Origin of the sequence: Segatella copri (genome assembly GCF_026015465.1) — a bacterium.
GTDB lineage: Bacteria > Bacteroidota > Bacteroidia > Bacteroidales > Bacteroidaceae > Prevotella > Prevotella copri_E.
This window is the reverse complement of record NZ_JAPDUQ010000002.1, coordinates 325001-382671: the sequence shown is the minus strand read 5'-3', so window position 1 is coordinate 382671 and position 57671 is coordinate 325001. Positions and strand designations below refer to the sequence as shown.

Here is a 57671-nt window from a genome sequence, read left to right as displayed (position 1 = left end):
GCTCCCAAGTCGCCCGCTGTATTGGTTCCCTCCGGCTGGAAGGCGATGGTAGAAGGCTTGTTGGTACTGATTTGGATATTGCAATCCATCTGCCGGCTGATGCTGTCCCTCTCCATTCCGTTCTCCGTAACCTGGTTGCTGTCAGGAACTTCAGAGAAACTGATGTTGGTATACTTCACCGCCTGCAAACGGGCGAAGTTGTTATAGGTGCGCTGCAAGGCGGCGGCACTGTAGGGACGGCCTTCTCTGAGGGCAGTGGCATTGAGCAAAACCTGATGGCGCAGATGGATTCGGTCGCTGTCATTACTCAGATAGTTGATGTTTCTGATTTCATATCGGGGATGATCAACCTCAGGAGCATTACTGTTTGCCTTATACTTCATCAGGTGGAGTGTCAGGGCGATATCCTTCTGTCCCGCAATCGTATCGGCAGAAAACTGGATAAAATCTTTATGAAAGCGGAAATAGCCATCATTGGTCAGAAGGCTGGAGATACGCCTGCGCTCATTATCCAATGTTTCTACCGTAAATCTCATACCCGGCTTAATCTGCTGATTATCGGGGTTATCGAGATGCAGAAGTTGCTGGATATGTTCATCTTCCACCTCATATTTCACCTTACCTATCATAAAAGGTTCTCCGGGATGCAACAGATAGGTAGCATCCAGTTTCTTTCCTTTCTTGGTGGTATAGAGCGACACCCCGGCATGCATGAAGCCCTGGTTCTGCATGGCGGTAAGCAGATCCTGACAGGAGAGCCTCGCCTGCAAAGTATCGTAGATGACAGGCTTCTTGCTGAAAGGATTCTTGAAGAGCGAGAAGAGTTTCGGTTTCTCTTTCTGGCGCACATACTGCTTGAGCGCCCCGGCATTATACCCTGCCGAGTCGCTCTTCACTTCCACCTTATTTAATATATACTCCCCTTCCGGCACCATTTTGCTTGAAGAACAAGATGCAATGAGCAGCGGCAAGGCAAGTAATGAAATCGTTTCTTTTTTCAAAATATCTATCGTTTTTGATATGCAAAGATAATGCAAAACAAATTAAATACAAAATATTTAGCACTTTTTATTTTGAAATGTCTATATTTTATGTTACCTTTGCACACATATAGACAAAAAATAAATGATTAGCAAGAATAAAATAAAGTACATACGTTCGCTCGAACTGAAGAAGAACAGAAATAAAGAAGGAAAGTTCGTGGCAGAAGGTTTCAAGGTGGTAGACGATTTGCTCGCTCTGCAACCTGCCGACCTGATTGTGGCTACCGGTGAATGGCTCCGGGGCAAACACTTCGGGGCTGAAACCGAAGTGATAGAGGTTACTGATGAAGAACTGAAGAAGGTAAGTTTCCTGCAGCATCCGCAACAGGTGCTTGCCGTATTCAAACAGGCAACATCAGGAGATTACTCTATTAATACCAGCGAACTGAGTCTGGCGCTCGACGGCGTTCAGGACCCGGGCAACCTGGGCACCATCATCCGCATCGCCGACTGGTTTGGCATCACCCATATCTACTGCAGTCAGGATACTGCCGACGTATACAATCCAAAGGTGGTGCAGGCTACGATGGGCAGCATAGCAAGAGTGAAGGTAGAATATGGCGACCTGCTGGGACTGGTAGAATCACTTCCAGCCGATGTTCCCGTTTACGGAACCCTGCTCGATGGCGACAACATCTATCAGCAAAAGCTCGAAAACCATGGACTTATCGTGATGGGAAACGAAGGAAAAGGCATCTCGCCTGCTCTGGCAAAGAAGGTGAATCACAAGCTGCTCATCCCTAACTTTCCGGAAGGTAGAGCTACCGCCGACAGTCTGAATGTGGCTATCGCTACCGCCATTACCTGCTCTGAATTCAGAAGAAACTTTTAAAGGTAAAAGGGTAAAAAGGTCAAAAAATACAAAAGCGATAATTAGAAATTAAAACAAGATAGTTATGGAAGTAAATGAATTATTTAAGCATCGCAGCATAACTGCCTGCATGAGAGCATCATACGATACCATAACAAGTGACTTCAGATCACTCGTAAAGCAGACATGGACTACCCATGTTCCATTTGCAGTATTGCTGGCTATCGTACTCTATTTCCTCCTCCCCAATAAACCGCTTCACGATTGGGGAGCCGTGAATCCGATGGCTTCGTTCATTCTGCAAACCATCATTTACGGAGCCACTATCGTGATGGCTATCGTATCATTCTGGCATCTCCTGCCAAGAAAGCAACTGTGTCCTAAGGGCGAAAAGCGCAAGATAGGAAAATCCCTCCTCCGCATTCTCCGCCACTTCGGAGGTTTCTTTCTGACCAGTTTTCTCGGCATGATTATCGTAGGCATCGCTACCTTTATCGCAGCCCTGCCTTCCATCATCCTCATCATCGCACAGTTCTATTCACAGCTCGGTGCACTTGATGGCGACCCGCTCGGTGTGCCGGGTTATTTCACCCCACTCCTCTTCCTGGTGTTCACCATCACCTTCCTGCTCATCATCTACGCCTTGAGCTGGCTTGGCATTTCACTTGCCTATCAATTCGGCTCTTACAAGGTGCAAGACGAAGAGAAACAGAGAATGAAGGAAAGCCAGAAAATGGCAACTACAGAGATAGAAAAATATTAATCGTATTAACATAATATATAAGAGAAATGAAACAGACAAGATTACTCTTCATCGACCGCGATGGAACTCTGATTCAGGAACCAGAGGACGAACAGATTGACAGCTTCGAGAAACTGGTATTCACCAAGGGCGTGTTCCGCAACCTCGCCTTCATTGCCCAGCACACCGACTACGAACTGGTGATGGTGAGCAACCAGGACGGACTGGGCACCGACTCTTTCCCGGAGAACACCTTCTGGCCAGTACACAACTTCATCATCCAGACCCTGGAGAGCGAGGGCATCCACTTTGCCAAGCAGTACATCGACCGCCACTTCCCTGAGGACAACTCGCCGATGCGCAAGCCAGGAACAGGCATGCTGACCGAATACATCGATAACCCTGCCTACGATATGGCAAACAGTTATGTAATCGGTGACCGTGAAACCGATGCCCAGCTTGCAGAAAACCTGGGTTGCAAGAGTCTGATTCTCGGAAAAGACGGCATGGACTGGGACAAGATAGCCGAGATTCTCTTTGCCGGCGACCGCATCGCAGAGGTGAAGCGCACCACCAAGGAAACGGATATCTACATCAAGGTAAATCTCGATGGTTCAGGAAAATGCGACATCTCTACCGGTCTCGGTTTCTTCGACCACATGCTGGAACAGATAGGCAAGCACGGCATGATGGATCTCACCATCCATACCAAGGGCGACCTCTATGTGGATGAGCATCATACCATTGAGGATACGGGTATTGCACTGGGCGAATGCCTGCTGCAGGCTTTAGGTGATAAGCGCGGAATAGAAAGATACGGCTACAGTCTGCCAATGGATGATTGTCTCTGTCAGGTAGCATTGGATTTCGGTGGTCGTCCATGGCTGATTTGGGATGCCGAGTTCCACAGAGAGAAGGTGGGCGAAATGCCAACCGAGATGTTCAAGCATTTCTTCAAGAGTCTGAGTGATGCGGCAAAGATGAACCTCAACATCAAGGCTGAGGGCGAGAACGAGCATCATAAGATAGAAGGCATCTTCAAGGCACTTGCCCGCTCGCTGAAAATGGCGGTAAAGAGAGACATCTACCACTTCGAGCTTCCTAGCTCTAAGGGAATGCTGTAAGGAGTTTACAGTTAAGAGTTTATAGTTTATAGATGACTGTTGCTATAAACTATAAACTCTTAACTATTAACTCTTAACTATAAACTATTATTAGAACTTTGTCATGAACTCCACAACAATCTTATCTTTTTCTGAAACTTTAGCTATACCACCTTTACGATAGAAATATTTCTCGTAGTTGATACGGATATCTGAGATGAATGGCTTGGCAAGGCTCAAGGTTACACCGCCCGTAACACGATGGCGCTTATAATCATTGATCTTCAATGCACCCAGTTCTGTATCAGAACCGCCATATCTTGTACCATCACTGTGGTCGCTCATGAAATCATATCTTGCCAAAGGCGAAACCTTCCTGATGATGCTCTTAGGATTAGCCACCGGAATGTCATAGCATACGAAGCCATCGAACGCATGCACATCGTGGAAGGCATCCTTGCTGTAATGCTTGTAAAGATACTCAGCCTCAGCAATGAAACCGCCCTTGTGGAAGGTGATACCACCATCATACATCGTTACCGTGATATCAGATGGCTTGATCTTCTGGGTACTCAACACCAGGTTCACATTCGGAAAGAGGAACTGAGCCTTGGCTGAATAGTTAACGCCCTTGGTCCAGTAATCCTTCTGGTTGGTCAAGCCAGAACCGTTGAAGATACCGGCATTCACCACAATAGGGAAGCCTACATTCCAGGTGTATCCGATTTCAGCACCCACGTCGCGCACGTTACCCACCTGCTTGGCGATGAACGAACGGTTGGCGAAGTACTGCTGATGAGGAGAACGGTGAGCATCGATGGTGAATGGCACACGCTCCTGACCGATGGTGAACTGCAGGGTCTTCCAAGGCTTGATGCGTGTATAGGCATCGAGCATCTTGATCTTACCCTCGTCGCAGAGGTCGATTTCCGCCTTGTAGCTTACCTGAGGTGTTACATTGCCAGCCACGTTGATGCGGGCTGTGCGCACCTCGAATCGTCCCTCCCCCTCTTCGGTCTGGTACTCATACTTAGAGCGGATGGTTCCACCAATTTTCATGGTCTTGGTGAATTCCTCGATGCCCTTCTCCAAAGAGCTGCTTTCTGAATTCTGGGCATTCATTCCCATCGACACCATCGTGAGTGCCATCACCAAATACGTTTTCTTCTTCATTTCTTACCTTATTATATATATACACGTAAATCTGATTTTGTTTATTCCGAATGAAATCCTCCTCATTGACATAGGAAGACATCTTCTTCATTTCGACTGCAAAGGTAAGGAGAAGATATTTCTACCGTAAAACATAAGTATTACAAAGATGTTACATCACACATTTGTAACACCCGTAATGTTTCTGTAATATCAGTAATATGGTCGTAACATCATCGTCACAAACACGTAATCGCTTTTTCTTTCCCATCTGAAAATATCGCCGTACCTTTGCAGCCGAAAAGAAACATTAATTTATTAATACAGGATGAAGGAAAATAAGAAAGCAATCTTGGATATTCTTAAGAAGAAATCTAAGAAAGATGGTAAATTTGAGAACTTAGTGCTCAATCTCGCTTTGCAGAAGATTGACAGCGACAGTTTTGAATTCGATGGCGATGCAGTTTACACCAACGACAAGAAGCGCTTGGTTTATTGCATGAGCCAGGAGGCTAGCTTTGCCATTCCAGAGGGAGTGGAGATTATCGGCGAGATGGCGTTCCGCGGCAAGAAGGCCTTGAAGAATATCATCATTGCCAACAGCGTGAAGGAAATTGAGCACGATGCTTTCTACGATTGTGATGAATTGGATAACGTTTATGTGCCTGCGGGCGTAAAGGTGGTTAAGAGCTACGCCTTTGCAGAGTGCGACAAGTTGAAGAAGATTACCTTTGCAGGTACTCCTAACAAGCTGAGCCGTCATGCCTTTGACGACTGCGAACAGTTACACGACATCATCGTGCCTGTAGGCAGCAGCAAGTTCTTCCGCAAGGAACTCCACTTTATCGATGGAGACACCGACTATTTGGTTTTGGAGAAGACTGAGAAGAAGGCTGATTCTGAAAAGAAGGTTGAGAAGAAGGCTGATTCTGAAAAGAAGGTTGAGAAGAAGGCTGATTCTGAAAAGAAGGCTAAGAAAGAGCCTGCAAAAGTAAAGTAACTCTAAAGATTAAACCAGGGAAATCATGACTAAAGAAGATATGATGAAGAAAGCTTATGTAGAACGCGACATCAGTTGGATGTACTTCAACCATCGCATTCTGCAGGAGGCAGAGAAAGAGTATGTGCCATTGTTGGAGCGCCTCTCTTTCCTCGGTATTTACTCCAACAACCTCGACGAGTTCTTCCGCGTCCGCGTAGCATCGCTCAACCGTATGCTCGACCAGAAACTCGACAAGGATACCGAGCAGCAGATTAAGAAATCTCTTAAAACGATCAATAAGCTCAATGAATCTTATTCGAAAGAATACACTGAAGCGGTGGATACAGTTTTCCGCGAACTTGAAGTTCACAAGGTTCGCCTGCTCACCGAAGACCAGCTCAACGACGAGCAGAAGGAATTCCTCACGCAGTTCTTCTACGACAAGCTCAATGGTTCTGTCAACCCTATCTGGCTCAACGAGATAGACGACCTCTCTACCCTGGAGGACAACCGAATCTATCTCGCCGTAGAAAAGGCTGAGGATGACAAGAAGAAGAAATATGCCGTAGTTAAGGTTCCGGATAGAGTCTATGGACGCTGGGTGAAGGTACCGGCAAGCGATGGTTTCGACAACATCATGTATCTGGACGATGTAATCAGATACTGTCTGCCACTGGTATTCCTCGGTTTCAAGAAGAGCACCTACCGTGCCTTCAGTTTCAAGTTTACCAAGGATGCCGAGATGGAGATGGACAATGATGCCGACTTCGGAACCATGGAGAAGATAGCCCTGGGTGTAAGCAGCCGCAAGAAGGGTGAAGCCGTGCGCGTTATCTACGACCAGGAGATGCCGAAGGAACTTCAGAAGAAGCTGCGTGAGCGATTGAACACCAAGGAGTTGGATGCTTCTCTGGCTGGCGGAAGATACCAGAACCACAAGGATCTGATGTCGTTCCCTGATTGCGGCCACAAGGAACTGAAGTACGAAAAATGGGCTCCTATCATGAAACCGGAGTTCCTCTCAAACGAGAGCATCCTCGACCAGATTCGTGAGAAAGACCGTTTTATCCATGTACCCTACCATAGCTTCAACGGCTACATCCGTGTGCTCCGTGAGGCTGCCACCAAGCCCGAGGTGAAGGCCATCAAGACCACCCTCTATCGCCTGGCCAAGGATTCAAAGGTAGTGAAGGCACTCATCACCGCTGCCCGCAACGGCAAGAAGGTGACTGCCGTGGTAGAGCTTCTGGCACGTTTCGACGAGGAGAGCAACATCAAGTGGAGCAAGCGCATGCAGGAAGAGGGCGTGAACGTGATCTTCGGTGTAGAAGGACTGAAGATTCACTCCAAACTGCTCTATATCGAGTCAAAGAAAGGCAACATCGCCTGCGTGGGAACCGGAAACTTCCACGAGGGTAATGCCAAGATCTATACCGACTATCTGATGATGACAGCCCGACCAAAGCTGGTGAACGAGGTGGCTAAGGTATTCGATTTCATCGACCGCCCATTCTCGCCATTCCGCTTCAACGAGCTCCTCGTGTCTCCTAACTCCATGAAGAGCCGCATCCTGCGCATGCTCGACACCGAGATTAAGAATGCCAACGAGGGCAAGGAGGCTTGGGTGAAGATGAAGATCAACCACATCACCGATACCGATATGGTAAGCAAACTCTATCAGGCTTCAAAGGCTGGCGTGAAGATTGACATCGTGATCCGTGGCAACTGTTCGCTGGTGCCAGGCATCGCCAAGCTCAGCGACAACATCCGCTGCGTGGGCATCATCGACCGCTATCTGGAGCACAGCCGCATCCTCATCTTTGCCAACGGAGGCAAGCCAAGATACTTCATCGGTTCTGCCGACTGGATGCCTAGAAACCTCATCAACCGCATCGAGGTGCTCACCCCGGTATATGACGAGGATATGCAGGCAGACCTGCTCCGCACCATCTCCTATGGTATGAGAGATACGATGAACGGCCGAGTGGTAGATGGCAAGGGCGGCAAGGAATTTGTGGAAGGCGAGCCATTCCGCAGTCAGGAAGAACTTTATAAAGCATATAAATAATGATGAATTTAGCATCCATTGATATCGGCTCCAACGGAGCCCGACTCCTCATCAAGCGCTTCGATCCCGAGGCAATCCGAGAGGAAGACCGCATCAAGAAACTCATGTTCATCCGCATCCCATTGCGATTGGGTAAGGATGTTTTCACCCTGGGAAAGGTTTCCAAGGAGCGTGAGAAGATGATGCTCCACATGATGAAGGGCTTCAAGCAATTCATGAAACTCAATGACGTAGAGGCATTTCGCGCCTGTGCCACATCTGCCATGCGCGATGCCGAGAATGGCAAGAAGGTGCTCAAGAAGATAGAGAAGCAAACCGGCATCAAACTAGAAATCATCAAGGGTCAGGAGGAGGCACAGCTCCTCTACAACAATCTGGTAGAGAAAACAGACTCCAACGAGGGCAGCTTTGCCTACATCGATGTGGGCGGTGGTTCCACGGAGGTGAGCATCATCCACGATGGTGTGCTCGCCGAGAGCTATTCCTACAACATGGGTACGCTGAGAATGCTGAGCGGCAAGGTGACTGCCGACACCGAAAAGCTCTTCAAGGAGAACCTGACGAGATATGCCGAGCAATACGGCGACATAAGAATCATCGGTTCGGGTGGTAACATCAACAAGTTGAACAAGCTGGCACGCCACAGCAAGCAGGACGCCAAGAACCTGACGCTTGCCGAGCTGAAGCGCCTCTACTCGATGATGCAGCCCCTGAGCATCGAGGAGCGCGAGATTTCCTTCTCTCTGAAGGAAGACCGTGCCGACGTCATCATTCCTGCCGCCGAGATTTTCCTCAAGGCATGCGAATACCTGAAGTGTGAAAGCATCATGGTGCCCAACATCTCGCTCGCCGACTCCATCGTGGATGGACTCTACGAGAAGATGATGGCAAAAACAGAGGAATAAATCACTTCATCCACAAATAAAATAAAAGATATGTCAATATCTCAAATTTTTATGCTATCTTTGCACAGAAATGTGCGAAGGTAGCATTTTTTTTGTTTACCTTTCGCCTCTTCTTGCGTCATACACATAAAAAGGAACAAATGGAAGAAACAGAATTTGAACATATCGCCCAGGAAATGCGCCCCAGGTTGACGGCACATTGTCAACGCTATCTCTCGGCAGGAACCCTTGCCGAAGAAGCCGACGACATCGTGCAGGAAACCCTGGTGAAGCTCTGGAAGATGCGCGAAAGGCTCTCGGAATACCAGAGCATCGAGGCCTTAGGTATGACGATAGCCAGGAATCTCTGCATCGACCATCTGAGACGCAACAAAGCCCAGACGGCATCGCTGGAACAGATGAAGCATCCCGCAGAAATCTGTACGGCAACCGAGCGTACCGACCAGACCATCATCGGCAAAGATACGCAAAGGCGACTCAACAGGGCGATGGACAGGCTTCCCAGTACGCAGAGAAGAATGCTGCTATTGAGAAGCGAGGGAAAGAGCCTCGATGAGATTGCAGAAATCTGCGGAGCCAACAAGACGAGCACCAAGACGATGATTTCTGCAGCAAGAAGATCATTGTTGAAAATGATGAAGTCATAAACTCTAAAAAGGAAAGAAATGAAGAAACTAGAAGATATAACCTATCGCCACGAGCTGATAGAGCACTACCTCGATGCTGATACCAGCGTGGAGGAAGAACAGGCATTGGCTGATTTCTATCGCCATTGCGAGAATAAGGATTTAACGGATGAGGATCTCGACATCAGAAACCTGATGCTGGGAATGGAGAACTATACTCCGAATTTCCATCAAACAGAAATGGAAATGATGGAAGAATTGGACGGAAAAGAAGAGATGAAAGAACTGGATAGAAAAGAAGAAGCTGATGGACAGCTGCAAATGAAAGAGATGTCACTTGCAACTTCTAAGAAGCACGAGACAAGATGGGTACGCCTCTCTGCGATACTTCTCGCTACGGCAATGCTGGCAGGACTCATCTTCCTGCTCTTCCCTATCAAGGATTATTTCTCATCCTCTTCTGAACAACAACCTGGCCTTGCCAACCTGGTTCCTACAGAGCAGGTGGTTCGCTCGCAGCCATCTTCAGAAGATGAAGACGGGAACCTGAACGCATACGAAAAGATGGAACGTGCCGACTCCCTCTTCCTGGCAGCAACCCGGGATATCGTGACTCCGCAGGAAATGAAGTCAAGCAAGATGGTACTTGCCAAAAGAAAGAATATCGCAGAAAGAAGCGAGAAACATGCAGGGAAGATTGCAGAAAATACAGCAGAGACCTCTTCTGAAACAGAAAGAAGCATTCATGAAGATTTCAATCAGATTTATGAAGTAGCCTCTGCCGCCCTGCCTTCTGCCGAGCAGCTGACCATCAACCGCCAAGGCGATAACATCGTTATCTCAACCCTGGACAACGAAGGCAACATGCAGCATTACACCATCAATATCAAAGAAACACAAGATGGTAGTTATCAGCTACTTCCACTAGCACAGTTAAACGATTTATAAAACTCTCTATGCTTATGAAAAAGTATATTTTCACCATTGCATTTGCTCTGCTGGGCATAACCAGCAGTATGGCATCGAAGGCAGATACCCTGCGTATCTACACCATCGACGGCAAGCGCATTCCAAACTTCACCGGCAAGGAACTCATCGGTAAAACCATCAAAAATTACCAGGTAAACACCAACGTCCTGCCGGCACCCAAAAGAGATGTGATAGAGATTCATATCATCACTACTACCACACCTCCTGTCGCCAAGCCAGCCCCTCACTATCTGATCAAGGGCAGAGAGCAGGAACTGACTGAAGAAGATTTCAACAAGATTTCTCCCAGCGAGATCAAAGCCATCGTGGTTTTGAAAGAGGGCTCCAAAGCCATTCAGGAAAGCGGTCTGAAAGATGATGGCAGAAGCTACATCATCGTTACTCTGAAGAAATAACGATTATCCCACACCCAGGAGTTCTACTTCGAATATCAGGGTAGAACCGCCTGGGATGCCCGGCTGCGAGAACTTGCCGTAGCCCATTTCGGCTGGGATGTAAAGTTCCCACTGGTCGCCCACGTGCATCTGCTGCATGGCAACAATCCAGCCATCTATCAGGTCGCTCAATCGCATGGCGAACGGCGTACCGCCACGGCTGGAATCAAACTTCTTGCCGTTGATGGTCCAACCGGTATAATGAGCAGTCACGATGCTGCGTCGGCTAGGCTGTGCGCCCTTCGGGGCGCCCTGCTTCAACACCTTATAATATATACCACGAGGCAGCGCCATAACGCCCTCCTCTTTTGCCTTTTCCTCCAGCCAACGCTTGTTGGCCTCAACATATTCTCTTTTTGCCATAAAACTATTTGATACTTGATATACTATGATTTTTGCGCAAAGTTACAAAAATCTATCGTATCTACAAAAGAAAAAGGGGAACTTTTCTTCTTTTATCAAAGAAAAGCAGTACCTTTGCATCCTAATCATCAAAAAATACGATATGCCACAATCACTACATATTGCAATCATTGGTGGGGGTGCCGCAGGATTCTTTGCGGCGATAGAGGCCAAGCGCAACTTCCCTCACGCCGACATCACTATATTCGAGAAGAATTCGAAGGTTCTCGCCAAAGTGGAAATCACGGGAGGAGGAAGATGTAATCTTACCAATTCCTTTGAGGAGATTTCCGACTTGAAACAGGCGTACCCCCGAGGACATAAACTGATGAAGCGACTCTTCAAGAGATTCGACTACCAGCATGCCTTCAACTGGTTTGAGGAGAACGGCGTGCCACTGGTTACGCAGGAAGACCAATGCGTGTTTCCGCAATCACAGGATTCGCACAGCATCATCGACTGTCTGGTGAATACCGCCAAGCGACTGGGCGTGAAGATACAATGCAACCACCAGCTCACCGCCATCACCGAACTGGAGGATGAGCGCCTGCTCCTGGATTTCAAGGTTTCAAAAGAAAAGGGAAATCTATCGGGTGCATCTTCTGCCTCTTTTCAGAAAGCATCTTCTGCCTCTCATCCCTTTTCCGAAATCAGGCAGATTGCCTTCCATCGGGTAGCCATCACCACGGGCGGTCATCCGAAAATAGAGAACTTCAAGCATCTCTCAGACCTGGGACATGCAATAGAGCCCCCTATCCCATCGCTCTTCACCTTCAACATCGCCGACAAGGCATTCAAGAACCTGATGGGCACGGTGGTAGAACCTGTATATACCAGCATTCCGGGCACCAAGCTGAAGGCAGAGGGGCCGCTCCTCATCACCCATTGGGGCATGAGCGGTCCTGCCGTGCTGAAGCTCTCATCCCATGCAGCCCGCTATCTGCACGAGAACAATTATCAGATCAGGATTTCCGTAAACTGGGTACACGAGAGCAACCGCTCGCTGGTGGAAGAGAACATCCAGGGCATCATCATCGCCAACCCACAGAAGCAGCTGGCAAACATACGCCCCTATAATCTGCCATCCCGCCTCTGGCTCTTCCTGATTCAGAAGATGGGATATGCACCCGAGAAGAAATGGAGCGAAATGGGAAAGAAGGGCTGCAACCTGCTGATAGAAACCCTCACCAACGACCTCTATCAGGTGAACGGCAAGGGAGCCTTCAAGGAGGAGTTTGTTACCTGCGGCGGCATCAGCCTCAGCAACATCGACCTGCATACCCTGGAGAGCAAGGTGTGCCCTCACCTCTTCTTTGCCGGCGAAGTGCTCGACATCGATGCCATCACCGGCGGCTTCAACCTTCAGGCAGCCTGGACCACGGGATATGTGGTGGGACAACATATAGGAGAATAGCCTATTCTTCTTTAGAAACAAAATCTTTCACGATGCGGGTGTATTCCTCGTGATGGTCGCGATATGCCATAGCATGAACGGAACCTTTGGCGATGAAGATGGCTTTTCTGCCTTTCGTCTTTGCCTCATAAAGCGGATGAAGCATGGCGTATGGCACGAAGGCATCCTTATCGCCATGGATAAAGAGCATCGGTTTGGTGCTCTTGCGAACCTGCTCTATCTGCTGCGCCTCGGCAAACGACCAGCCGTAGCGATGCTGGCAAAGAGCTGAAGTGGTATTCATCAGCGGGAAGGCAGGCAGGCCAAACTGGTCTTTGAGCTGAGCGGAAAACTCATCCCATACGCTGGTATAGCCGCAGTCCTCCACAAAGCACTTCACGTAATCGGGAGTCTTCTCTCCCGATACTGCCATCGTGGTTGCCGCACCCATCGAAATACCGTGAATCACCTGCTGAGTATTCTTCACTCTTCGTTCTTCACTCTTCACTCCTCGTCCTTCACTCTTCACTTTAAAAATCTCATTGGCGATTTCCGACCATCTGATCACATCCCATCTGTCCTTCCATCCCATCTGGATATGATCGCCCTCGCTCTCACCGTGTCCATACAGATCTGGCAGGAGCACATTATACCCCATATCGTGATGATAGAGATAGGCGATGTGCAGCATTCCCTCGGAGCGCACTTTATAGCCATGCACCACCACGGCAGTCTTTTCCGTAGTATTCGGTGCATAGAGATAGATGGCATGGGCCTTGTAGCCCGACGGCATCACGACAAAGGTATCCTTCACGCAATGGTGCTGATACACAGAGTCCATCCAGCCAATCATCCATGGGCACTCGTTCTTCATTCTAGTCTTCCAATGCTCAGCCGTCATTCTCTCCTCCTTCGGATAGTTGAGCGAATAATTGAGCATATAGTTGCTGGCGCCATACAAGCCCAGTACCACGAGCATCACCAAGCCCAGAGCCGAAGCGATGCCTATCTTTCTCATCTTTTTCTGTTTCATCTTCATTCTTATTGCCATTACAAATATCTATTATAGAATTTCCGCTGCAAATTTAAGGAAAAAGATGGAAATGGCAAAGAAACGGAGGAAAAAATCCTGTTAAATTGAAGCTATAATCTGCTCTTTTCTGCATTACCAGCACCCGTACCCTTATACTTGCTCTTGGTGGCATTGAAGTTATAAGTTACATTGACCAAGAACATGCGGGTATTATCTATACCGGTTCTGGTGAAGTGCGCATACGAATTATTATATTTCCAACTCTCGTTCTGACCATGAAGCAAATCCTCTGCTTCCAATCTTACAACCAGTCGGTTGTTCAGGAACGACTTGGAAATAGACGCATCCAGGGAATTCCATGCATAGTTGACACCCAATTCGCTATAATTACGCGACTGGTAAGAGTATTCCAATCGAGCCTTCCAATGATGTGGCAATACCCAGGTATTCTCCAAATCCAGATAGAGAGAAGGACGGTTGGCATTATAGTCGCTGACGTATTTGCTGGCATCAAAGAACTGATTGACCAGACCTACCGTATAGTCAAGATGCCATAAGCCTATCACCGGAGTAGCCTCAAGATAGAACTTCAGGTTCTGAATCTTATCAACATTCTCGTAATATGATAGGGCTATATCCTTATTGCCCTGAAACGGTTTCATCATATATACCGAGGCATTCTTGTTGTAGATATATTCAGCAGAGAAACTCAGCCAGGAATATTGCGCATCCCATTCCAGATGATAGGCATCCGTTGGTCGCAAGTTAGGATTACCGCTTTCATAGGAATGACGACTCGTATATCGGGTATAACCGGAAAGACGGAAGTAACTTGGTCGATAGGTCTTTGCCGTGAAACTCAATGAAGAATGCCACTTGCCCTTGTCATATCCCAAGGATACATTAGGAAATACATTATCATACTTTCTGCTCATATCTGGGTTGAGCACTCCTTCGGCATAATAGTCTGATTTCACATGCTCATATCTCACACCGGCATTCAGAGAATAATCTCCCAACGACCATGCAGCCTCAGCAAAAGCGGCTATGTTCTGTTCCTTGATTCTGGAATCATTAGATGCAGCCACACCACCCTCGTTCTTGTTGTTGGTATGACTATCAGAATTTGTGTATTCCGAACCAAAATCTATGTTCAACTGGTCGGTCAAAGGATAAGAAACAACCAATTTACCAGCAAGCAACTTTCCTTTGGTATGGCTATCAGAACATACAATCTGGTCGCCCAACTCAGAACTGGTTTCTGTGGCTTTCTGTATCTGGTCTTTCGTCCGCCACATAGCAGATGCATTCAGGTCTATACTCCACTTGCCTATCTTACCATCATAATAAAAGTCAGCCTGATGAAAAGGAGTCTGCTTGGAATCTGACTCATCGTTGAGATAATTTACATCTCCCTGGTGAACTCCATCCTGAAAGATGGAATAGTTCTGCCTAACAGTAAAATACTTGGTATAGCCAGAACCAAACTTATATTTCAGACCGATGGTATGATTTTCGTTGAATTCATAATTGAAACCCAGATTGGCATCAGGTCCATAATTTCTAGCATCTATGCGCCCTGCAGATTTTTGATATATCTGATGCTGATTTCCATTGATATATTCATCCAATCCCAACTTATCATAAGAATAGTAATCTGACCACTTCAATCCACCGAATACATCCAGTCCACCCACACGGTAATTGAGATTAGCCTGCTCTTGCCAGGCATTCTTCATGGCAAAACCATATTTTGCCTGAAAATTACCACTCCATCCATTACCTTGCTTCTTGACCGTAGTAATACGAATCACCGAATTGACCTGGGCATCATACTGCGCACCAGGAGTCGTGATAACCGTCACGTTCTTCACATCCTTGGAAGATATGGTTTGCAATTCATTTTTATCGGTCAGCTTTCTGCCATTGACATAAATCTCCGGTGTACCTTTTCCAAATACCGAACAGTTTCCATCCTTATCCACACGCACTCTTGGAACCTGCTTCAACAAGTCGGCAACCATACCTGCATCACTCAGTATTGTACCCTGCACCTGGGTCTGGAATCCCTCGCGAGTCAGTTTTGTCTTTGGGCGAACCGCCTTTACTATCACCTTCTGCAGGTTCATCGTTGCCTCCTTCAAAGTAATAGAACCTATCTTACCAGTATTATAAGTATCGACAGCGGTATGATAGCCCACACAACTTACTCTTACTATCGCCTTTCTCGCTCCACAGGGAATCACGAACTGGCCGTTCTCATTCGTCACACCGCCATTAATCAATGAAGAGTCACGAACATTCAGCAGGGCTACATTGGCGAAATCTACAGGGCGTTTCTTATTGTCTATGATACGGCCTATCATCTTGGTGGGAGTCTTCTGCGTACACTCCACAAAGATGTTTTCGCCATCTATCGTCATCTTCATCGGATAGAAGCCCATAATCTGGCGGATGGCATCCGGAGCAGTTCGCTTCACGATACTCGTTGTAACCGTGAAATCTTCCAGTTCATCATACATAAAGTTGATACGATAATCCTTGGTGCTCTTGGCAAGGATGGTGAGCGCTTCTGACATAGAAGTGTTGCGGAAGCTGCGGGTGATGCGTTGGGCATAGATGGTCTGAAGAGAAAGGCTCATCAGACCTGCCAGCAGCATGATATATCTTAATCTTTTCATCTTATTCCACAATTAAAGTTTGACCTTCATGACGAATATTCACTTTCTCGAAATGATTCATCAGTTCGATGATATCATCCAGACTCATGTTCTTCTCCAGTTGCAGGAAGAGACGGATGTGGCGAGCCGACTCGTTCTGATAAGTTACCTGGAGATGGAAATGCCCGGCAATAGGAGTCAGGATATTCTGAAGCTCAGCGTTTTCATAAACCAATGGGAGCTGGGCAAGACTTGCAGAATCTGCCTTTTCTTCTATGTTGGATTTCTGAGGAGCAGAAACCTGCTGGATAGAATCCTTTCGGGATGACACGAGTTCGGTATTGTTCTTATCTGATGGCTGATGGGAACGGGTTACCAGATGAATGGCAGCAAAGGTGATGCCGGAGACGACAAGGACGGCTGCAACGGCAGCCACCTTTCTCATCGGGCTCCAGAGAGGAAACAACTTGGCGGTTTGCTGGGTTTCTGCATTCTGACTCATCTCTTCTTTCTGCTGCTTTTCTTCTTTCAGCTTCATCTCATCTTTCAGTTTCTCCCATTCTGCATCAATCGAAGGCATCTTCATCTTTTCCTTCGACTTGGCGAAATCCAGAGACTGTCGGGTCTCTACCAACTGCTGATAGAGTTCGTTCACTTCCTCATCGCCCAGAAGTTCATCCTTCTGGGTTTCGGAATACTTTTCGGGATGCTCCAGGAAATCGAGGAGCATATCCCATTTCTGAGAATCCATCTTCTGAGGATTTATGTCAGATAATTCATGTTTCATTTTCTTTCCTTTCTTCATTTTAGGGTTATTGTTTTCCTTTCAACTTTTCTCTGAGCGTTCGCAAACCTTTTACGATATGCTTGTTCACTGCCGAGACGCTGATGCCCAGCTCCTCCGCCGTATCCTTATACGACATTCCTTCCCGATAACACAATCGGATGACGGAAGCCGTCTGGTCGGTCAGGTCATGGTCGATGCAATCCACAGCAGCCTGCCATCGCTCTTCCAGACGAGAAGGTTCCTCCTCCGTCAATTTCTCTTCCGAGAGAGGGAGAAGCCGTTTCAGTCGTTCATCTCTCTTCTTTCTGGCTATAAGATTGATGCAGGCATTCTTCACGCTCCGCATCAGGTAAGCCCGGTCTGGAACCAGCTGTTTATCCCACAATCTGGAGAACACATCACTCACCACATCCCTCGCCTCCTCATTATCATGAAGCAAGGCAAAGGCGAAGCGATACATCTGCTCGTAATGGTCGTGGAACAGCCGTTCCATCCGCTGTTCATTTTCTTCTGTCATCACGTCATTTTCTTCTTGTTTTTACTCTTATATACAAGCTTTCCTGAAATCAATTACCCCTAAAATGAAGAAATCTTCTACTTTTTTCGAAAAACCTATGCAAAGATAATAAAAAACACCATAAAACCAAGTAATTTGAACTATTATTGCAAGAAAACCCTGCAAAAACTTGGAACATAAAAAATAAAATCGTATATTTGTGGCAAAAACAGAAAGATAATGAAAACGACAAACGATTATATTACCATACTTCGCAAATACCTGAGCACCAAAGCTGATGCTTATGGTATTACAAAGATTGGAATCTTTGGATCTGTGGCTAGAAACGAACAGACCGAAGACAGCGATGTTGATGTTTGTGTGGAAATGAAAAAGCCAGACTTATTTACAATGGTTCACATCAAGGAAGAACTGCAAGAGCTCTTTGGTAAGCCTGTAGATATTGTCCGACTTCGCAATAACATGAATCCGATGCTTTTGAAGCAAATTAAAAGAGATGGGATCTATGCATGACGAAGAACTCTTATACTATTCACTCAAACGAATAGCTTCGACTATTGAAAGAATCATCAATAATTCTCAAGCGATTGATGATTCACAATATTATGTACTTTCTCCTGCTGGCATGGAACGCCTCGAAAGTACCTGTATGTTGCTTCTTGCAATAGGAGAAAGCATCAAGGGGATTGATAAAATGACGCGGAAGCAACTTCTTCCTAACTACCCAGAAGTAGATTGGAAAGGAGCTATGGGAATCCGTGACATTATAGCTCATCACTACTTTGACATAGATGAATCTATTGTCTTTGATGTAGTCAAAAACAAACTCCCTGGAATGTTAGAAACAATTAATAAGATGATAGAAGAATTATAAGAAACATCGGCCAAGCAAAGAGCAAACCAACATGGTTTTGCCTTCGCTTGACCGATTGTCATATATTCATTGTTTTAAGAGAGTTTCTTTCTGGAAAAAGCTACATGAAGCGATTATAATCTCATAAAGAATCCGTGTAATCTCTCCCGATGTCCTTGAAATTACATGGCGACGCAGGAATATCTGTGTCGTGATGTAGGAAAGATTACGTCGCAATGTGGTAAAGTCTACATCGGGACGTAATTTTTGGGGGTATCTATAAGGTTTCATATCAGATTCTTTTTTGATTTAACATCGAGCTTATACGCACACGAAAAAGTTTTTTTCATATACATCAGTTTTTCTTTTTTCTGTTTCTAATTATCTATACAGTTGAGCCAAGCGAAAAACTAAGCAAAACATAGATTATTTTCGAAAAACCTATGCAAAGGTAATAATAAACTAGAAAAAAGCTTGCTCTTTCGAATAAAAAGTGTATCTTTGCACCAAGAAACAACATCATTATATTATGGGTAAACAAGCCATCATAGAAGCTTTACGCCATTATTTCAGCACCCAACCCGTACTGAAAGCCTGGCTGTTCGGTTCTTTCTCCAGAGGGGAAGAAACGAAGGATAGCGATGTCGATATTATGGTTTCTTTGGACAAGAGCAAACCTATTGGTTTAAAATTCTTCGGCATGTGGAGTGATTTGGAAGAACTCTTAGGTAGAAAAGTTGATTTGGTATCAGAAGGAACCTTACTCCCTTTTGCACAGGAATCAGTAGAACGTGATAAAATCTTAGTTTATGAGAGAACGAAGTAGAGATAAAAACCGCTTAGAGCACATGCTCAGAAGAAGTAAGATTTTAGAAGAACGCCGCAAACATGTTAATCCAGAGATTCGCAGGTCTATAGATTTGTCTTTCCAAATCGTAGATAGGATACATGACATTCTGGTTTCTAAAGGGATGAAGCAGAAAGACCTAGCCCTTCTACTCGGAAAACGGGAAGCGGAAATAAGCAAATGGATGCGGGGAACACATAATTTTACAATAGACACTCTTGTATCTATTGAGGATGCTCTCCAAGCTCCGATATTAAATGTAGTTCATCAGGATTTAGAAATATGTGTGTGATTTTTTAATCGGTCAAGCAAAGAGCAAACCAACATGGTTTTGCCTTCGCTTGACCGATTGTCATATATTCATTGTTGTATTGAGAGGGAAATCTATTTAATCGGCTCTGCATGGATACAATAGTAACTCTTCAAGGGATTTTCCTTATTCTTTTTCAAGATTAAAGCAACTAAACATCCCTCATAATCAGAGTTCCATTGTGCAGGCGTATAGCCCTTCCAATACATCACAAGGTCTGCATCGGATGGCAAAGCCTTGAAACGGTTGCGGTACTTCTCTCTGTTCGAATCATCTACCACAACACCCTTGCCATACTGACCATAATACATATCCATCAGATCAACCAACATTCTTTTCTCCTCAGACAGTACAGCCTCATGCTTCTTCATGCTTTCCGGTTCCTCAGAATCCAACAGTACCCCTGATACAATGTATTCCAATTCCGAATATGGCTTTTCCGGAAACTCAGGAGAATAACGAGGAGAGACTATCCGGAACCGCTTGCTCCGGTCGAAGATGCAATACAAATCATAGTCTTCATTAGATGGATTCAGCAAGTCAGAAGAACCGAAATCGTAACCCATGAAACCATTATTATAGATATTGAGATAGATGCCGGAAGAATAAACCACACGTCCACCCTTATAGCCATCAGCAACAATCAATGTTCTATCTTCCTCCGTCATAGAAGTATTACGGCTGATCTGAAAAAGATAAGTGCTAAGGTTGATTGACACAGCATAACAATTGTTCTCATTTCTGAGACTCACTACCCTATCTGGCATTCCCTTACATGACCATACAATGGAATCATAATAATGATAATAAGGGTTAGCTGATGAGTTATTGTTCAGATAATCTGTCAAATCAAAACTCAAAAGTCTGAATGACTGAAATTTACTATGTCCATCACCCATTCCATGGGCATCCTTAGAATTGGCATATACACACCGAATATAATAACGGCAATCATCCGGTACTTTTTCAGTTTCATTTGGCTTGTCTTCTTCATCACTCTTATCAATAGTATAAGTATTCTGCACATCAATCAGTTCTAATGAAGATAAACGCTGAAATACCACCAAACCATAAATGGCTTTTTCCTGATTGTCAGCTACTGTCACCGAACCAATCTTCTCCATCACATACAGGTAAGCTTCATCTTCAAGAAACTTCACATCCAGGATTTGCATATAATCATCTACCTTACCTGCCTTATTTGTTTTGATGACAATGCCCGTCGCATCATCATACGACCAATCCTGCTTCTTGAAACAGAATGTACGTGTATCCTCATCACGATAATAAGTCATCAACTGATTCTCAGATAAGAATTCATAGACCTTCGGACTATAATCCTTGATGCCTTCACGATAATCAGTTTTCGCAAGTTTACCGTTTTCCTTCACCTGATAGATGCCGACAGGTTGCCAGCCATAACTTACAAGCCACGAATTCAGAACATTCCTATCTATATCACAGACAGGAGCCTTTCCGTCTAAGATGCAATACCCGTCCTGATTTAAAACAAATGACTGGTTGAACAGTTCCTTGTCATTCCAAGGAAGGCTGTCCAACTTATCATCATCACTACTACAGCCAGTTAGCATCCAGATGCCAACCACCATGAATATCATCCATAAACAACGCTTCATATACTTTCTGTTTTTTATAATCTGTTCTTTTCTGAATTACCGGCACCCGTACCCTTATACTTGCTTCTACTAACATTAAACTTATAGCTGAATGAACACATAATCATTCGGGTATCGGTATATTTTCTGGTATAGATATCGCTGGTACCATATACCAATCTTGTGGAATTGCGCATCGTCGCAAAAAGGTCATTGCCCGCCAAAATGACATTCAGGCGGTCGTGAAGAAAACTTCTACGCAAAGAGACGTCCACTCCTCCTTGTGCCATATAAAGCGGAAGCGAAGAATGGCCCTGCGTGTTCCAACTCATATCAAGATTAAGCGTCCAACCGCATAGTAGTGAAAACGCATTATTGAAAGAGCCGATGAATATCGGCTTGCTGTATGCCTTACCACCAATGGTCAGAAACTGCTTTCTAATACCAGCGTCCAACGTAGGATGCCACCATCCTATCGTCGGCGATGCCGTCAGTCCCACGTAACAAACCTGAGAATGATTCAAATTACGAAAGGTGTACATACTGATTAACTCATTGTCATGATACGGTTCTATCACCTGATAGCAAGGATCTACAAGATAACGCCAGTTGGCAAAAAACTGGAACCATTTATATCCCAGATTAATTCCTATGCCATGTTCGAAGGTTGACTTGAGCAATGGGTTTCCACCCTGATAATAATAGCGACTATTATATTGCACGTTACTACTTAACTGACTATAGGAAGGACGACTCACCGTCACCTTATAAACCATATTCATTTTCACAGTCCCGACAGGAAAGGTCAAGGACACATTCGGAAAGAAATGGTCGTACTTACGACTCTGGTCGGGTACGAAATAATCCTTATTCTCCTCGCTCCAATAATCACCACCTGTATTATAGTAATTGGAAGAAACATGTTCGTATCTGAGGCCAGCATTCAGTTCTACCTTGTCTAGTCTCAATCCATAAGAAACAAAGGCTGCAAGATTACTTTCCTTCACCTGGTCGTCCGTCTTGCCTGGCAAGTCAGTTCCCTGTTCATCTATAGTATAAAGATTGGCACGGCAACTTTCGGTAAACTCATTACCAATCTTCAGGGTACCTTTCCATACCGGAAAGCTCAGTACCAGCTTAGATGCATGCATCCAACTATCAGCTGTGAAATCAGATTCTATCGTGCGAGAATCTCCGCCCTCAATTCCTGTTTCTTCAGAATATTGAGTCTGTCCTGTTTTACGAAGATATATTTCCCCATTCCATTCTATGCTCACCTTTCCTATCTGTCCGGCATAATAAGCCGTAATATCCTGCGTAGGTCGGCTTTTGAAACGACAATACATATCATTTGTATAGCTTTCTGTCTTGGAGCCATTCTTCCAGACATCCATCAGCGAATTCCATCCACCCCAACTATAAGGATTGATGTTCACCTCGTAAGTGGCACCCACAGAATGCTTATCATTAAAAACATAATTAAAACCAAGACTTCCACTGGTATAGTAACTCTTGTTTTTGATAATCAAGTCTTCGTCGATACTCATGAGCGTCTTGCCGTAGAGTCTGTTATCATTATGCTGATCCTGATAGCCCTGAGACAAACCACCATACAAATTGGAGAAGATATCCAATCCCCGATAGCGATAATTCAAATCGAGTACTTCACGATGATTGTCCTGATGATTGCGCTGATAGGACTGCCGATAAGTCAATCCCAAACCTTCTCCCTTTTTTCTTGTCGTCTTGATTCTGATGACAGACTGATAGGTTGCATCGTATTCAGCACCCGGCTCGGTTATCACCTCTACATGTTTGATGTCAGAAGAACTCAATCTATCGAGATCAATGGTTCCCTTGATTTTCTTGTTATCGATATAAATCAAAGGTTTACCTTTTCCCAAGACTTCTATATCACCATTCTTCAGCATCACTCTCGGAAGATGTTTCAATACATCTTCTGCCGAGCCCATTTTCTCCAAGGAGGTTCCTTCTACCTGAGCCACCAATCCTTCAGAAGTCATTCTGAAAGGCTGTCGATGTCCTTTCACTACAATTTTCTGCAGGTTCATTGTTGCCTCTTTCAGAGTTATTGTCCCTATCTTACCTATATTAAAGGTATTGCTTGCCGTAATATAGCCCACGCAACTTACTCTTACTATCGCCTTTGTGGCTTCGCAGGGAATCACAAACTGGCCGTTCTCATTTGTCACACCGCCATTAATCAATGAAGAGTCACGAACATTCAGCAGGGCTACATTGGCGAAATCTATAGGGCAATGATGTACATCCACAATGCGACCTATCATCTTGGTGGGAGTCTTCTGCGTACACTCCACCATGATATTATCCTCCACCTGCGTCATCCTGATGGGATAGAATCCAATCAGCTGCATGATGGCATCGGGAACGCTTTGGTTCCTGATGCTCTTGGTTACCCTGAAATCCTCCAGTTCATCATACACGAAGTTGATGGTGTACTTATGCTGGCGGGCGTTCAAATCCTTCAACGCCGCAGAGAACGACATATTATTATATTGTCGGGTGATGCGCTGGGCATAAGACTGCTGAACCAAAAGCAACAGGAAGAGAAGAAGAAGCTCTCTGATAAGCTTGCCGTTAACGGGCATTGGTTTCCAAAAATCTCTCATAAATATATCCTCCTATCTTATTTCACCAACAATGTACCGTCAATATACTCTATCTGTATGCGGTCGAAAGCATTCAAAATCTCCAGGTTCTGCTCCAAAGTCTTCGTCTTGTTCCAGTTGAAGAAGAGGCGGATGTGCTGGGCACCGGCATCCACATATTCCACCTTGACATGATAGAAACCGGACAGCTGAGCCAGAATGGTTCCCAATTCAGCATCATCAAACACCACGGGTTTCATATCAAGCGAATCCTTACTCTCTGCTGTTGCAGCACGAAGACTGTCATTCGACAGCGCCTGGGTTGTTGCCAACTGTTCTGTCGCAGCCTTGTTATCCGCTGTCTGATCAGAAGCCGGGAATCCCAACCAGCCATTGTGAATCGCAGCCAAGGCTACACCCGAAAGGAAGATGATGCCGACGATGGATGCAGCAATCTTCACCCGGTTGCGATAAGCGCCTTTGGATTTGCCGGCATCTATCGCCATCTTATCCTCGTGATGTGCCTGAACAAACTCCTTCCAAGCCTCATCCACATCCACATTCTTCGGATTGGCTTTCTTGCCAGCCATTCTCGCCATCGCCAGTTCATGGAAGAACTCCTTCACTTCCTCATCGGCAAGCAGGCGCTCCACCTGCTCGTCGGTATATTTCTCGGGATGCTCCTGCATGTCAAAGAGCATCATCCGCTTTTCTTCTTTACTCATGTTTGTCATTGTCTTGCTCATTTAAATTGTTTCTTAATCCAGTCCATCGCCTTCGAGAGATGATTGAATACCGTCACCTTGCTCACTCCCACTTCATCAGCCACCTCCTGATAAGATTTCTCCTGAAGATAGCGCAGACGGAAAATGAGTTGCCGGATAGGCGGTTCCAGGTCTTCGATGAGAAGCATAAGCCGGTCGAGTCGCTCGTCGGTCTCTTCCGAGAGAATCACGTCGGAATCATCCAGCAGCAGCTTCGCCACCCTTTCCTTCACACTCTTATGAGCTATCAGGTTGAGACAGCGGTTGCGTACGCTCCGCATCAAGTAACCTTCCTCTCTCCCAGGCACCAGAACCACATCATCGGCAAGAATCTGGGCGAATACTTCGCTCACCACATCCTTGCTCTCGTCATCATCTGAAAGAATGCATCTGGCCAGATTGTACATCTTCGCGTAATGCTGACGGAATAATTGTTCTATGTCCTTTTTTCTGTTCATATACTATCTATACAGTTGAGCCAAGCGAAAAACTAAGCAAAACATCAACTTTTTTGTTTTTTCCTTTAAATCCGAATCGAAATCACCAAGATTCTCCCCAGATTGGAATGCAAAAGTACACAATCTATCGGAGATAGAAGACAAATGGTAAGGATAAATCGATTTTCAGTTGATTTATTTGTTCATTCCAACATTTTTTAGTACTTTTGCCCACCAAATTACGAACAAGTAAATAAGATTGGTATAAAAATAGGTATTACCAAGATAAAATAAAGAATAGATTAGATAAAGGAGAATAAGATTATGTCAACGATTATTTATCCATCACCGATATTCGGTCCGGTAAACTCTCGCCGTCTGGGAGTTTCACTGGGCATCAACCTCATGCCATCTGATGGCAAGGTCTGCTCATTCGACTGCGTTTATTGCGAATGCGGATTCAACGCCGACTTCCGTCCTAAGAAGAAGCGCCCTACCCGCGAGGAGGTAAGAGAAGGATTGGAGAAGGTTCTGAAAGAGCGCCACGACAACAACCTGCCTTTGGACGACATCACCTTCGCAGGAAACGGTGAACCAACGGGACACCCAGACTTCAAGGGAATCGTGGAAGATACGATGGAACTCTGCAAGAAATATTTCCCGGGAGTACAGGTATCCGTACTCAGCAACGCCACCTATATATATAAGGAGGAAGTGAGAGAGGCGCTGATGCTCGTGGATAACAACATCCTGAAACTGGATACCGTGGATATGGATTACATCAAGAAGTTGGACCGCCCTCAGCAGCCTAACTACGACGTGAAGGATGTGATTAAATATCTGAAGATGTTCAAGGGGCACGTCATCATCCAGACCATGTTCCTGAGAGGCGACGGTTTGGACAACACCAGCGAGCACTTCGTAGCTCCTTGGCTGGAGGCAGTGAAAGACATCCAGCCTCAGCAGGTAATGGTTTATACCATCGCCCGCGAAACACCAGACAAGTTGCTGGAAAAGGCGCCAAAGGAAGTACTCGATGCCATCAAGGGTCGTGTAGAGGCACTGGGCATCAAGTGTACAGCCAGCTATTAAGAGATAATCAGGATAAGAAAGAAAAGCAAGTAGAAATAAGAAAGAATGAAAGCGAAAAGTAATATCCTCATTATCAGCGATATGTGTGGCTACGGAAAGGTATCTGCCGCAGTTCAGATGCCTATCCTCTCTTATATGGGACTCGATGTATTCAATCTGCCCACCATGCTCATCAGCAACACCTTCCCATACGGCAAGTACGCCATTCTGGAATGCACTTCGTATATCGAGGAAGCCTTGCAGAAGTGGAACGAACTGGGCATTCACTTCGATGCCATCACAACGGGTTTCATGGCTTCGGAGCGTCAGGCGAAGCTGGTGGCACGTTATTGCAGAGAACAGGCTGCGCTGGGCACCGACATCTATGTGGATCCCGTGATGGGCGATTACGGCAAGCTCTATGGTGGAGCCAGTGAGAGTACCGTGAGATGCATGAAGGAGATGCTGAGCGTATCGCATCTCTGTTTTCCCAACTATACCGAGGCTTGCCTGCTGACGGATTCGGAATACAAGGAAGAGGGAATCTCAGAAGAAGCAGCCTATGAGCTGGTAGATAAACTGAGAGCCATCGGTTCCCACTCCGTGCTCATCACCTCGTGCATCGTAGAGGGTCAGCATGCCGTGGTAGGCTTCAATCATCTTACAGAAGAGTATTTCCTCCTGCCCTACGAAGAAATCCCTGTTCAGTTCCCGGGCACCGGCGACATCTTCTCCAGCATCATCGTGGGCAGACTGAAGGATGGCGATCATCTCCGCCATGCCACCCGCATCGCCATGGATACCCTGCGCAACTGGATAGACATCAACAAGGATGACAAGGACAAGAACCGCGGTATTCCGATAGAAAGACATCTTGGGGACTTGTAGATTGCCATTTAGCAAACACAGAAGCAAGGGAATACCAATTAAGTTATAATGGAAAAGAAAGAAACAAATACACTCAGTATATTTCAGCGCCCGGTATGGGTAAGCCTGTTCGCCCTTACGGCTGCTATCTCGTGGGGATGGGCTTACCCATTGATAAAAATGGGAATGGAGGAATATCAGATTACAGCAGACATGACCGGAAGCAAGATGCTTTTTGCCGGCATCCGCTTCTTCATCTCCGGCATCATCATCCTTGCCATCGCCAGAAGCTCGCATCGTAAATTCGGATTCAAGAAGAAAGCTGTTCAAGAGAATGTCTGGTTCCTTCTCCTCTATGCACTCCTCAACACCACCCTTCATTATGCCTTCTTCTATTTCGGACTCTCGCATAATGCAGGAGCACGTTCGGCGATACTCAATTCGATGAGCGTCTTCACGGTGGTTATCCTTGCCTGCATCTTCTTCAAGAGCGACAGGATGACGTGGCGAAAGGCATTGGGCTGCATCATCGGATTCCTAGGCATCCTAGCCTTGAACCTTGGCGGAAAGGAAAGCGGTAGTTTCATTTTCCTGGGCGATGGTATGATTATCCTCAACGCCCTGTGTGGAGCCAGTGCTTCCCTGCTGACCCGAGGATTGAGCAAGAGAGTGGATGTTTTCGTAGGAACCGGTTATTCGCTGAGTATCGGTGGAGCCTTGCTGGTGATTCCTGCATTGTTAATGGGTGGCTATCTGCCAGTCATCAGCCTCTGGGGCATCACCATCCTTCTGCTGCTCATTGCCATCTCAACCAGCAGTTTCGCTCTCTACAACAAATTATTGAGCTGCAATCCCGTAGGAAAGATAGCGATATACAATTCGCTCATCCCCGTAGTAGGAGCCATCACCTCCTGCCTCTGTCTTGGCGAAACCTTCTACTGGAAGTATCTGATAGCAGGCGCATTGGCTACTGCCGGAATTTATATCATCAATAAAGGGAAGAAATAAATTCCGGCTGTTGCCCATGCAACCCATATAGAAAGCAAAGCCACCTATTTCAAGATACCCGTTTCGCGCTCCTCATTGTTGATATTCCGCTGTATCTTACGGTATTCCTTTCCCCGATTGATATTCCAGGCAACACCGATACGGAACAAATTACCTCCCGAATTGTCATATCCACGAACCTGCTTGCGGAGTAATGCGTTGACGATTTCTGCAGAATAGGATTTCGGATGAGCCATAAACGGATTATGCATATAGAGCGTAAAATCGAAATCACCTATATGATAACTGGCTGAGGCAGCCAATGAAGGAGGATTATGCCCGATGTTCTCTCCCTCCATAAAATTCCAACCGTTATCAGCATACAGCATCACAGTCCATTTTCCCCAATATCCCTGTAATGTTCCACCATAATTATAAGCGGTATAACAATGACTGTACTCATCGCCCTTATTGAAAAAACGGTAAATACCTGCATTCACAGAGAATATAAGGTGGTCGGGGATAATGTCAAACCGGGTATCATTCGTAAGATACAACATATTACAATGGGGCTGATTCGTCTGGGAATAAAGAAACTGATCATTTTCCGTGCGGGTGTATTTCGCCAAATTACAATGACGATTGATGCGATAATTCAAGGTAAAATCAGTATTTATCCTTGGTTTACTGAAAGAGAATACCACCCAGTTCTCATATATACTGTTAGGCTTAAGCGAAGGATTACCCACAGTCCATTCCATACTGTTCTTTCGAATACGGGTATCCGAAATCATAGCTATCTGCGAAATATGCTGTGATAATTCACTTCCCAAGCGGATCTGAAACGAAGAAGAAAGGGAATAAGCCAATGTGAGTTTCGGACGACAAAGCCAAAAACTAAATTCCTCATCTCCCTGTCGATAAGACTGATTACTCAACCCAAAGCCAGCCACATAAGTTAAACGGGATGTTCCTTCCTTGAATTGTCCCAAACTTCCCTTGATTTGTGCAAAACCATAGATACCCAATGAACGGATACCATTCTCGCTAACCATATCACCCAAATACTGATTATCCATATATTTCCAGTTCAAGTTGGTTCCTGCAGAAAAAGTAAAGGGTTTCAACCGGTTTTCATAGATAGCCTCGGCTATGAGCGAATAAGTCTTTCCATCTACCTGATATTGATAGGGTTCGCCCTCACCTTCATAATAGGCTCCTTTGGTGTGGATATAAGTACCCAAAACATCTGCCGACAAAGACTGATGCTTGCCCAGCTGATGATAGAAATACAAATCGAGAGCAGGAGTAAAATCCCTACCCTTGCTGGTTCTGTAAACAGGATACGCAGGCTTTCCAGATTCAGAAAACCACATCTCATTCGATGTATAAGGCTGATTGCAGAAATCCGTGGTAAGCGTTGTCTGGAATACATATAATGCAGAATCAGCCAGATTATACTTCAACTGCAATGTATTACCATAATTTTGAGTTGCCCCATTCATGATTTTTCGAGATATCTGATACTCAGAACCATCATGTAGAAGATACTGAGCATCCTCATTATATTCGGATGCCTTATTATCCACATAAGTCTGCTCATATAAAATATTCAATTGGCTCTTGCCCCTATTGACAGATGCATAGACATCGTTTGAACCGAGCTTGGTAGTTAGCGCATTGGTCAAGTTGAAGCCCAAACTGCCACCCGATGAAGCCCTGCGGGTATGAATATCTATCACGTATGCAATATTCTTACCATATCTTACGCCAGGACTGTCGATATAATCTACACTCATAATAGAAGCTACATCCAGCATCTGCACGTCATGCATATTGGCGAGAATGCCATTGATACGAATCTGCACTTCTCCTTTATTATCGGTAGCAGAAATGGAACGGCCAGCCTCATCAACCCTGATATGAGGCAAAGCCAACTTTCCCAAAAGCGAAAAACCAGAAAAAGAACGCTGCTTCTGAATATCGCTTGGGAATATCAACTTGCCATCTTCCTTGTTGACTACTCGTGCCGCCTTCACAACAACCTCTTGCAAGGCTATAGAATCATTCGATACCTTCTGGATCTCCTGGGCACGTATTTCTACACAAGAGATCAATGCCCACAGCATCACCATAGCTGTTAACAATTTACTTTTCTTCATTGTCATCATATACTTTTTCTAAAACTTGTTTTCTGCTGCAAAGGTATCAAAAAGAGAAGACCGAAGCGAAAAATATGGCTGACATGAGTCTGACATTTATCAATTAACGAATATTATATCTAGTTTTATACCATCTTTCATAGAATTTCTGTACTTTTGCATTTGAATCTTTAAACAGTATATCATTTAAACAGAATAGATAATATGAAACTGAAAGCATATCATTCCATCCTCATCTTTGCCATCCTTGTGATATCTGCGGCATTCTCCAGCGTGAGTAACTACCGCAAGGCACAGTATGCCATTATACAAGATATGAACAAAGCTTTGGCTCTGACTCTTCAGGAAAATAAATATCAATGGATTACGCCTGATACCATCCAGAGCTACCGCTCACATCTCAGCATCGACCTGCTGAAGTCGACCAGTAATCTCTGCTATGTGATGGAAGACAGAAGAAGAGGCAAGAACAATTTCCAGCTGGTAAATAGCGCCAACCTGCTCAGCAGCAAAGAGATGCTCCTCAACGAGCATTCTATCCAAAGTTATGCCAACTGTTCGATGGCAGATGTTTTGAGTATGAGCAACCAGCGGACATCTTTGACGCTTACCCTCATGGCTATGATTTGGGCAATTGCATCGCTATACTATCATCGCAGAAAACAACCCTGGAATCATGAGGCTGATATGTTCGGCACCATGTGCTATTCTCAAGACGAGGATTCCTTCTACAATCAGGAAAGCGGACAAGCCATCAAGTTTACTCCGATGCAGTACCAGCTGATGCAACTCTTCTTCAACAATACGCATCATCAACTCTCCAAACAGGAGATTTGTGATGCTCTTTGGCCAAAGAAACCGGATGCCAGCGAAACGCTCTATACCTTGATTCGCCGTATCAAACCAGTGATTGAGCAGAATAGCAACCTCATGATTGAATCGGAAAGAGGCAAGTCTTACCGACTGATAATCAGATAAGTTCAGAAATGTCAGCTAAATGTCATACTTGTTATTTGGCTTTTTCCCATCTTCTTCATACCTTTGCAGCTAAAATACAAAAGGAGCAAAGATATGAAGAAGATTTTTTTGATAGCAGTTGTCTTGCTGATGATGATAAACTTCATCATCAACTATCATCATGAGGTTACGAAAGATCAGCATACACCGATGGCGGATTTCAAGACCAAGGTAGAGATGGCACCCATGAAGGAATACAATGATCCGGACTTCGGCTACGTTGTCAAGTATCCTTGCTTCTTCCAGCAGGAGGATACTTCGGTATCGGGATATCAGGGCTATGCCCGCTTCTCATTCACCAATCATGCCAACATCATCCTAGAGAGTTACGTTACCCCCAACTATAGCAACACCCTTCAGGCTTGTGCCGATTCTCTAGCCCAGAAGCTTCATTCGGAGCGGACGATGCAGGCATCGAATAAAGCATTCATCCTCTCCGGTCCTGTCTATGAAAACGGAGTAAGAGTAGATGGCTACAGTCATTATGATAAATTCATCAAGAGTGGCAGAATACTCTTCGTCTATTCCCTCACCTATCCCGACAGTTACAAGCCAGCCATGCCCCGACTGTTCAAACTCATAGACGACTGGAAGGTTTTAGGAGCATATTAATCTGCCTTGATGATATCCTCACAAGCCTCTTGGAATTGTATAAAAACAGCTTTTAAAGAAGATAAAAGCACTTGATTATTTGCATATATCAAATAATAATTGTACATTTGCGGTGTAAATATAAACATCGAAGATTATGTCAATATTCAGTCGCTTCTTTGGAAGGAAGAACAATCTCACCGTAAGCTCTGACATCAAGAAGAAAGATGCCAGAAGCAGGAACATTGCCTTCGTGGATACCGAAGTGGGACTGAAAGACCACAAAATACACGACATCGGAGCATTGCGTTATGATGGAGCTACCTTTCACCAAGCATCACAGACGGCACTGAACAAGTTCCTGCAAGAAGGAAAGGTTGACTATATCTGCGGTCATAACCTCATTCATCACGATGCCCGCTATCTCCAACTCAACGGCATACTGATAGATACCCTCTATCTCTCCCCGCTTCTCTTCCCCAAGCGCCCTTACCATCATCTGGTAAAGGACGACAAACTGATGAGCGAGCAGATGAATAATCCAGTCAATGACTGCGAGAAAGCCAAGGAACTGTTGATGGATGAAATCGCTGCATGGAATCAATTATCAGAAAGGAAGAGGAAAATCTTCACCTTGCTGCTCCAGAATGAAGAGGAATTCAAAGGATTCCTGATGTATGTGGGAGCCATCGAAAAGGATGATGCAATCAGAGACGTTTCTGAATTCATTCTTTCTGAATACAAGAATCATATTTGCGCCCATGCCGACATTCCGGCTCTTGCAGCCCAGTCGCCTTGCGACTTGGCATACGCCTTGGCTCTCATAGGCACAGACGATTACCAATCTGTTACCCCAGGTTGGGTACTCTTCCATTATCCCGAAGTAGAACATATCATCTATATGCTCTGCCATACTCAATGCACCGATGGCTGCGAGTATTGCAACCGCATGCTCGACATTCATCACAACCTGAAACAACTCTTCGGCTATGATGCCTTCCGTACCTATGACGGCGAACCGCTGCAGGAACAGGCATCGCAGGCAGCAGTAGATGGCAAGTCATTATTGGCGATATTTCCTACGGGTGGCGGCAAGTCGCTCACCTTCCAGTTGCCAGCCCTGATGGATGGCAGAACCATACATGGACTCACCGTGGTTATCTCGCCCTTGCAATCATTGATGAAAGACCAGGTAGATAACCTCGCAGACCGTGGCTTCACCGATGCCGTAACCATCAACGGTCTCCTAGACCCTATCTCCCGCTCCCTAGCCATCGAACGAGTGCAGAGCGGAGATGCCACCTTATTATATATTGCACCAGAGATGTTGCGCTCCAAAACCATCGAGCGCATCCTGATGGCACGGCATGTGGTGAGATTCGTCATTGATGAAGCTCACTGCTTCTCTGCATGGGGACAAGACTTCCGTGTAGATTACCTATACATCGGCAAGTTTATCAAGGAATACCAGGAACGCAAGTTTGGCAAGGATGCAATGGCCCGTAATCATGGTCAAACCCTGATACCCGTATCTTGCTTCACAGCCACTGCAAAACAGAAGGTGGTGCAAGACATCTGCGACTATTTCAAGCATTGGCTGGGCACCGACCTCCAGCTCTTCGCCTCATCAGCCTCACGTACCAACCTGCACTATTCCGTTATCCACGTAGATAGTGACGGCAACAAATACAATCTCCTGCGCTCGCTGGTGGAACAGGCAGATTGCCCTACCATCATCTACGTATCCCGCACCAAGCGAACCCGGGAACTCGCCCAAAAGCTGACCCGTGACGGAATTTCCGCCCTGCCCTATAATGGCAAGATGGATGCCGATGAGAAGATACACAATCAGGATGCCTTCATGAACGATAAGGTTAGAATCATCGTTGCCACCTCCGCCTTCGGCATGGGAGTAGATAAGAGCGATGTTGGGCTGGTTATCCACTACGACATCTCCGACTCTCTGGAGAACTATGTACAGGAGGCAGGACGTGCAGGAAGAGACCCACACCTCAATGCCAAATGCTATGTACTCTATAGCGACGAGGACTTGGACAAGCACTTCATCCTGCTCAACCAAACCAAGCTGAGCATCAGCGAGATACAACAGGTATGGAAAGCCGTTAAGGATTTTACCAAGCAGCGTCCACATGTAAGTTGTTCGGCACTGGAGATAGCCCGCCAAGCCGGTTGGGATGACTCGGTATCCGACATAGAAACCCGTGTTCGCACCGCCCTTTCTGCTCTAGAACAGAGCGGATACATAGAGCGTGGCAACAATATTCCGCACGTCTATGCCACAGGTATCACTGTCAAGAACATGGACGAGGCAAGACTTCGCCTCACCGAATCACCTCTGTTCTCGGAAGATGAGATGAAGAATGCCATCCGCATCATCAAGTCGCTCATCACCCAGAAGCATATAGCCAAGGCACAGGATAGCGAGGCAGAATCCCGCATCGATTACCTCGCCGACATCCTAGGACTCAGCAAGCGAGACGTCATCTCCTCCGTTGACCGAATGCGACAGGAAGGCATCCTTGCCGACACCCGTGACATATCAGCCTATCTGCAAGACATCAGCGACAAGCAACGCAAGCCTCAGCAGATGCTGGAGAACTTTGCCAAACTGGAAAGATACATTCTGGAACATATCCCGGATGAATCGCTGCATATCACATACAAACAACTCAATGATAATGCCGTACACGACGGCATCAACACTTCAACCGAAAAGAAAATCCGCACACTGCTATACTTCCTGGCAGTGAAGGGCTATGCGCACAAGAAGGAAGACGGCGTCCGCAATCTCATCGTAACAAGAGACAAGGATATAGAGACCATCATCAAGCGATTCGAAAGACGAATTGAGGTTTGCCGATTCATCATCGAAAGACTATACAGCCTGGCTGAAGAAAACAGTAAAACTATAACAGAAGAGAGCAACAATAGCTCTTCTGTAGATTCAAAAGAGAAGCCTCTTCAATTCTCGGTAGTCGAACTTCTGAACGATCTGAAATCCAGCAACCAGTCACTCTTTTCCGACTTCTCTTCCCTACAGTTGGAAGACGTGGAGGAAGCCTTGCTCTATCTCTCCAAGATAGGAGCCATGAAGCTGGAAGGAGGATTCCTGGTACTCTACAATGCGATGGCGATTAAGCGTATCAAGGAACCCCGACTGCGCTATAAGCAGGAGGATTATCGCATGCTCAATGAGTTCTACAAGCAGAAGATTCAGCAGATTCACATCGTGGGCGAATATGCCAACCTGATGGTAAGGGATTACAACGCCGCCCTGCAATATGTGCAGGATTACTTCCAGATGGACTACCATTGCTTCATCTCAAAGTACTTCAAGGGCAGCCGGGAGACTGAGATAGAGCGCAACGTAACACCTTCGAAGTATAAGCAACTCTTCGGAATGCTCTCCAAGCGACAGAAGGAAATCATCGACGACCATGAGTCTCGCTGCATCGTAGTCGCTGCCGGTCCTGGCAGCGGCAAGACACGTGTGCTCGTACATAAGCTTGCCTCTCTCCTGCTGCTGGAAGATGTAAAGCACGAACAACTTCTGATGCTTACTTTCTCTCGTGCAGCCGCTACCGAATTCAAGCAGCGACTGATGCAACTCATCGGCAATGCCGCCCATTTCGTAGAGATCAAGACCTTCCATTCCTACTGCTTCGACCTGCTGGGCAGGGTTGGCAATCTGGATGAGGCTGGAGATGTGGTTAAGCAAGCTGCCGAAATGATCAACAATGGAGAAGTGGAGCCCAATCGCATCAGCAAGACCGTACTCGTTATCGACGAAGCGCAAGACATGAGCAAGGATGACTATGCCCTTGTCTCTGCTCTGATGAAAGCCAACGAAGAGATGAGGGTGATAGCCGTAGGCGATGATGACCAGAACATCTATGAGTTTAGGGGTTCCAACTCACAGTATCTCTATGAACTGACCCAGACAGAGCACAGCCGTTTCATTGAGATGACCGAGAATTACCGCAGCCTTCGCCATATTGTGGATGCTGCCAACGACTTCGCCCGTAACATCCGCCAACGAATCAAATCTACCCCTATCATCTCCATGAGTCAAGAAGATGGAGAGGTAAGAATCGTGAAGCATCCATACGAGATTCAGAAGAAAAAGGTTTATATGTATCAGCCTATTCTTGAAGATGTTACGCGATTACTAAGAAGTAACGCTTCAAAAAAAGCCGATGCTTCTTCCCGCAAGAAGAACGAAACTATCAGTATCCTCACGCAGACCAATGAGGAGGCTGTCATCATGCTGGCTCTTCTTCACAGCCATGGCATCAAGGCCAAGCTGGTGCAATCAATGGACGGCTTGCGCTTCTGGAATCTGGCAGAGGTAAGATATTTCTTGAAGAAGATAGACCAAGGCATCAAGGAGACGAAATCCCCTATCATCCCTGATGATATTTGGGAAGCAGCTAAGCAGCAGACATTCCAAAAGTATGCCACCAGCCAGGCATTGCCATACCTGCGCCGCAGCCTACAGATATTTGAGCAGACCAATCGTGCCAAGTACTACAGCGACCTGAGGGAGTTCGTGTTCGAATCATCCGTAGAAGACTTCTGTGACATCTCGAAATCAGACATCGTGGTCAGCACCATCCACAAGGCAAAAGGTCATGAGTTCGACCATGTACTGATGCTCATTACCCATCCCGAGCATCCTACTGATGACATACTGCGCCGATACTATGTGGGTATGACCCGTGCCAAGCGTACGCTTGCCATCCACACCAACGGCAATCTCTTCGACACTCTGAAAAGTGCCCAGCATCTCTATGATGCCCAAGCCTACGATGAGCCCAACGAAATAGTGCTTCAGCTCTCACACAAGGATGTAAACCTGGGCTTCTCCAAGCCTCACAAGGAGGCTATCCTTTGCCTGAGAAGCGGTATGCCGCTAACCTACTACGACCATTGCCTCTGTCTCCCATCAACAGGCAGAGACATAGCCCAGCTCTCCATCAAGATGAAAGAGAAACTAGGCAAATGGGAGTTGAAAGGCTACAAGGTAACCGCTGCCCGAATCCGCTTCATCGTGGCATGGAAGTCAAAGGATGCACCGAGGGATGAGAAGGAATCTGCCATCATGCTCGCAGATTTGGTGATGAAAAAAATAAGATCTATGGGGTAACAGGATTTAGTACTCTTTTTGCTTTCACTGTTCTTTTAAACAGCTGCCTATCAACAAGTTTAGGGTGAAAGCAGTTTATAAGCAGAAAATATGACAGTACTCATAGGAGGAGCTGATATTTCCAACAGGAGCAAAAGACACTATATGGATGACTCTAGTCAGCTATATAGATTACCTGAGTTAACCGATAAGAAAAGAGTATTCTCCGTCCTTCTTTACCTGCCAACTACTCCCACTCATCATTATCAATCATCCTCCTCCACGTAACAACCATTTTCTCTATTCATTATTCTCCTTTCACCCTCAAACCTCTATGCCACAAAGTGTTAACATGGGCGTGAAAGCAAAAAACATCAAACGCTTATTTTTAAAAAAGATATTAGACCGCTTTTAGCATTCTTTTATTATAAAAATTTGGTGATTAGAAAGAAAACTCGTATTTTTGCAGCACATATATTAAGATTGATAAATATGGTTTAATCATAATATAACAAGGAAAGGAATTGCCATATGACAAGGTAACAACTTTACCTCATTAACACAACATAAAAAAATATAATCATGGGATGTTATTTAGCTATCGGGCTGAAGATAAAAACAGCCATTGGAAAGAAAGAAATATCGAAGCATCTTGACGAGATGCCACTCGAAGACATTTTCAAGGAGATAGAAAAAGAGTATCACCTTGAAGACATTTACATTCGCCAAGAAACAGAGGATTATTATGTTTACACACTTGACGAAAAGTTGTTAGACAAAGAGTTCATCCCTTTCTTGGAGAAGTTCTATCAATTACGTTACCAAGATGGCGACAACTATGATGCGCCTGATGTGTTGGAAGAACTAAATAGTATTCCTGACACTTCATCTCGCTTAGCTTTACTAAGCAAGAAAAGCTTCCAAACTTATCAAATGGGAAGCGATAATGACTACCATCGTGTAAATGGCAGTTGGAACTACGAAGTACCAATCTATAATACTTATGCCATTTTGAGTTTGGATGGCAAGATAATAATGGAATGTTATAACGGAGTATTCAAATTCTTGCGCCGTTGCATCATAGCACAACTGTCAGAGTTCAAACTATCAAAAGTTTTAAGCATTTGGATTGATGGATAAAATGATATAACAAATAAAAACATCCCTTACCATAAGCCTTTGATATTCAACGAAATCAAAGGTTTATGGTGAAGGATATTTGTATCAGAGAACGTTACTTACTACCTTTTCTTCGGTTGCATTCTCTGCAAAGCATCTGGCAATTCTCTATGGTGGTCCTTCCTCCATCACGCCAAGGCGTGATATGGTCACCCTCCATAAGCACATAATCGAATTCCTTGCCACAAAGAACACACTTGTGATTCTGCTTCTCCCAAACAGCAAGTTTTACTTTATCCGAGAAAGTACGAAGGTCGAGATAATGCTCATCACCTGTCAAAACATACGGGATGATGCCTTGCTGTTTTTGGATTTCATCATCTCCTACCAAGTCGATGATCAGCTTTTCCATCCCCTTGATATCGAGTACCTTCTCATGATATTCGTCATAGAATTTCGCCCAATCCAAGCCCTTCATGATTTTCTTAAATTTCTTCATGTTGAAGGTATCCATAGCCCAACGCAATATGCTCTGGAAATAAGTCCATAGAGGCATGGCATTGATGTCATGCTGATGTAAGCTCATATAACCAACGGCAGACTGTGGCTTGCCATTGCGAGTTTCGTGATCTGCCATCCACTCCAAGGCTTTCTTGAAAAAGTCTTGGCGAATAGGCGAACCATTCACCAAGTCTTTACCCAAACGATATGCAGCACAATTGGTCTTGGAGAAATGCTTCTTGGCATCGCTCACAAACGGGCCTGCATAGACGGCATTCCTTATTTCTTGCTCATTCAAAGGCTTGCCAGCAATATTTATAGTCTTGAACCATTCCAACTTCTCCGATTCTTCTCCCTCACAGACATAAATGGTCAATTTATAGTCGAGAATCTTCTTCCGAATATCTGCAGGCTGATTGAAGAAGTTCTTGAAATCAAAAGAGAACTTTCCTGCCACATACTCACATAGAGACAAAGTACGCTGTTGACCGTCCATCACCTCGTATGGGCATTCTGCATCATTGCTTCTTTTTACCCAATACATTATATTGAGGGGATAATTATGCAGGACGGTATTAATAACCGCACATTGCTCTTGCTCACAATAAATGAACTCACGCTGATAAGGTGGACGTATATCCAAGAGGCCATTAAATCCTCTTACTCCTTGTTCGTCATTATTAATGTAACCCTTGGTGATTTCGCCAACGGTTATTTTCATTTCTTCTATCTTTAACATGATGCTTGCGGATGTTTGTTACGGATTAATATTCTACTATATTGACGTTTACCATGAACTACTCCACATCCTCCTCTATCTTCAGGATGTATTTCATAACCCATTCTTTCCAATACTTCTTTTGGAGCAGAAGCTCGTGTATTGCCACTTGCTTGCCAAATTATCTCGAATTGATTTGGATTATATTTGTCCAAGAATGTTATAGGAACCCCCATTAATCCAGCATAATCACAAGGAATATCTTGGGTTCTGCCAACATTTATTGCATCATAATTATCATACTTCGGATACTCATCCTCAGAATAACGACAAACCAAATCTAATTCTTCATTGCGTTTAGGAATCTCAAGATTTGTGAACCAATTAACTCCCGACACACGAATCATGTTCTCCTTATGGTCTCCCGCAGAGGCTATATCATCATATGGTGAATAAAAATGCGCAGCCGCACCTTTAAAACCATAGCCAAGCCACATCTCATTATTTCTCAACAAAGGAAACACCTCTTTATAAGTTATGGCATTCTGATGCCCAACAATTACAAACTTCTTCCCATACTCCATCAACTGCCCAATATACTCACGAAACAAAGAGAACGGCGGATTGGTCACAACAATATCAGCTTCTTTCAATAATTCTATGCATTCCTGCGAGCGGAAATCGCCAGTCTTTAAAATCGCCAATACATTCTTATCATTTTTCAAAAGATATTGTACGTCGGACAAATCGACAGCTCCATCGCCATTCTCATCTTTTACTTCCGTTATCTCCACCTTATAGGCAATCTTCTTTGGTTCGTCATCATCGAAGCCATCGAAATGAATTGCCAGTTCATTACCTGTTACAGGCGAACCATTGTAACAGGTACAGATGAGTTTTTTTAATCCTAACTGATTGAATCGAAGAGCGAAATATTTGAAGAAGACCTCAGTTCGGGATAACGAACTCTATCTAAAGGCTTTATAATGTTTTTATATAAGGGATACAGAGGCTTGGCAACCATCTATATATCTTGGATGGTTGCTGAGACAAAATCCTCCTGTAAAATATGCAATGTTAGAAAAGACTAAGCTGTTTCGTATCTTCGATAACGTATCCAGTAAGTGCCTTGGGCTTGTTGTCAAAGAAACAGTATGCCCCTAATGCAGAAATAATATTTATGATGAAATTCGCAACAGACCTGTGACGTGAATGTACTATCTGAGCCGTATTTTTCAACAGGTCATTAATCGTTTCAATGATGTATCTTTTGCGTAGCATCATCTTGTCATAGAACGGCATTAGTTTGTTCTTCATGTTCACTCTCAGTCCTGTTACCAACTGGATGCCTTCCTCAAAAAGCGAATCGAAGAGTTTTTGCGAGATATAGCCTTTGTCAGCAAACAGCTTGCCATACAGACGTTTAGCCAATACATCGAATACCGCTGGATCTTTGTCGCTGACGTTTGCACCAGTGAGAACAAAAGCAATTATCTCACCTCTATCATTACAAGCCAGATGTAGCTTGAACCCATGACACCATCCCATTGTTCCCTTTCCGTCTGTGGCAATGCCTTTGAACACTTTGTTAGCATAACGCCTGAGATTGTGGCATATTGGTATCATGGTTGAATCAACAAAGGTTATACCTGTACATCTGCCAAAAGCACGGAGATTCAGGAAGAACATGAGAGGGAAGAATACGCGACTTTCAAGTTCTACAAAACGGTTATAAGACACCGCATTTGGAAAATATGACTTCAAAGTTCCTCTAATAAAGAATAGGTAATAATGCTTGAAGTTTCGGAACGAGCCGAAATGGAAATACAGCAAAATCGTCATGATTTCACTATCAGATAAAGAGGCTTTACGTCGTCTGCGCTTTACTCCATCTTCACCCAAAAGCAATTTTCCTGCATTTTCAGCATCAAAAACTTTGTAAAATTCATCAATAATACAAAATAATTCTGTAACTTTGTCCTTGGTAATCTCCATAATGATATCTTTTTATGTTTGTAACTAATTGGATTTCAACTACAAAGATACAAAAAATATCGGAGATTACCAACTTTTTTAGGCACTATTTCTTATCCCGAACTGAGGTAAGAAGTTGCTTTCGTAAGGATCGTCACAGTTGCAGAGCACCACTTTGCCACGGAAGTGCTGCCAATAATGTTGCAACTCTCGTTCTATATCAGAAAGCTGGGTATAGAACTCATCTTTCTTTGCCACCTTAGCGGCATTCAAATTTTTATTTGCCATAATGCTTGATTGATAGTTATACGATACAATAAGTGCATACAACTATCAATCACGCCAAGACGCAAAAAGGGCGTGATGCTCTTATTGCGTTCAGCTATGAGGCAGCCTCGGAATGGAAACCTCAACCCTTCAAATAAGAATGCACCACGCCTATAGCGCAGATGCATTGCTAATACATGAAGGATCAAGGCACCCCATACCGAATGCCTTATCACAATTATTCCTTGTTACGTTATTTCCAATAAGTTTCCGAGGCTTTTGGCTGAACGCGAAATAATAGCGAATGCTTTTGTTTACCAACGATGTCTTGGAAATGGCAGTAGCCAAATCCAATTGCAAAGATACAACAATTTATTGAAACGAGCGCACCTTTCATCGAAAAACTTCTATTAAATCATGCTTTTTTTCTTTTTTAGATGCCTGCAAACAACTCTCACAGCGCCCTAAATACACTTTATTGTACCATCACGAAAATAAGGCAGAAATTGCAATATGATAAAGGGAGTTACAAAGCTTACTGCACAACAGCTGGATTACAAGCGCACAACACGTGTTGTGCGAGCGCATAACAGCTGATATGCAAGCGCACAACAGCTGTTGTGCGACTGACGGAAGTAACTTTCCCGGCAACATATACTTACTGTTCCAACAACTTATCCTACTTCTTCCGACAACTTATAAAGGCTTCTTACGATGGTTATTCCTATTGATAAGCAGTTCTAACCCACATCAATAGCACCGCTCATTCGTATCAATCAAACCGCTCATCCATATTAGTGCCATTTTTATTTGGTAGTTTAAGAATAAAAGATTACCTTTGTATCGCTAAACAGAAAGAAGAAAACGATGGCTATAAAATATGAAATCCATTATCTTCCCAATGCAGGAGGAAATGAAGAGACTCGCCGATTCGCCCATATCTTTGAGCAAACAGCTATGACAGACAAGGAGATGATCAGCCGAATCGCCAGACATAGCTGTCTGGGAGAAGGAGAAGTTTCGTCCGTACTCATGAAACTGCGTGATATCATAGAAGAAGACCTACAGGAGGGAAGACGTATCAACATTCCGGAAATAGGTTATCTCTCGCTCTCGGTAGATCTGGATATGGATGACCTGAAACCCGACAATAAAGTGAGAGCTGAATATGTAAGCGTAAGAGGCATCAAGTTTCGCCCCAACGCAGACCTGCTGAAACAGGTGAAATATAATACCCATTTCGAGAAATCACAATATACTTCCCGCTCCTACCCTTTCTCTGAAGATGCATTGAAGGAGAAAATAAGAGAGTATCTGAAGCATAACCGTTCCATTAACAGAAAAGTACTGGAAGCGGAATTTCATATCCGTAAACAGACAGCACTCAACTGGCTGAAGAAACTGGAAAAATCCGGATTTCTGATAAAAGAAGGTTCCCGGAATGCGCCGGTTTATTTCCTGGCTGAAGAATAGGAGCCCATCGGATGATAGGTCTCATCATGATAGAACTCTCTAGATGACTGCAAGCCATAGCCTCCGCGACCATCTAGGCTTCATTACGTTAAATCTACACCCTAAAGATAAAGTAATATGCCAAATAAAGAAGAAAAGAGAATAACAGAGCAGAGCTCGCTCTACGAACATCTGGAAAAGATGAGCGTGGATGAACTCACCGCTCATATCAATGCAGAAAACAAGAAGGTGGCTCTGGCAATAGAAGAAGCATTGCCTGCCATTAACCAACTGATTTCCGCCATCGAAGGGCAGCTGAAGAAGGGCGGAAGACTCTTCTATGCCGGTTGCGGAACGGGCGGAAGACTGGCTACGCTCGATACCATCGAAGTGCAGAACACCTATGGCATCGACGGTTCACAGATACAGACCATCTTCCCCGGAGGCATCGGCTGCCTTACACAAACCAGAGAATCAAGAGAAGACGACCTGGAGAATGGTTGGCACCAGCTCTGCGATAAACATATCTCAAAGCTGGATTTCGTGCTGGGCTTCTCGGCAAGCGGCACCACACCCTTCGTGCTCGCCATCCTGAAACATTGCAAGGAGGCTGGCATTCCTACGGGTTGCATCGTCAACAATCCCCACGCTCCTATCGCCCAGGCTGCAGATTATCCTGTAGAGGTAATCACGGGACCGGAATTTGTAACGGGAAGTACCCGCATGAAAGCCGGATCATCGCAGAAGATGATTCTGGATATGATCAGCACTTCCCTTCAGATAAGACAAGGACGGGTGGAAGGCAACAAGATGGTGAACGCCAAGCTTATCAATCATAAACTCATCGACCGCGCCTGCCGTATCTTCATGGAACGCAATCCGGAATATACGGATTACGAGAAAGTGAAGCAACTGATACTGAAAGCTGGAAGCGTGAAGAAGGCGGAAAAGCTGCTGAAGAGTAAAAGCGATTTAGATATTTAGATAGAGTTAGACAAGATTTCACCTTGATATAAATAGAACTATCAAGACTTCACCTTTATAAAATAGGAATATCAAGACTTCACCTTATATAATAGGACTATATGGCAAAGAAAGCAATTGTAATGGGTGCCACATCGGGCATCGGAATGGAAGTGGCAAAACTGCTTGCTGCAAAAGGATGGCAGGTAGGAATTGCCGGAAGAAGAATTGAAAGATTGCAGGCTCTGATTTCGCAGAGCGGCATTACCTGCTACCAGCAAATAGACGTGACTTCTCCCAATGCTCCTGCCCAACTTCTCGAACTCATCGATAAGTTGGGAGGCATGGACCTCTACTTCCATAGTTCCGGCATTGGCTGGCAGAACAACTCGCTGGATATAGAAAAAGAATTGAAGACCCTGGAAACCAACGGCTTGGGATTCACAAGAATGGTGGATACGGCATTCAACTGGTTTGCTACTCATCATCATTGCAACCCCAAAGCCCGCATTGCCTGCATCACTTCCATTGCCGGAACCAAAGGTCTCGGTGCCGCCCCAGCCTACTCTGCCACCAAGCGATTCCAGAACCATTATCTGGAATGCCTGTCGCAGCAGGCACGGATGCGTCATCTCCCCATCGCCATCACAGATATCCGACCAGGTTTCGTAAAGACCGACCTTATCGCAGGCAGCAGCTATCCGCTGCAACTCAAACCGGAAGATGTGGCGAAACATATCGTGAATGCTATCGAAAACGGAGAGGAAGTTAAGGTAATAGACTGGAGATATGATATCCTCGTCTTCCTCTGGCGACTCATTCCTAGATGGTTATGGACGAGATTGAAGATTACAACATAACAACTTTATTCCTTTCTGATGACAATCGTCTTGAACCAGTCTTTCAATACTCCCGCATATTGATCCTGCGAATCAGACAACAGGATGACAACCTGGGAACCATCTTCAAGCTTGGGTCCCAGACACATGCCTTCGTAATTGGCAAAGGAACGCTTGGAAAGTGACAAGCCGGTTTTCCATTCCGCGAACAATCTCTTCTGCAAGAAAGGAGTATCTGATGAAAACTTCTCTTTCATAGCAAACTCCTCAGAATTCAAAGGATTGACCAGATAGAGCTTGCACTTGCAGAAAGCTCCAATCTTAATCTTCGGGATAAAGGCCTCACGCTCCAGAACCAGAAGCTGACCATCGGGCAAGGCGCAAAGCTCACTCACCCCCATCACATAGATATCTGCTTTCTTATGGGTAGAAGGTTGATCCATCTGATAGGCATAGGCTGTCATGTAACGAGAGGCTTTCTTGCTACTCTCTTGCTCGCTACAGTCTTCCTTGCCATTATTTTCCTTGTTACGATTTTCCTTTATCTTTCCCCAATCATACCTCATCAAACGAAGCTGGTTGGCCAATCCGTTTTGAGGAGTAGCAGGCTGTCCGTCTTTGCGGAGCGTGCTCTCAGAAATCGTCCAGAGATACTGACGGACGGAATCAAAAGCCAGAGACTCAAAATTATAATTTGGATAAAAATCAGAAGAAGGCCATCTGCTCTCCCAAAGGTTCTGCTGATAGCTAATCTTGGGAGCATTAGCCGAAGTAGGCAGAATAGGATACTCCTTTAAACGGCAACATCCTTCGCTTGCTATCACCAAGGTAGAATCAGAAACCTTCACGATGGCTTCGTGGTCAAAGCCTTTCTCCTGCCCCTGCCAAAACTTTCCGTCGTTCAGCGTTCCATCTGTTCTCTCGGTAAACCCAAGGTTCTCTACCTGTTCCAATTCGCCGGTCTTGGGATTCACCTGAATCCGGAAGTTGAAGTACAGGGCACTATCCGACTTGTCGCTTACCACCGCATAGATATCATCATGCAGATGAGCAATGCCACTGTAGTTGCCCGCAGCCACGGTTTTCGGAAAAGTTTTCTGAGAATTCTCTCTCACTACTTTCCAATCCTGTGCTCCAGCCAACAGACTGAATGCCAGGAAGATGGTCAGGATACTACAACGCAGCATAAGTCAATACAAATTCCATGGTTAACTCGAAATCTACATGCGCCATCTTTCTGCTCTTGAGATTCTCCACATCACACGACCAATCTGCCATCGTATCAAACGGCTTCACCCGCATATCCTCAAACATTAGATTTTCTTCAGAGAATAACTTGAAGACCGTTTCCTTGGCACACCAATGCACCAGCTTGGCATCCAGATTTTCCGCCTTCTCATCCTTGCGCAAGAATTTGGATGCGATGCGCTCTACCCTATCGCTGAAGTATTCGATATCTACCGCCACTTCCTGATTTTTGGAAAGGATAAGCGCAGCATAACCCTTGGTATGCGAAACGCTGATATGATAACCACGGAACAATGGCTTTCCAGCCTCGTTGTGGGTAATGTCACCTGCATGAGAAAGCAAGCCCTTGGAAGCCCCGTTCGTCTTGAGCATCTCATACATTAATGCACGAATGGCAAGAAACTCCAGTTTCCTGCCATCGTTCTTATATTTCTCTTCCAACTGAGAGCGGTAAGCCTGCAGATGAGGATACTGCCCGAACAACTGTTCTACAGTTTCATCCATCTGCCATAAACCAAGACTCACTCCCGGATAAACTTCTCGTATATTGACAACTGCCATATTTTTTATATTCTGATATTGATGAATACTGATGATTACTTAGAAGAATCCTCCACGTTATCTTTCAAAGGATGTACCGTCACCTTAATCTTGCTGATGCGACGCTCCTCTATCTGCATAACCTCGAAAGTATAGTTCTTATAATCTATCTTCTCGTGCATACTTGGGAAATCGCCTTTGATTTCCAAGAGCAGACCAGCCAGAGAATCAGCATCACCCTCAACCTCCTCGAACTCTTCGTCATCTACATTCAGGATTTTGCAGAAATCAGAAAGAAGCGTTTTACCTTCAAAAACAAAGGTGTTGTAATTTAATTTCGAGTAGAACTTCTCCTCCTCATCGTATTCATCATTGATTTCACCTACAATTTCCTCCAGAATATCTTCAAGAGTAACAATACCCGATGTACCTCCGAACTCATCTACCACAATGGCGATATGAACCTTGTTGTCCTGGAAATCGCGAAGCAGATCATCTATCTTCTTGGTTTCAGGAACAAAGTAAGGAGGACGAATCAGGCTCTGCCAACGGAAGTTGGAAGACTTCGTAAGATGAGGCAATAAGTCCTTGATATACAGTACACCACGAATATTATCTGTATTATCCTGATAAACAGGAATACGACTGTAATTATTCTCTTCAATGCACTTTAATACTTCTGGATAAGAACTACGGATATCCAGATCAACAATATTCTGTCGGCTGGTCATCACCTCCTTGGCTGTTTCATCACCAAAGCGGATGATACCCTTCAGCATGCTCTGCTCGTCCTTGATATCATTCTTATCTGTCAGTTCCAGAGCTTGTTCCAAGTCATCAACACTCAGCACATGATTTTCCTTCTGTATAATCTTTTCTGCAAGAATTCCACTTTTCAGCAAGATCGTTTCTAAAGGCCAAAACAACTTTCTGGCAAACAGAATTCCCCCTACGCACCGGCGACAGAACTTCAGAGAATCCTGGCGGGCATACACTTTCGGCATAATCTCACCAAAAAGCAAAAGCAAGAAAGTAAGAATAACCGTAATAATCAGGAACTGAAGCCAATAAGCTTTAGGACCAAACTCTACGATTCCTGCGAATACATAATTAAGGAGCATGATGATTGTGACATTCACAAAATTATTGGTTATCAAAATGGTAGCCAACGTACGTTCAGAATCATCACGCAACATCTGTATTTTCTTATCGGCATCAGTCTTTTCATCCTCAAGTTCCGCAACATCAGTTGGTGATAAACTGAAAAAAGCAATTTCGGAACCACTGGCAAAAGCAGACATGCCTAACAATATAACTGCAAGTACAGCAGCTACAATAACCCCGGCGGAAGGCTGCATCAGCATCACATCACCGAAGGCATCAGTTATGGTGGATATATCCAATTTCTGAGCTAAAATTAATAATTATTGTTCTTTAGTAGCAGGGCGAGTACTCAACATCTCCATATTATCTACATAAATTTCTGTAATATATTGTCTTCTACCCTGCTTGTCATCATAGGAGCGGTAGCGGATTCTTCCTTCCACATAAAGGCGGTCACCCTTATGCACATACTTCTCTACTACCTTTGCAAGCCCACGATAAAAAACAAGATTGTGCCAATCTGTATGGTCTGGCACTTGGGTACCATTAGGCAAAGTATATCCTTTCTCTGTAGTTGCGAGAGAGACCTGAGCTACTGCCTGATCTGCGTCGAAATAATGAATGTCAGGATCTTTACCTACATTACCAATTAGCATAACCTTGTTCATGACACGAATCTTTTAAATTTCTGAATATTTTATTTCCACATTCCCAGATAGCGGAAATGGAAATTCTTACCTTTTGCAGATGGGAACTGGCTGCGTGAATCTACACAATCGCGCAGATAATCTACGATGCGATTGTAACAATCCAAACCTGATTCAGCTTTAACATCCGCAACGAAATGAGTATCACGGTACTCAAACTTTCCTGTAGCCGGTACCATCACAACACGCTTGAAATCAAGTGATCCTTCATACCAGCCTGGAGCCTCTTGAGCCAAACTGGCAACAACAGGATTCTCCATTCTCTCTGCAGGAGTAGGAGTACGCAATGCTTTCTTATCCTTAAAATCCTGCATAGTTTGCGCCGTAGTCTTTATCACAATAAAATAAACACGTGGGCGTACCTTATATCTTTTTGGATACGTCAAATCGCTAGCGGCATACTCACGAACATCTGCCTCTAGCTCCGCATCCATCTCAATCTCAGGAATACTCTTTAAAAAATCAATAGCATCATCAACACTAGTAACTAATGTCTCCTGATCAAAATATCTTAAATATAAATTCATAAATGGGTATGTTTCTCGAGTTCAAAAAAAGAGCGGAAAACGGGACTCGGACCCGCGACCCCAACCTTGGCAAGGTTGTGCTCTACCAACTGAGCTATTTCCGCTTATAAAAACAACAATAAAAGTGAAGAGGAGGAGACTCGAACTCCCACGACACGATTGTCACTACCCCCTCAAAGTAGCGCGTCTACCAATTCCGCCACCTCTCCAACACTAAGCTAATTTAAACATTGTGCCCAAGACAGGACTCGAACCTGCACGTTGTGAAACACACGCACCTGAAACGTGCGCGTCTACCAATTCCGCCACTTGGGCCCTAAACTTAAACCTATCTTGGTTTATTATAAAAAATAATCGAGCGGAAAACGGGACTCGGACCCGCGACCCCAACCTTGGCAAGGTTGTGCTCTACCAACTGAGCTATTTCCGCATGTAAGATAACAATACCAGTGAAGAGGAGGAGACTCGAACTCCCACGACACAATTGTCACTACCCCCTCAAAGTAGCGCGTCTACCAATTCCGCCACCTCTCCAAGTATATTGCCATCAATTATCTAACCTAGATAAAGCTTGATGTTGTTTCCAAAAAATGAGCGGAAAACGGGACTCGGACCCGCGACCCCAACCTTGGCAAGGTTGTGCTCTACCAACTGAGCTATTTCCGCAGTTTTTCCTATTACTTAGGAGCATTCCTCTGAATGCGAGTGCAAAGGTACTACTTTTTTCTGAATTACCAAACTTTTCTTCGATTTTTTTGAAAAAAAATGTGCATTTTGCCCTTTTTAGTGAGCAAAACACACATTTTAAGCCTTATTTTGCCGATTTTTAAACTCATCCGGCAGAAAAATCGGGAAAAATGAAAATTATACTAATCCATCCTACTGCGATAATCTTCGTAGCTGAAATCTCTTAGAGTTTCCAATTTTCCATCTAAATGTACGATTCCTATTGATGGATGAGTGATTCCATTAAAGGTATTTGTCTTTACCGTAGTGTAATGCAGCATATCTTCGAAAATAACATTCTCGCCTATTTGCAATTCATGGTCAAATTTCCAGAAGCCCATAAAATCTCCACTCAGACAACTGTTGCCACCTATTCTATATATATGTGCACCCTCAGGAGCCTTCGTCGGATCATCAACCTCCAGGGTTTCTGCATTTCTGACAGCTGGCATATACGGCATCTCCAGACAGTCGGGCATATGACAGGTAAAACTGGCATTTATGATAGCTGTCCTGATACCTTTATCTTCAACCACATCTACTACTTGAGTTACAAGCGGCCCGGTCTGCCACCCAAAGGCACTACCAGGTTCCATGATAATTTTAAGATGAGGATAACGCTGATGAAATCCCTTTATTATATTAATAAGGTGTTCCACATCATAATCCTTCCTGGTCATCAGATGACCTCCACCGAAATTGATCCATTTCAGCTGCGGAAACCAAGGAGAGAATTTCTCTTCGATATGCGCTAACGTACGTTCAAAGACATCCGCCCCACTCTCGCAGTGACAATGACAATGGAATCCTTCTATATCTGAAGGCAAAGTTTGAGGCAATTTATCTGCCGACACACCGAATCGGGTTCCAGGTGCACACGGATTATACAGCAATGTTCCGACTTCAGAATATTCCGGATTTACTCTCAATCCCAGTCTGATGTCAGAATTTGCCCTACGAGCCCGTTCATGATATCGCTCATATTGCGTAAGCGAGTTGAAAGTAAGATGACTTGAGCATTGAGCTATCTCATCAATCTCATAATCGGTATAAGCCGGCGAAAAAGTATGCGCCTTACTGCCAAATTCATGATACGCCAGCTTTGCCTCGCTAAGAGAGCTGGCCGTGGTCGAAGAAATATACTCTCTGAAAATCGGAAATGTCTTCCAAAGAGCATAAGCCTTAAAAGCTAGAATAATTTCCATATCGGCACGCTCAGCCACACTTCTGATGAACGACAGATTGTGTCGCAAACGTTCTTCCTCTAAAACGTAAATTGGTCGATGAATCTCATTAAAATTCGCTAAATTTACTTGCATAACTTGATAAATATTAATTTTATGGTGCAAAGATAGCTTTTTATCCTGAATATAATTGCTAGTTTGCGTTTTTTTTAATACTTTTGCATCATAAAAATCATTTTGACGATGAAATTAGCAATAATGACCAAGTCCACATTCTTTGTGGAAGAAGATAAAATACTATCCTCGCTGTTCGACGAGGGCATGGACAACCTGCATCTTTTCAAGCCAGGTTCGTCACCAATGTATGCTGAGCGACTGCTCACGTTACTGCCTGAAGACTATCTTCGCAAGATTACTGTTCATGATCATTATTACCTCAAACAGGAGTATGATTTAGCAGGAATCCATATAGACGATCCGCTAGCACCGGTACCGGATGGATACAAAGGCAAGTTCAGTCGCACCTGCACAGATCTCTCGATGCTGAAAGAGATGAAGAAGAAATCAAACTATGTGTTTCTGAAAAACATCTTCGACTGTATTGAGTTTAAAGATGAAAAGTCTTCCTTCAATCTGCTGCAGCTTGAGAATGCAGCCAAGGCAGGACTCATAGACAAGAAGGTATATGCCTTGGGAGGCATGAGTCTGGAAAATCTCAAGATTGCCAAGGAACTCGGATTTGGAGGAGTAGTAATCTGTGGAGATCTCTGGAACCGTTTCGACATTCACAACGAGCGCGATTTCAAAGAGCTGATTCTTCACTTCGAGAAATTGAGAAAGGCTATCAGCTAATACTGAGGTTCCCGAAAAAATATTCATCCCCCTACATGAAAATAGATAAAAATAACTATTAATACACATAAACACTAATAGAAATGAGTGACAAAAACTCTTTTTTGGTATTCTCTGGTACTAACTCGAGATACCTTGCAGAAAAAATCTGCGCTAGTTTAGGTTGCCCACTGGGTAATTTGGTTGTAACCAAGTTCTCTGATGGTGAATTTGGCGTATCTTTCGAGGAGTCTATCCGCGGACGCGATGTTTTCCTCGTACAGAGCACATTCCCTAATTCAGACAACTTGATGGAGTTGCTCCTGATGATTGACGCAGCAAAGCGTGCTTCTGCCCGCAATATTATTGCTGTTGTTCCTTACTTCGGATGGGCCCGTCAGGATCGCAAGGACAAACCACGTGTCAGCATCGGCGCTAAACTGGTAGCCGACTTGCTCAGCGTTGCCGGTATCGACCGTCTCATCACCATGGATCTCCATGCCGACCAGATTCAGGGTTTCTTTGATGTTCCTGTAGATCACCTCTATGCATCTGGCGTTATTTTGCCATACCTGCAGAGCTTACGCCTCAAGGATATGGTCATTGCTTCTCCAGACGTTGGTGGTTCTAAGCGTGCCAACACTTATGCTAAGTACTTCGGCTGCCCTCTCGTGCTCTGCAACAAGACCCGTGCTCGCGCCAATGTAGTAGCAAGCATGCAGATTATCGGTGATGTAAAAGACAAGAATGTTGTCATCATTGATGATATGGTCGATACAGCCGGTACTATCACGAAGGCTGCCGACATCATGAAGCAGGCTGGTGCAAAGACTGTTCGTGCATGTGCATCTCACTGCGTGATGAGTGGTCCTGCATCTGAGCGTGTTCAGGATTCAGCTCTTGAGGAGATAGTATTCACTGATTCCATCCCTTACACCAAGCGTTGCGCAAAGGTTAAGCAGATTTCTATTGCAGATATGTTTGCAGAAACCATTCGCCGTGTTGAGGATAACGAGAGTATCTCTTCCCAGTATCTGGTATAAGGAAATATCATCATACAAGTGTACAAGGAGTCTTTCTTTTTAAAAAGGAAGACTCCTTTTCTATTTTCCAAATCTTCCCCTGTTTCTTATCTACATTCACTTTTCACAGTTCACATCCACAACAATATCATTCGCTGTTCGATTTCAAACAAAAAAATCCTGTATCCCAAAAAGAGATACAGGATTCATATATTTATAATGTGACAATGTCGCTATTATATTAGTTCAACCACTTCACGTAGCAGAAGTCCTGACGGTGTGGCAACTTATCATTCTTAGGATACATACGTACGCCTGTCTTGAATGAACCAGCATTGATTGGCTCAATCTCAGCCTCGAATGTAAAGTTGTTACCCTCGTGACCAACCATCTTGAATGGATAAACAGCATAAATCTGCTTGCCATCCTCTGGCTGTTCCTTCAATACAACAAGCTCCAAACCTACTGCATCGTTCAAGCCCTGCTCATCGATAACATACTGAACCTTGATCTTCTGACCAGTCTCAGCAGCCATCAGCATGCAGTCGTCCTTAGATACAACGTGGATACCATCCCAACGCTCTGCAACGCTCTCCTTCCAGAGTGCAATCTCCTTAGCAAGTGCATTGTCGTTAGCGCTCAACTTCTTGAAGCGGGCAGCCTCCTTATTGTAGAACTTATCATAGTAGTCATCCAACTGGCGCTTCATTGTATAGTGAGGAGCGATAGTAGCAATAGAGTTCTTTACTACCTGGATCCACTCCTTGCTGAAGCCTTCCTTATTCTTGTTGTAATACATAGGGATGATGTCGTTCTCCAAGAGGTTGTAGATAGTAGCAGCATCAAGCTGATCCTGGTAACCCTGGTTCTGATATGTACGCTTCTCAGGAAGAGCCCAACCAGCACCCTCGCGGTAACCTTCTACCCACCAACCATCAAGTACAGAGAGGTTGACAACACCATTCATCTCAGCCTTCTCGCCAGATGTACCAGAAGCCTCCAATGGACGTGTAGGAGTATTCATCCAGATATCAACACCTGAAACCAGACGGCGAGCCAAAGTCATATCGTAGTCCTCGAGGAAGATAATCTTGCCGAGGAACTCAGGACGCTGACTGATTTCGAAAATCTTCTTGATCAAGCCCTGACCTGCACCATCAGCTGGGTGAGCCTTACCTGAGAAGAAGAACAATACTGGGTGCTCAGGATCGTTAACGATCTTAGACAATCGTTCCAAGTCGGTGAAGAGCAGGTGAGCACGCTTGTATGTAGCGAAACGACGGCAGAAACCAATCATCAAAGCGTTAGGGTTGATACGCTCGAGCAAAGATACTACACGAGCAGGATCACCCTGGTTCTTCAACCATGTCTGGGTGAACTTCTCACGGATATAAGCTACGAGCTTCTTCTTCAATGCCATACGGGTATTCCAGATTTCTGCATCTGAAACATTGTAGATGGCATGCCAGATTTCCTCGTTACTCTGGTCGTTCATGAAGTTCTTGTCGAAATATGTATCGTAGAGCTTACGCCACTCTGTTGCTGTCCAAGTTGGGAAGTGAACACCATTGGTTACATAACCTACGTGGTTTTCCTCTGGGAAGTAACCCTTCCAGATATTAGCGAACATCTGCTGGCTTACCCAACCGTGAAGTTTACTTACACCATTAACCTCCTGGCAAGTGTTGCATGCGAATGTAGAGAGGCAGAAACGCTCGTTGTGATCATCTGCATTTTCACGACCCATACCGATGAACTCATCCCAAGAGATACCAAGACGCTGTGGATAGCCACCCATGTACTTGCCGAAGAGAGCCTCGTCAAAGTAGTCATGACCAGCTGGCACTGGAGTATGAACAGTATAGAGAGAAGAAGCGCGAACCAACTCGAGTGCCTGGTTGAAGTTCAAGCCATCCTCCTCGATATAGTCGCAGAGACGCTGCAAGTTGCAGAGAGCAGCATGCCCCTCGTTGCAGTGATAGATATCCTTCTTGATACCCATCTTCTTCAATGCGAGCATACCACCGATACCGAGCAGAATCTCCTGCTTCAAACGGTTCTCCCAGTCACCACCGTAGAGAGAGTGAGTGATAGGACGGTCGAACTCTGAGTTCATATCATTATCTGTATCCAGGAGATACAACTTGATACGACCTACATTCATCTGCCATACGTATGCATGTACCTGATAGTTTGTGTAAGGTACATCAACTACCAATGGGTTACCATTCTCATCATATACTCGCTCGATAGGGAGAGAGTTGAAGTTCTGAGCATCATAGTTAGCAATCTGCTGACCATCCATACTCAAAGACTGCTTGAAATAACCATATCTGTAGAGGAAACCAACAGCACACATATCCACGTTGCTGTCAGAAGCCTCCTTCAAGTAGTCACCAGCAAGCATACCAAGACCACCAGAGTAGATTTTAACCACCTGGTTAATACCATACTCCATGCAGAAGTAAGCTACAGATGGGCGCTTAGCATTAGGTTTCACATCCATGTACTCGCGGAACATCTTATAGACGTTCTTAACCTTAGCCATTGTCTCCTTGTCCTTAACAATAGCCTCCTTGCGGTCGTAGCTCAAACGCTCCAAGAGCAATACAGGGTTAGCATTGCACTTCTCGTACAAATCAGCATCGAGGCTCTTGAACAAGTCACGACCTTCATAATTCCATGCCCACCACATATTGTGAGCAATCTCATCCAAGCACTTTAACTCCTTAGGAAGGCTTGATTTAATGGTTGTCTCCTTCCATTGAGGAGCATTAGCATAGTCTGCCTTAATTTTCATTGTGTTTTATTTTTAAGATGTATATTTTCTATCTTGCAAACATAGCGATTCTTGCAGAATCCAAATATTTGTTTTATGGCTTACGCCATCAAGAGAGAGAGATTATTATTTCTTCATACGAACTTCAGCCTTGCGCAGGGCAAAGTCATAAGCATCATAGTAATACTCGATAAAGTGTTTCCACAATGCTTTTTCTGAAAGAATCTCAGCATTTTTACGACACTTGTTCACCTGTGTTTTGGTGAATCCCGAGTACTTAGCTACGGTATCCTTGATAGCATCAGCTACCTCAGAATAATTATAGTCGGTACGCTTGATAACCTTCACACCATCCTCTATCTCACTGTAACTTCCCTTCTCTGAGTTAGCCCAAAGACCGAAACCAGCCAAATCGGTGGTGATACAAGGCACCTTGAACGCAACAGCCTCCAATGGAGTATATCCCCATGGCTCATAATAAGAAGGATAGATACAGAGGTCATTACCCAACACTACATCATAATAGCTCTTGTTGATAATGCCATCATCGCCTGTCAAGTAGCAAGGTAAGAATATCAGTTTCACCTTGTCTTCCTTATTATTATGCATGTTGAAGTACTTCAGCATACCCAATACATTATCATGACTCATATTATGCAACCAATGGGTAATCTCCGGAACCTCCAATGGAGTGTCAAACTTCTTACCGCTATTCAGACGCTCCAACAAATCCTTACGTGGATCTCCTACCCAACCAGGTACGTCAATGAATGCCAATACATTCTTCTTCAAATTGTTGTCACGAAGCAAGCGGTTCATAGCCTCAATATAAACATCGATACCCTTGTTGCGGAACTCGTAGCGTCCGCTGGTAGAAACGATGAGCGTATCATCATCCAAATCTATACCCATCAAAGCATTGGCTACATCGAGCAAACGCTTTCTTGCCTCCTTACGTTTCTTTGTAAAGGTACTTGCTTTAGGTACAAAACTATTGTCAAATCCATTAGGCAAAACGAAATCTACCGGTTTATCGAGCAATTCCTTGCACTCGTTGGCAGTAATATCACTCACTGTTGTGAAACAATCAACATACTTAGCAGTCTGCTTTTCTATAGAATGCTTGCTTTGCATATTGAGTTCCTGCGCCATCTGATCACCATTATAGGCAAAAAGATAATCGTAAAGAGGCTTATTATTACCGGCAATACTACGACCGATACTTGTAGCATGCGTGGTGAACACTGTAGCCACCTCAGGAAGATGCTTGTTCACATAGAGCACACCAAGTCCTGTCATCCATTCATTTCCATGATAGATAACTTTCTTGCCTTTTCCAACGACATGTTTGTAGAAACTCTCTACTACCAGAGCGGCAGCATAAGAGAACATTGATGCTTCGTCATAGTCACCATAAGCATGAAGACTATCAACCTGATAGTCCTGCCATAGTTGTCCATAGATCTGGTCTTTAACAGCATGGTAAGGATTGAAATCTACCAAAACAGCTACTGGCTCTCCCGGTATATTCCATCTACCTACTTTAACCTTTAAGCCCTCTTTCAGAGCTTCTGTTTTCCATTCCGCATAAAGCGTATCATCTTGAGAGAAATAAGGATTCACCTTGTCTCCCCAACAATCAGGACCAATGAAGATTAGTTGATCCTTTAACCTTTCCGTAAGAGTCTTAGCTCGTGTTGAAAGAACAGTGTAGATACCACCAACTTTATTACACACTTCCCAACTAGACTCAAATATGTAATCTGGAAATAATCTTTTCTTTTCCATATATAATTATCAATAAACACCGCAAAGATAGATAAATATTTGCAAAAAACGAATTAATCTTATTAAAATCCTATAAAAAATGCAGTTTTCTTGATTTAAATGAATAACTTTGTCGCAGTTAATTGAAAAAAGTGATGAAAAGAAAGATTTTAGCAACATTATTATGCCTAATTAGTATATCTAGTATGGCACAAACAGACAGCACCCTATTCAAGGGGAAGATTACAAACAAAGAGTATGATGTCTATATGAATATAGACTTCTACCATAAGAACCTCAAGGTTCCAGGACAGGAACTGTTCGGTGAAATGCCTGGATATTTCGGTGACAGACGTGATAGTCGCAAATGGCTGATTACAGATGCTGACATAGAAGGAAAGACCGCTCATCTATCCATTATCAATGATTACGGGAGCGAAGATCTTACTGCCGACCT

Annotated in this window: 50 protein-coding genes, 6 tRNA genes and 1 pseudogene (2 of these 57 running past the window's edge); 27 read left to right on the top strand and 30 right to left on the bottom strand. The window is 44.6% G+C overall.

Annotated elements, in window-relative coordinates; genetic code table 11:
- Positions 1-935, bottom strand: partial view of a BamA/TamA family outer membrane protein gene (locus ONT08_RS08495; protein ID WP_264959941.1) — the start only. The gene continues 1180 nt to the left of window position 1, outside the view; the window shows 935 of its 2115 coding nt (coding positions 1-935); its start codon is at positions 933-935; the stop codon falls past the left edge of the window.
- Between the two features lie 190 nt (positions 936-1125).
- On the opposite strand from ONT08_RS08495, the gene ONT08_RS08490 reads away from it, so the two are divergent.
- The 3 genes from ONT08_RS08490 (at position 1126) to hisB (ending at position 3720) form a co-directional block, all read left to right on the top strand.
- Positions 1126-1875 carry an RNA methyltransferase gene (locus ONT08_RS08490; RefSeq protein ID WP_119236589.1) on the top strand — a complete coding sequence of 250 codons (750 nt, stop codon included), beginning with the start codon at positions 1126-1128 and terminating at the stop codon, positions 1873-1875.
- A gap of 64 nt (positions 1876-1939) precedes the next feature.
- Positions 1940-2617 (top strand): DUF975 family protein, encoded by a 678-nt coding sequence (locus ONT08_RS08485; protein ID WP_118201227.1) that lies wholly within the window; start codon positions 1940-1942, stop codon positions 2615-2617.
- A gap of 26 nt (positions 2618-2643) precedes the next feature.
- Positions 2644-3720: a bifunctional histidinol-phosphatase/imidazoleglycerol-phosphate dehydratase HisB gene (gene hisB / locus ONT08_RS08480; protein ID WP_264959708.1), complete on the top strand. Its 1077-nt coding sequence runs from the start codon at positions 2644-2646 to the stop codon at positions 3718-3720.
- 90 nt (positions 3721-3810) lie between these two features.
- Here the strand turns inward: hisB and ONT08_RS08475 are convergent, their stop codons facing one another.
- Positions 3811-4872: an OprO/OprP family phosphate-selective porin gene (locus tag ONT08_RS08475; RefSeq protein ID WP_264959707.1), complete on the bottom strand. Its 1062-nt coding sequence runs from the start codon at positions 4870-4872 to the stop codon at positions 3811-3813.
- Between the two features lie 307 nt (positions 4873-5179).
- On the opposite strand from ONT08_RS08475, the gene ONT08_RS08470 reads away from it, so the two are divergent.
- From ONT08_RS08470 to ONT08_RS08445, 6 genes are all read left to right on the top strand, one after another.
- Complete coding sequence (locus tag ONT08_RS08470) at positions 5180-5851, top strand: leucine-rich repeat domain-containing protein (RefSeq protein ID WP_264959706.1); 672 nt, start codon at positions 5180-5182, stop codon at positions 5849-5851.
- A 25-nt stretch (positions 5852-5876) separates the two neighbouring features.
- The gene (locus ONT08_RS08465; RefSeq protein ID WP_437183602.1) at positions 5877-7901 is read left to right on the top strand and encodes an RNA degradosome polyphosphate kinase; all 2025 of its coding nucleotides are present in this window, start codon (positions 5877-5879) and stop codon (positions 7899-7901) included.
- Complete coding sequence (locus tag ONT08_RS08460; protein WP_264959704.1) at positions 7901-8806, top strand: Ppx/GppA phosphatase family protein; 906 nt, start codon at positions 7901-7903, stop codon at positions 8804-8806. The genes ONT08_RS08465 and ONT08_RS08460 overlap by 1 nt, the downstream gene beginning before the upstream one ends.
- 140 nt (positions 8807-8946) lie before the next feature.
- Positions 8947-9453 (top strand): RNA polymerase sigma factor, encoded by a 507-nt coding sequence (locus ONT08_RS08455; RefSeq protein WP_264959703.1) that lies wholly within the window; start codon positions 8947-8949, stop codon positions 9451-9453.
- Between the two features lie 18 nt (positions 9454-9471).
- Positions 9472-10380 (top strand): hypothetical protein, encoded by a 909-nt coding sequence (locus tag ONT08_RS08450; protein WP_264959702.1) that lies wholly within the window; start codon positions 9472-9474, stop codon positions 10378-10380.
- A 14-nt stretch (positions 10381-10394) separates the two neighbouring features.
- On the top strand, positions 10395-10817 hold the full coding sequence (locus tag ONT08_RS08445) for a hypothetical protein (protein WP_264959701.1): 423 nt from the start codon (positions 10395-10397) through the stop codon (positions 10815-10817).
- 3 nt (positions 10818-10820) lie between these two features.
- On the opposite strand, the gene ONT08_RS08440 is transcribed toward ONT08_RS08445, so the two are convergent.
- On the bottom strand, positions 10821-11219 hold the full coding sequence (locus tag ONT08_RS08440) for an FKBP-type peptidyl-prolyl cis-trans isomerase (protein ID WP_119236581.1): 399 nt from the start codon (positions 11217-11219) through the stop codon (positions 10821-10823).
- A 142-nt stretch (positions 11220-11361) separates the two neighbouring features.
- Here ONT08_RS08440 and ONT08_RS08435 point away from each other — a divergent pair, with 142 nt between their 5' ends.
- Positions 11362-12672 (top strand): NAD(P)/FAD-dependent oxidoreductase, encoded by a 1311-nt coding sequence (locus tag ONT08_RS08435; protein WP_264959700.1) that lies wholly within the window; start codon positions 11362-11364, stop codon positions 12670-12672.
- Between the two features lies 1 nt (position 12673).
- On the opposite strand, the gene ONT08_RS08430 is transcribed toward ONT08_RS08435, so the two are convergent.
- From ONT08_RS08430 to ONT08_RS08415, 4 genes are all read right to left on the bottom strand, one after another.
- Positions 12674-13702, bottom strand: coding sequence for an alpha/beta hydrolase (locus tag ONT08_RS08430; protein ID WP_264959699.1), 1029 nt, complete (start codon positions 13700-13702; stop codon positions 12674-12676).
- 92 nt (positions 13703-13794) lie between these two features.
- Entirely contained in the window at positions 13795-16365 is a 2571-nt protein-coding gene (locus ONT08_RS08425; RefSeq protein ID WP_264959698.1) for an outer membrane beta-barrel family protein, read from the bottom strand.
- A 1-nt stretch (position 16366) separates the two neighbouring features.
- Positions 16367-17131 (bottom strand): DUF4974 domain-containing protein, encoded by a 765-nt coding sequence (locus ONT08_RS08420; RefSeq protein ID WP_264959697.1) that lies wholly within the window; start codon positions 17129-17131, stop codon positions 16367-16369.
- 25 nt (positions 17132-17156) lie between these two features.
- A complete protein-coding gene (locus ONT08_RS08415) occupies positions 17157-17648 on the bottom strand; it encodes an RNA polymerase sigma factor (protein WP_228112337.1) in 492 nt (163 codons plus the stop codon).
- Positions 17649-17867: 219 nt separating this feature from the next.
- Between ONT08_RS08415 and ONT08_RS08410 the strand changes: the two genes are divergently transcribed.
- The 4 genes from ONT08_RS08410 to ONT08_RS08395 all read left to right on the top strand — a co-directional run bounded on the left by ONT08_RS08410 (position 17868) and on the right by ONT08_RS08395 (position 19640).
- Positions 17868-18161, top strand: a complete 294-nt coding sequence (locus ONT08_RS08410) for a nucleotidyltransferase family protein (protein ID WP_089544535.1) — start codon at positions 17868-17870, stop codon at positions 18159-18161.
- Positions 18154-18522: a HepT-like ribonuclease domain-containing protein gene (locus ONT08_RS08405; RefSeq protein ID WP_117692480.1), complete on the top strand. Its 369-nt coding sequence runs from the start codon at positions 18154-18156 to the stop codon at positions 18520-18522. The genes ONT08_RS08410 and ONT08_RS08405 overlap by 8 nt, the downstream gene beginning before the upstream one ends.
- Positions 18523-19030: 508 nt before the next feature.
- A complete protein-coding gene (locus tag ONT08_RS08400) occupies positions 19031-19327 on the top strand; it encodes a nucleotidyltransferase family protein (RefSeq protein WP_254973254.1) in 297 nt (98 codons plus the stop codon).
- Positions 19311-19640 carry a helix-turn-helix domain-containing protein gene (locus ONT08_RS08395; protein WP_254973256.1) on the top strand — a complete coding sequence of 110 codons (330 nt, stop codon included), beginning with the start codon at positions 19311-19313 and terminating at the stop codon, positions 19638-19640. The genes ONT08_RS08400 and ONT08_RS08395 overlap by 17 nt, the downstream gene beginning before the upstream one ends.
- A gap of 92 nt (positions 19641-19732) precedes the next feature.
- Here the strand turns inward: ONT08_RS08395 and ONT08_RS08390 are convergent, their stop codons facing one another.
- Genes ONT08_RS08390 through ONT08_RS08375 form a run of 4 tightly spaced genes read right to left on the bottom strand, consistent with a single transcriptional unit; the run spans position 19733 to position 25126 of the window.
- A complete protein-coding gene (locus tag ONT08_RS08390; RefSeq protein ID WP_264959696.1) occupies positions 19733-21295 on the bottom strand; it encodes a hypothetical protein in 1563 nt (520 codons plus the stop codon).
- A 14-nt stretch (positions 21296-21309) separates the two neighbouring features.
- Positions 21310-23925, bottom strand: a complete 2616-nt coding sequence (locus tag ONT08_RS08385; RefSeq protein WP_264959695.1) for an outer membrane beta-barrel protein — start codon at positions 23923-23925, stop codon at positions 21310-21312.
- 17 nt (positions 23926-23942) lie between these two features.
- Positions 23943-24629, bottom strand: coding sequence for a DUF4974 domain-containing protein (locus ONT08_RS08380; protein ID WP_254977101.1), 687 nt, complete (start codon positions 24627-24629; stop codon positions 23943-23945).
- A 17-nt stretch (positions 24630-24646) separates the two neighbouring features.
- A complete protein-coding gene (locus tag ONT08_RS08375) occupies positions 24647-25126 on the bottom strand; it encodes a sigma-70 family RNA polymerase sigma factor (RefSeq protein ID WP_264959694.1) in 480 nt (159 codons plus the stop codon).
- 303 nt (positions 25127-25429) lie between these two features.
- Here ONT08_RS08375 and ONT08_RS08370 point away from each other — a divergent pair, with 303 nt between their 5' ends.
- From ONT08_RS08370 to ONT08_RS08360, 3 genes are read left to right on the top strand one after another with little or no spacing between them, the layout of a single operon-like run.
- The gene (locus ONT08_RS08370) at positions 25430-26197 is read left to right on the top strand and encodes a radical SAM protein (RefSeq protein WP_264959693.1); all 768 of its coding nucleotides are present in this window, start codon (positions 25430-25432) and stop codon (positions 26195-26197) included.
- Positions 26198-26242: 45 nt separating this feature from the next.
- Positions 26243-27064, top strand: coding sequence for a bifunctional hydroxymethylpyrimidine kinase/phosphomethylpyrimidine kinase (locus tag ONT08_RS08365; protein WP_118139971.1), 822 nt, complete (start codon positions 26243-26245; stop codon positions 27062-27064).
- Positions 27065-27112: 48 nt separating this feature from the next.
- Positions 27113-28051: a DMT family transporter gene (locus tag ONT08_RS08360; RefSeq protein WP_264959692.1), complete on the top strand. Its 939-nt coding sequence runs from the start codon at positions 27113-27115 to the stop codon at positions 28049-28051.
- A 44-nt stretch (positions 28052-28095) separates the two neighbouring features.
- On the opposite strand, the gene ONT08_RS08355 is transcribed toward ONT08_RS08360, so the two are convergent.
- A complete protein-coding gene (locus tag ONT08_RS08355; RefSeq protein WP_264959691.1) occupies positions 28096-30192 on the bottom strand; it encodes a hypothetical protein in 2097 nt (698 codons plus the stop codon).
- Between the two features lie 204 nt (positions 30193-30396).
- Between ONT08_RS08355 and ONT08_RS08350 the strand changes: the two genes are divergently transcribed.
- The 4 genes from ONT08_RS08350 (at position 30397) to ONT08_RS08335 (ending at position 38086) form a co-directional block, all read left to right on the top strand.
- A complete protein-coding gene (locus ONT08_RS08350) occupies positions 30397-31170 on the top strand; it encodes a winged helix-turn-helix domain-containing protein (protein WP_264959690.1) in 774 nt (257 codons plus the stop codon).
- A gap of 93 nt (positions 31171-31263) precedes the next feature.
- Positions 31264-31821, top strand: coding sequence for a hypothetical protein (locus tag ONT08_RS08345; RefSeq protein ID WP_264959689.1), 558 nt, complete (start codon positions 31264-31266; stop codon positions 31819-31821).
- Positions 31822-31957: 136 nt separating this feature from the next.
- Positions 31958-36967: a RecQ family ATP-dependent DNA helicase gene (locus ONT08_RS08340; protein ID WP_264959688.1), complete on the top strand. Its 5010-nt coding sequence runs from the start codon at positions 31958-31960 to the stop codon at positions 36965-36967.
- 561 nt (positions 36968-37528) lie between these two features.
- Positions 37529-38086, top strand: coding sequence for a hypothetical protein (locus ONT08_RS08335; protein ID WP_119236707.1), 558 nt, complete (start codon positions 37529-37531; stop codon positions 38084-38086).
- A 94-nt stretch (positions 38087-38180) separates the two neighbouring features.
- Here the strand turns inward: ONT08_RS08335 and ONT08_RS08330 are convergent, their stop codons facing one another.
- From ONT08_RS08330 to ONT08_RS08315, 4 genes and pseudogenes are all read right to left on the bottom strand, one after another.
- The gene (locus tag ONT08_RS08330) at positions 38181-39287 is read right to left on the bottom strand and encodes an HNH endonuclease family protein (protein ID WP_264959687.1); all 1107 of its coding nucleotides are present in this window, start codon (positions 39285-39287) and stop codon (positions 38181-38183) included.
- 11 nt (positions 39288-39298) lie between these two features.
- Entirely contained in the window at positions 39299-40177 is an 879-nt protein-coding gene (locus tag ONT08_RS08325) for an adenine-specific methyltransferase EcoRI family protein (protein WP_264959940.1), read from the bottom strand.
- Between the two features lie 184 nt (positions 40178-40361).
- Positions 40362-41279, bottom strand: coding sequence for an IS982 family transposase (locus ONT08_RS08320; protein ID WP_119250497.1), 918 nt, complete (start codon positions 41277-41279; stop codon positions 40362-40364).
- Positions 41280-41369: 90 nt separating this feature from the next.
- Positions 41370-41546: pseudogene (locus ONT08_RS08315) on the bottom strand (adenine-specific methyltransferase EcoRI family protein); the annotation flags it as partial.
- 846 nt (positions 41547-42392) lie between these two features.
- On the opposite strand from ONT08_RS08315, the gene ONT08_RS08310 reads away from it, so the two are divergent.
- The 3 genes from ONT08_RS08310 (at position 42393) to ONT08_RS08300 (ending at position 44800) form a co-directional block, all read left to right on the top strand.
- Positions 42393-42998 (top strand): HU family DNA-binding protein, encoded by a 606-nt coding sequence (locus tag ONT08_RS08310; protein ID WP_119236706.1) that lies wholly within the window; start codon positions 42393-42395, stop codon positions 42996-42998.
- Between the two features lie 117 nt (positions 42999-43115).
- A complete protein-coding gene (locus ONT08_RS08305) occupies positions 43116-43961 on the top strand; it encodes an N-acetylmuramic acid 6-phosphate etherase (RefSeq protein WP_264959686.1) in 846 nt (281 codons plus the stop codon).
- A gap of 101 nt (positions 43962-44062) precedes the next feature.
- A complete protein-coding gene (locus tag ONT08_RS08300) occupies positions 44063-44800 on the top strand; it encodes an SDR family NAD(P)-dependent oxidoreductase (RefSeq protein WP_118201485.1) in 738 nt (245 codons plus the stop codon).
- 5 nt (positions 44801-44805) lie between these two features.
- Here the strand turns inward: ONT08_RS08300 and ONT08_RS08295 are convergent, their stop codons facing one another.
- From ONT08_RS08295 to nspC, 12 genes are all read right to left on the bottom strand, one after another.
- Positions 44806-45966 (bottom strand): esterase-like activity of phytase family protein, encoded by a 1161-nt coding sequence (locus ONT08_RS08295; RefSeq protein WP_254973278.1) that lies wholly within the window; start codon positions 45964-45966, stop codon positions 44806-44808.
- The gene (locus tag ONT08_RS08290) at positions 45953-46588 is read right to left on the bottom strand and encodes a 4'-phosphopantetheinyl transferase family protein (RefSeq protein WP_118201483.1); all 636 of its coding nucleotides are present in this window, start codon (positions 46586-46588) and stop codon (positions 45953-45955) included. Before ONT08_RS08290 ends, ONT08_RS08295 begins: the two co-directional genes overlap by 14 nt.
- A gap of 35 nt (positions 46589-46623) precedes the next feature.
- Positions 46624-47931 (bottom strand): gliding motility-associated protein GldE, encoded by a 1308-nt coding sequence (gene gldE / locus ONT08_RS08285; RefSeq protein WP_181985959.1) that lies wholly within the window; start codon positions 47929-47931, stop codon positions 46624-46626.
- 60 nt (positions 47932-47991) lie between these two features.
- Complete coding sequence (locus tag ONT08_RS08280) at positions 47992-48339, bottom strand: single-stranded DNA-binding protein (protein WP_117587878.1); 348 nt, start codon at positions 48337-48339, stop codon at positions 47992-47994.
- 29 nt (positions 48340-48368) lie between these two features.
- A complete protein-coding gene (locus ONT08_RS08275; protein WP_118155036.1) occupies positions 48369-48905 on the bottom strand; it encodes a hypothetical protein in 537 nt (178 codons plus the stop codon).
- A 31-nt stretch (positions 48906-48936) separates the two neighbouring features.
- A tRNA-Gly gene (locus ONT08_RS08270) sits at positions 48937-49009 on the bottom strand.
- A gap of 21 nt (positions 49010-49030) precedes the next feature.
- Positions 49031-49114: transfer RNA gene (locus tag ONT08_RS08265), tRNA-Leu, on the bottom strand.
- 24 nt (positions 49115-49138) lie between these two features.
- Positions 49139-49220 (bottom strand) — tRNA-Leu (locus ONT08_RS08260).
- Positions 49221-49262: 42 nt separating this feature from the next.
- Positions 49263-49335: transfer RNA gene (locus tag ONT08_RS08255), tRNA-Gly, on the bottom strand.
- A gap of 20 nt (positions 49336-49355) precedes the next feature.
- Positions 49356-49439, bottom strand: a tRNA-Leu gene (locus ONT08_RS08250).
- A gap of 59 nt (positions 49440-49498) precedes the next feature.
- A tRNA-Gly gene (locus ONT08_RS08245) sits at positions 49499-49571 on the bottom strand.
- 203 nt (positions 49572-49774) lie between these two features.
- A complete protein-coding gene (gene nspC, locus ONT08_RS08240; RefSeq protein ID WP_118201482.1) occupies positions 49775-50950 on the bottom strand; it encodes a carboxynorspermidine decarboxylase in 1176 nt (391 codons plus the stop codon).
- Between the two features lie 108 nt (positions 50951-51058).
- Here nspC and ONT08_RS08235 point away from each other — a divergent pair, with 108 nt between their 5' ends.
- Both ONT08_RS08235 and ONT08_RS08230 read left to right on the top strand, forming a co-directional pair.
- Positions 51059-51667, top strand: coding sequence for a thiamine phosphate synthase (locus ONT08_RS08235; protein ID WP_118155042.1), 609 nt, complete (start codon positions 51059-51061; stop codon positions 51665-51667).
- An 83-nt stretch (positions 51668-51750) separates the two neighbouring features.
- On the top strand, positions 51751-52689 hold the full coding sequence (locus ONT08_RS08230) for a ribose-phosphate pyrophosphokinase (RefSeq protein ID WP_006849494.1): 939 nt from the start codon (positions 51751-51753) through the stop codon (positions 52687-52689).
- Between the two features lie 220 nt (positions 52690-52909).
- On the opposite strand, the gene glgP is transcribed toward ONT08_RS08230, so the two are convergent.
- Positions 52910-55468, bottom strand: a complete 2559-nt coding sequence (gene glgP, locus ONT08_RS08225) for an alpha-glucan family phosphorylase (protein ID WP_118086266.1) — start codon at positions 55466-55468, stop codon at positions 52910-52912.
- A 105-nt stretch (positions 55469-55573) separates the two neighbouring features.
- Positions 55574-57235: a glycogen/starch synthase gene (locus ONT08_RS08220; protein WP_264959685.1), complete on the bottom strand. Its 1662-nt coding sequence runs from the start codon at positions 57233-57235 to the stop codon at positions 55574-55576.
- A 185-nt stretch (positions 57236-57420) separates the two neighbouring features.
- Between ONT08_RS08220 and ONT08_RS08215 the strand changes: the two genes are divergently transcribed.
- Positions 57421-57671, top strand: the 5' portion of a protein-coding gene (locus tag ONT08_RS08215; RefSeq protein WP_229775103.1) for a hypothetical protein. 118 nt of this gene lie beyond the right edge of the window; the window shows 251 of its 369 coding nt (coding positions 1-251); it begins with the start codon at positions 57421-57423; its stop codon lies beyond the right edge, outside the window.

Excerpts from the sequence above, each read along its gene's own strand:
- ONT08_RS08445 (WP_264959701.1), top strand. The coding sequence starts at position 10,395 with ATGAAAAAGTATATTTTCACCATTGCATTTGCTCTGCTGGGCATAACC.
- ONT08_RS08420 (WP_264959697.1), bottom strand. The coding sequence starts at position 17,131 with ATGAAACATGAATTATCTGACATAAATCCTCAGAAGATGGATTCTCAG.
- ONT08_RS08405 (WP_117692480.1), top strand. The coding sequence starts at position 18,154 with ATGCATGACGAAGAACTCTTATACTATTCACTCAAACGAATAGCTTCG.
- gldE (WP_181985959.1), bottom strand. The coding sequence starts at position 47,931 with ATGCTGATGCAGCCTTCCGCCGGGGTTATTGTAGCTGCTGTACTTGCA.
- ONT08_RS08490 (WP_119236589.1), top strand. The coding sequence starts at position 1,126 with ATGATTAGCAAGAATAAAATAAAGTACATACGTTCGCTCGAACTGAAG.
- ONT08_RS08400 (WP_254973254.1), top strand. The coding sequence starts at position 19,031 with ATGGGTAAACAAGCCATCATAGAAGCTTTACGCCATTATTTCAGCACC.
- ONT08_RS08485 (WP_118201227.1), top strand. The coding sequence starts at position 1,940 with ATGGAAGTAAATGAATTATTTAAGCATCGCAGCATAACTGCCTGCATG.
- ONT08_RS08305 (WP_264959686.1), top strand. The coding sequence starts at position 43,116 with ATGCCAAATAAAGAAGAAAAGAGAATAACAGAGCAGAGCTCGCTCTAC.
- ONT08_RS08300 (WP_118201485.1), top strand. The coding sequence starts at position 44,063 with ATGGCAAAGAAAGCAATTGTAATGGGTGCCACATCGGGCATCGGAATG.
- ONT08_RS08350 (WP_264959690.1), top strand. The coding sequence starts at position 30,397 with ATGAAACTGAAAGCATATCATTCCATCCTCATCTTTGCCATCCTTGTG.
- ONT08_RS08345 (WP_264959689.1), top strand. The coding sequence starts at position 31,264 with ATGAAGAAGATTTTTTTGATAGCAGTTGTCTTGCTGATGATGATAAAC.
- ONT08_RS08395 (WP_254973256.1), top strand. The coding sequence starts at position 19,311 with ATGAGAGAACGAAGTAGAGATAAAAACCGCTTAGAGCACATGCTCAGA.
- ONT08_RS08220 (WP_264959685.1), bottom strand. The coding sequence starts at position 57,235 with ATGGAAAAGAAAAGATTATTTCCAGATTACATATTTGAGTCTAGTTGG.
- ONT08_RS08440 (WP_119236581.1), bottom strand. The coding sequence starts at position 11,219 with ATGGCAAAAAGAGAATATGTTGAGGCCAACAAGCGTTGGCTGGAGGAA.
- ONT08_RS08415 (WP_228112337.1), bottom strand. The coding sequence starts at position 17,648 with ATGACAGAAGAAAATGAACAGCGGATGGAACGGCTGTTCCACGACCAT.
- ONT08_RS08330 (WP_264959687.1), bottom strand. The coding sequence starts at position 39,287 with ATGAAAATAACCGTTGGCGAAATCACCAAGGGTTACATTAATAATGAC.
- ONT08_RS08360 (WP_264959692.1), top strand. The coding sequence starts at position 27,113 with ATGGAAAAGAAAGAAACAAATACACTCAGTATATTTCAGCGCCCGGTA.
- ONT08_RS08235 (WP_118155042.1), top strand. The coding sequence starts at position 51,059 with ATGAAATTAGCAATAATGACCAAGTCCACATTCTTTGTGGAAGAAGAT.
- glgP (WP_118086266.1), bottom strand. The coding sequence starts at position 55,468 with ATGAAAATTAAGGCAGACTATGCTAATGCTCCTCAATGGAAGGAGACA.
- ONT08_RS08390 (WP_264959696.1), bottom strand. The coding sequence starts at position 21,295 with ATGAAGCGTTGTTTATGGATGATATTCATGGTGGTTGGCATCTGGATG.
- ONT08_RS08310 (WP_119236706.1), top strand. The coding sequence starts at position 42,393 with ATGGCTATAAAATATGAAATCCATTATCTTCCCAATGCAGGAGGAAAT.
- ONT08_RS08275 (WP_118155036.1), bottom strand. The coding sequence starts at position 48,905 with ATGAATTTATATTTAAGATATTTTGATCAGGAGACATTAGTTACTAGT.
- ONT08_RS08365 (WP_118139971.1), top strand. The coding sequence starts at position 26,243 with ATGAAAGCGAAAAGTAATATCCTCATTATCAGCGATATGTGTGGCTAC.
- ONT08_RS08410 (WP_089544535.1), top strand. The coding sequence starts at position 17,868 with ATGAAAACGACAAACGATTATATTACCATACTTCGCAAATACCTGAGC.
- ONT08_RS08470 (WP_264959706.1), top strand. The coding sequence starts at position 5,180 with ATGAAGGAAAATAAGAAAGCAATCTTGGATATTCTTAAGAAGAAATCT.
- ONT08_RS08450 (WP_264959702.1), top strand. The coding sequence starts at position 9,472 with ATGAAGAAACTAGAAGATATAACCTATCGCCACGAGCTGATAGAGCAC.
- ONT08_RS08370 (WP_264959693.1), top strand. The coding sequence starts at position 25,430 with ATGTCAACGATTATTTATCCATCACCGATATTCGGTCCGGTAAACTCT.
- ONT08_RS08290 (WP_118201483.1), bottom strand. The coding sequence starts at position 46,588 with ATGGCAGTTGTCAATATACGAGAAGTTTATCCGGGAGTGAGTCTTGGT.
- ONT08_RS08320 (WP_119250497.1), bottom strand. The coding sequence starts at position 41,279 with ATGGAGATTACCAAGGACAAAGTTACAGAATTATTTTGTATTATTGAT.
- ONT08_RS08335 (WP_119236707.1), top strand. The coding sequence starts at position 37,529 with ATGGGATGTTATTTAGCTATCGGGCTGAAGATAAAAACAGCCATTGGA.
- ONT08_RS08380 (WP_254977101.1), bottom strand. The coding sequence starts at position 24,629 with ATGAGTAAAGAAGAAAAGCGGATGATGCTCTTTGACATGCAGGAGCAT.
- ONT08_RS08465 (WP_437183602.1), top strand. The coding sequence starts at position 5,877 with ATGACTAAAGAAGATATGATGAAGAAAGCTTATGTAGAACGCGACATC.
- hisB (WP_264959708.1), top strand. The coding sequence starts at position 2,644 with ATGAAACAGACAAGATTACTCTTCATCGACCGCGATGGAACTCTGATT.
- ONT08_RS08385 (WP_264959695.1), bottom strand. The coding sequence starts at position 23,925 with ATGAGAGATTTTTGGAAACCAATGCCCGTTAACGGCAAGCTTATCAGA.
- ONT08_RS08355 (WP_264959691.1), bottom strand. The coding sequence starts at position 30,192 with ATGAAGAAAAGTAAATTGTTAACAGCTATGGTGATGCTGTGGGCATTG.
- ONT08_RS08455 (WP_264959703.1), top strand. The coding sequence starts at position 8,947 with ATGGAAGAAACAGAATTTGAACATATCGCCCAGGAAATGCGCCCCAGG.
- ONT08_RS08425 (WP_264959698.1), bottom strand. The coding sequence starts at position 16,365 with ATGAAAAGATTAAGATATATCATGCTGCTGGCAGGTCTGATGAGCCTT.
- nspC (WP_118201482.1), bottom strand. The coding sequence starts at position 50,950 with ATGCAAGTAAATTTAGCGAATTTTAATGAGATTCATCGACCAATTTAC.
- ONT08_RS08475 (WP_264959707.1), bottom strand. The coding sequence starts at position 4,872 with ATGAAGAAGAAAACGTATTTGGTGATGGCACTCACGATGGTGTCGATG.
- ONT08_RS08375 (WP_264959694.1), bottom strand. The coding sequence starts at position 25,126 with ATGAACAGAAAAAAGGACATAGAACAATTATTCCGTCAGCATTACGCG.
- ONT08_RS08295 (WP_254973278.1), bottom strand. The coding sequence starts at position 45,966 with ATGCTGCGTTGTAGTATCCTGACCATCTTCCTGGCATTCAGTCTGTTG.
- ONT08_RS08460 (WP_264959704.1), top strand. The coding sequence starts at position 7,901 with ATGATGAATTTAGCATCCATTGATATCGGCTCCAACGGAGCCCGACTC.
- ONT08_RS08280 (WP_117587878.1), bottom strand. The coding sequence starts at position 48,339 with ATGAACAAGGTTATGCTAATTGGTAATGTAGGTAAAGATCCTGACATT.
- ONT08_RS08340 (WP_264959688.1), top strand. The coding sequence starts at position 31,958 with ATGTCAATATTCAGTCGCTTCTTTGGAAGGAAGAACAATCTCACCGTA.
- ONT08_RS08430 (WP_264959699.1), bottom strand. The coding sequence starts at position 13,702 with ATGGCAATAAGAATGAAGATGAAACAGAAAAAGATGAGAAAGATAGGC.
- ONT08_RS08230 (WP_006849494.1), top strand. The coding sequence starts at position 51,751 with ATGAGTGACAAAAACTCTTTTTTGGTATTCTCTGGTACTAACTCGAGA.
- ONT08_RS08435 (WP_264959700.1), top strand. The coding sequence starts at position 11,362 with ATGCCACAATCACTACATATTGCAATCATTGGTGGGGGTGCCGCAGGA.